The 57671-nt window shown below is 36.4% G+C and carries 54 protein-coding genes and 1 pseudogene (2 of these 55 running past the window's edge); 34 read left to right on the top strand and 21 right to left on the bottom strand.

The window, feature by feature from the left end:
- The 7 genes from FY049_RS04025 to FY049_RS03995 all read left to right on the top strand — a co-directional run.
- Positions 1-156, top strand: partial view of a phosphomannomutase/phosphoglucomutase gene (locus FY049_RS04025; RefSeq protein ID WP_224964864.1) — the end only. The gene continues 1284 nt to the left of window position 1, outside the view; only the last 156 of its 1440 coding nucleotides appear in the window; its start codon lies beyond the left edge, outside the window; its stop codon occupies positions 154-156.
- Positions 157-214: 58 nt separating this feature from the next.
- On the top strand, positions 215-1120 hold the full coding sequence (argB, locus tag FY049_RS04020) for an acetylglutamate kinase (protein ID WP_224964865.1): 906 nt from the start codon (positions 215-217) through the stop codon (positions 1118-1120).
- Between the two features lie 179 nt (positions 1121-1299).
- Positions 1300-2085, top strand: coding sequence for a GNAT family N-acetyltransferase (locus FY049_RS04015; protein WP_224964866.1), 786 nt, complete (start codon positions 1300-1302; stop codon positions 2083-2085).
- Positions 2086-2270: 185 nt separating this feature from the next.
- Positions 2271-3119: a class II glutamine amidotransferase gene (locus tag FY049_RS04010; protein WP_224964867.1), complete on the top strand. Its 849-nt coding sequence runs from the start codon at positions 2271-2273 to the stop codon at positions 3117-3119.
- A gap of 1066 nt (positions 3120-4185) precedes the next feature.
- Positions 4186-4641 carry a bacteriohemerythrin gene (locus tag FY049_RS04005; protein WP_004819397.1) on the top strand — a complete coding sequence of 152 codons (456 nt, stop codon included), beginning with the start codon at positions 4186-4188 and terminating at the stop codon, positions 4639-4641.
- A gap of 203 nt (positions 4642-4844) precedes the next feature.
- Positions 4845-5927, top strand: coding sequence for a hypothetical protein (locus FY049_RS04000; protein WP_446083223.1), 1083 nt, complete (start codon positions 4845-4847; stop codon positions 5925-5927).
- A gap of 8 nt (positions 5928-5935) precedes the next feature.
- Positions 5936-6265: an RnfH family protein gene (locus tag FY049_RS03995; protein ID WP_035371671.1), complete on the top strand. Its 330-nt coding sequence runs from the start codon at positions 5936-5938 to the stop codon at positions 6263-6265.
- 84 nt (positions 6266-6349) lie between these two features.
- Here the strand turns inward: FY049_RS03995 and FY049_RS03990 are convergent, their stop codons facing one another.
- Entirely contained in the window at positions 6350-6748 is a 399-nt protein-coding gene (locus FY049_RS03990) for an outer membrane protein assembly factor BamE (RefSeq protein WP_004722739.1), read from the bottom strand.
- Positions 6749-6860: 112 nt separating this feature from the next.
- Here FY049_RS03990 and fur point away from each other — a divergent pair, with 112 nt between their 5' ends.
- The gene (gene fur / locus FY049_RS03985; protein WP_004722737.1) at positions 6861-7298 is read left to right on the top strand and encodes a ferric iron uptake transcriptional regulator; all 438 of its coding nucleotides are present in this window, start codon (positions 6861-6863) and stop codon (positions 7296-7298) included.
- A gap of 79 nt (positions 7299-7377) precedes the next feature.
- Here the strand turns inward: fur and FY049_RS03980 are convergent, their stop codons facing one another.
- Complete coding sequence (locus FY049_RS03980; protein WP_004722736.1) at positions 7378-8496, bottom strand: PilT/PilU family type 4a pilus ATPase; 1119 nt, start codon at positions 8494-8496, stop codon at positions 7378-7380.
- A 25-nt stretch (positions 8497-8521) separates the two neighbouring features.
- A complete protein-coding gene (locus FY049_RS03975; RefSeq protein ID WP_004722735.1) occupies positions 8522-9559 on the bottom strand; it encodes a type IV pilus twitching motility protein PilT in 1038 nt (345 codons plus the stop codon).
- A gap of 123 nt (positions 9560-9682) precedes the next feature.
- On the opposite strand from FY049_RS03975, the gene FY049_RS03970 reads away from it, so the two are divergent.
- From FY049_RS03970 to FY049_RS03945, 6 genes are all read left to right on the top strand, one after another.
- Positions 9683-10375 carry a YggS family pyridoxal phosphate-dependent enzyme gene (locus FY049_RS03970; RefSeq protein ID WP_446083222.1) on the top strand — a complete coding sequence of 231 codons (693 nt, stop codon included), beginning with the start codon at positions 9683-9685 and terminating at the stop codon, positions 10373-10375.
- Positions 10376-10497: 122 nt separating this feature from the next.
- Complete coding sequence (locus FY049_RS03965; RefSeq protein WP_224964870.1) at positions 10498-11331, top strand: undecaprenyl-diphosphate phosphatase; 834 nt, start codon at positions 10498-10500, stop codon at positions 11329-11331.
- 205 nt (positions 11332-11536) lie between these two features.
- Complete coding sequence (locus FY049_RS03960; RefSeq protein WP_154129630.1) at positions 11537-12340, top strand: thioesterase family protein; 804 nt, start codon at positions 11537-11539, stop codon at positions 12338-12340.
- A 296-nt stretch (positions 12341-12636) separates the two neighbouring features.
- Entirely contained in the window at positions 12637-13428 is a 792-nt protein-coding gene (locus tag FY049_RS03955) for a hypothetical protein (RefSeq protein WP_224964872.1), read from the top strand.
- 164 nt (positions 13429-13592) lie between these two features.
- The gene (locus FY049_RS03950; RefSeq protein ID WP_224964873.1) at positions 13593-14348 is read left to right on the top strand and encodes a hypothetical protein; all 756 of its coding nucleotides are present in this window, start codon (positions 13593-13595) and stop codon (positions 14346-14348) included.
- A 56-nt stretch (positions 14349-14404) separates the two neighbouring features.
- Complete coding sequence (locus tag FY049_RS03945; protein WP_209826741.1) at positions 14405-14812, top strand: hypothetical protein; 408 nt, start codon at positions 14405-14407, stop codon at positions 14810-14812.
- A gap of 17 nt (positions 14813-14829) precedes the next feature.
- Here FY049_RS03945 and FY049_RS03940 read toward each other — a convergent pair whose 3' ends face one another.
- The 3 genes from FY049_RS03940 to FY049_RS03930 all read right to left on the bottom strand — a co-directional run bounded on the left by FY049_RS03940 (position 14830) and on the right by FY049_RS03930 (position 20274).
- A complete protein-coding gene (locus tag FY049_RS03940) occupies positions 14830-18426 on the bottom strand; it encodes an SbcC/MukB-like Walker B domain-containing protein (RefSeq protein WP_446083221.1) in 3597 nt (1198 codons plus the stop codon).
- Between the two features lie 9 nt (positions 18427-18435).
- A complete protein-coding gene (locus FY049_RS03935; RefSeq protein WP_224964875.1) occupies positions 18436-19689 on the bottom strand; it encodes an exonuclease SbcCD subunit D in 1254 nt (417 codons plus the stop codon).
- Positions 19690-19896: 207 nt separating this feature from the next.
- On the bottom strand, positions 19897-20274 hold the full coding sequence (locus FY049_RS03930; protein WP_224964876.1) for a VOC family protein: 378 nt from the start codon (positions 20272-20274) through the stop codon (positions 19897-19899).
- A gap of 106 nt (positions 20275-20380) precedes the next feature.
- Between FY049_RS03930 and FY049_RS03925 the strand changes: the two genes are divergently transcribed.
- Positions 20381-21010 (top strand): hypothetical protein, encoded by a 630-nt coding sequence (locus tag FY049_RS03925; RefSeq protein WP_446083220.1) that lies wholly within the window; start codon positions 20381-20383, stop codon positions 21008-21010.
- 303 nt (positions 21011-21313) lie between these two features.
- Here the strand turns inward: FY049_RS03925 and FY049_RS03920 are convergent, their stop codons facing one another.
- The 6 genes and pseudogenes from FY049_RS03920 to FY049_RS03895 all read right to left on the bottom strand — a co-directional run bounded on the left by FY049_RS03920 (position 21314) and on the right by FY049_RS03895 (position 28683).
- Positions 21314-22207: a hypothetical protein gene (locus FY049_RS03920; RefSeq protein WP_446083219.1), complete on the bottom strand. Its 894-nt coding sequence runs from the start codon at positions 22205-22207 to the stop codon at positions 21314-21316.
- A gap of 272 nt (positions 22208-22479) precedes the next feature.
- Positions 22480-24017 (bottom strand): annotated as a pseudogene (locus FY049_RS03915) (ATP-binding protein).
- A gap of 63 nt (positions 24018-24080) precedes the next feature.
- Complete coding sequence (gene ntrR / locus FY049_RS03910; RefSeq protein WP_224964879.1) at positions 24081-24821, bottom strand: ADPR responsive transcriptional repressor NtrR; 741 nt, start codon at positions 24819-24821, stop codon at positions 24081-24083.
- Between the two features lie 164 nt (positions 24822-24985).
- On the bottom strand, positions 24986-26482 hold the full coding sequence (locus FY049_RS03905; RefSeq protein WP_446083218.1) for a nicotinate phosphoribosyltransferase: 1497 nt from the start codon (positions 26480-26482) through the stop codon (positions 24986-24988).
- Between the two features lie 18 nt (positions 26483-26500).
- The gene (locus tag FY049_RS03900; protein WP_105713213.1) at positions 26501-27394 is read right to left on the bottom strand and encodes a phosphoribosyltransferase family protein; all 894 of its coding nucleotides are present in this window, start codon (positions 27392-27394) and stop codon (positions 26501-26503) included.
- A gap of 584 nt (positions 27395-27978) precedes the next feature.
- Complete coding sequence (locus tag FY049_RS03895) at positions 27979-28683, bottom strand: nitroreductase (protein ID WP_335955115.1); 705 nt, start codon at positions 28681-28683, stop codon at positions 27979-27981.
- Positions 28684-29101: 418 nt separating this feature from the next.
- Here FY049_RS03895 and FY049_RS03890 point away from each other — a divergent pair, with 418 nt between their 5' ends.
- Complete coding sequence (locus FY049_RS03890) at positions 29102-30346, top strand: DcaP family trimeric outer membrane transporter (RefSeq protein ID WP_224964883.1); 1245 nt, start codon at positions 29102-29104, stop codon at positions 30344-30346.
- 548 nt (positions 30347-30894) lie between these two features.
- Complete coding sequence (gene gltS / locus FY049_RS03885) at positions 30895-32130, top strand: sodium/glutamate symporter (RefSeq protein WP_004819437.1); 1236 nt, start codon at positions 30895-30897, stop codon at positions 32128-32130.
- A gap of 37 nt (positions 32131-32167) precedes the next feature.
- Here the strand turns inward: gltS and chrA are convergent, their stop codons facing one another.
- Positions 32168-33376 (bottom strand): chromate efflux transporter, encoded by a 1209-nt coding sequence (gene chrA / locus FY049_RS03880; protein WP_333667839.1) that lies wholly within the window; start codon positions 33374-33376, stop codon positions 32168-32170.
- 137 nt (positions 33377-33513) lie between these two features.
- On the opposite strand from chrA, the gene FY049_RS03875 reads away from it, so the two are divergent.
- Positions 33514-34500, top strand: coding sequence for a patatin-like phospholipase family protein (locus FY049_RS03875; RefSeq protein WP_056514567.1), 987 nt, complete (start codon positions 33514-33516; stop codon positions 34498-34500).
- Between the two features lie 434 nt (positions 34501-34934).
- Positions 34935-35456 (top strand): acyl-CoA thioesterase, encoded by a 522-nt coding sequence (locus FY049_RS03870; RefSeq protein WP_004722691.1) that lies wholly within the window; start codon positions 34935-34937, stop codon positions 35454-35456.
- 163 nt (positions 35457-35619) lie between these two features.
- Here the strand turns inward: FY049_RS03870 and FY049_RS03865 are convergent, their stop codons facing one another.
- Positions 35620-35961: a hypothetical protein gene (locus tag FY049_RS03865; RefSeq protein ID WP_335955114.1), complete on the bottom strand. Its 342-nt coding sequence runs from the start codon at positions 35959-35961 to the stop codon at positions 35620-35622.
- A gap of 463 nt (positions 35962-36424) precedes the next feature.
- Between FY049_RS03865 and FY049_RS03860 the strand changes: the two genes are divergently transcribed.
- Together FY049_RS03860 and FY049_RS03855 are read left to right on the top strand one after the other, a co-directional pair.
- Complete coding sequence (locus FY049_RS03860; RefSeq protein ID WP_335955113.1) at positions 36425-37033, top strand: glutathione S-transferase family protein; 609 nt, start codon at positions 36425-36427, stop codon at positions 37031-37033.
- A 34-nt stretch (positions 37034-37067) separates the two neighbouring features.
- Positions 37068-37340, top strand: coding sequence for a DUF7710 domain-containing protein (locus FY049_RS03855; protein ID WP_056514561.1), 273 nt, complete (start codon positions 37068-37070; stop codon positions 37338-37340).
- A 171-nt stretch (positions 37341-37511) separates the two neighbouring features.
- On the opposite strand, the gene FY049_RS03850 is transcribed toward FY049_RS03855, so the two are convergent.
- Positions 37512-37739, bottom strand: coding sequence for a hypothetical protein (locus FY049_RS03850; protein ID WP_004722685.1), 228 nt, complete (start codon positions 37737-37739; stop codon positions 37512-37514).
- A gap of 446 nt (positions 37740-38185) precedes the next feature.
- Between FY049_RS03850 and FY049_RS03845 the strand changes: the two genes are divergently transcribed.
- The 11 genes from FY049_RS03845 (at position 38186) to FY049_RS03795 (ending at position 49088) form a co-directional block, all read left to right on the top strand.
- Positions 38186-39199, top strand: a complete 1014-nt coding sequence (locus FY049_RS03845; RefSeq protein WP_004722683.1) for a CobW family GTP-binding protein — start codon at positions 38186-38188, stop codon at positions 39197-39199.
- A gap of 56 nt (positions 39200-39255) precedes the next feature.
- The gene (locus FY049_RS03840) at positions 39256-39786 is read left to right on the top strand and encodes a YaeQ family protein (RefSeq protein WP_004722682.1); all 531 of its coding nucleotides are present in this window, start codon (positions 39256-39258) and stop codon (positions 39784-39786) included.
- A gap of 107 nt (positions 39787-39893) precedes the next feature.
- Positions 39894-40517: an MgtC/SapB family protein gene (locus FY049_RS03835; protein WP_335955808.1), complete on the top strand. Its 624-nt coding sequence runs from the start codon at positions 39894-39896 to the stop codon at positions 40515-40517.
- 218 nt (positions 40518-40735) lie between these two features.
- Complete coding sequence (locus FY049_RS03830; protein WP_004722677.1) at positions 40736-41074, top strand: FKBP-type peptidyl-prolyl cis-trans isomerase; 339 nt, start codon at positions 40736-40738, stop codon at positions 41072-41074.
- 486 nt (positions 41075-41560) lie between these two features.
- Positions 41561-43594 carry a poly-beta-1,6-N-acetyl-D-glucosamine N-deacetylase PgaB gene (gene pgaB / locus FY049_RS03825; RefSeq protein ID WP_056514555.1) on the top strand — a complete coding sequence of 678 codons (2034 nt, stop codon included), beginning with the start codon at positions 41561-41563 and terminating at the stop codon, positions 43592-43594.
- Positions 43595-43602: 8 nt separating this feature from the next.
- Positions 43603-44868, top strand: coding sequence for a poly-beta-1,6-N-acetyl-D-glucosamine synthase (gene pgaC / locus FY049_RS03820; RefSeq protein WP_004722670.1), 1266 nt, complete (start codon positions 43603-43605; stop codon positions 44866-44868).
- Between the two features lie 33 nt (positions 44869-44901).
- The gene (gene pgaD / locus FY049_RS03815) at positions 44902-45315 is read left to right on the top strand and encodes a poly-beta-1,6-N-acetyl-D-glucosamine biosynthesis protein PgaD (protein WP_056514552.1); all 414 of its coding nucleotides are present in this window, start codon (positions 44902-44904) and stop codon (positions 45313-45315) included.
- A 58-nt stretch (positions 45316-45373) separates the two neighbouring features.
- The gene (locus tag FY049_RS03810) at positions 45374-46501 is read left to right on the top strand and encodes an acyltransferase family protein (RefSeq protein ID WP_446083217.1); all 1128 of its coding nucleotides are present in this window, start codon (positions 45374-45376) and stop codon (positions 46499-46501) included.
- A 139-nt stretch (positions 46502-46640) separates the two neighbouring features.
- Positions 46641-47558: an HARLDQ motif MBL-fold protein gene (locus FY049_RS03805; RefSeq protein WP_446083216.1), complete on the top strand. Its 918-nt coding sequence runs from the start codon at positions 46641-46643 to the stop codon at positions 47556-47558.
- 140 nt (positions 47559-47698) lie between these two features.
- Positions 47699-48325: a hypothetical protein gene (locus tag FY049_RS03800; protein WP_446083215.1), complete on the top strand. Its 627-nt coding sequence runs from the start codon at positions 47699-47701 to the stop codon at positions 48323-48325.
- Between the two features lie 178 nt (positions 48326-48503).
- The gene (locus FY049_RS03795; protein WP_446083214.1) at positions 48504-49088 is read left to right on the top strand and encodes a hypothetical protein; all 585 of its coding nucleotides are present in this window, start codon (positions 48504-48506) and stop codon (positions 49086-49088) included.
- Here the strand turns inward: FY049_RS03795 and FY049_RS03790 are convergent.
- The 5 genes from FY049_RS03790 to FY049_RS03770 form a co-directional block, all read right to left on the bottom strand.
- Positions 49082-49414, bottom strand: coding sequence for a lysozyme inhibitor LprI family protein (locus FY049_RS03790; protein WP_446083213.1), 333 nt, complete (start codon positions 49412-49414; stop codon positions 49082-49084). The two genes, FY049_RS03795 and FY049_RS03790, sit on opposite strands and share 7 nt — an antisense overlap.
- Before the next feature lie 78 nt (positions 49415-49492).
- Positions 49493-50053, bottom strand: a complete 561-nt coding sequence (locus FY049_RS03785) for a TetR/AcrR family transcriptional regulator (protein WP_004722653.1) — start codon at positions 50051-50053, stop codon at positions 49493-49495.
- Positions 50054-50082: 29 nt separating this feature from the next.
- Positions 50083-50991: an alpha/beta hydrolase family protein gene (locus FY049_RS03780; RefSeq protein WP_446083212.1), complete on the bottom strand. Its 909-nt coding sequence runs from the start codon at positions 50989-50991 to the stop codon at positions 50083-50085.
- Positions 50992-51040: 49 nt separating this feature from the next.
- Positions 51041-51829 carry a crotonase/enoyl-CoA hydratase family protein gene (locus FY049_RS03775; protein WP_056514538.1) on the bottom strand — a complete coding sequence of 263 codons (789 nt, stop codon included), beginning with the start codon at positions 51827-51829 and terminating at the stop codon, positions 51041-51043.
- 269 nt (positions 51830-52098) lie between these two features.
- Positions 52099-53649, bottom strand: a complete 1551-nt coding sequence (locus FY049_RS03770) for a hypothetical protein (RefSeq protein ID WP_446083211.1) — start codon at positions 53647-53649, stop codon at positions 52099-52101.
- A 407-nt stretch (positions 53650-54056) separates the two neighbouring features.
- Between FY049_RS03770 and nfuA the strand changes: the two genes are divergently transcribed.
- Together nfuA and FY049_RS03760 are read left to right on the top strand one after the other, a co-directional pair.
- On the top strand, positions 54057-54695 hold the full coding sequence (gene nfuA / locus FY049_RS03765) for a Fe-S biogenesis protein NfuA (RefSeq protein ID WP_004819478.1): 639 nt from the start codon (positions 54057-54059) through the stop codon (positions 54693-54695).
- 301 nt (positions 54696-54996) lie between these two features.
- Complete coding sequence (locus FY049_RS03760) at positions 54997-57030, top strand: ligand-gated channel protein (protein WP_446083210.1); 2034 nt, start codon at positions 54997-54999, stop codon at positions 57028-57030.
- Positions 57031-57077: 47 nt separating this feature from the next.
- Here the strand turns inward: FY049_RS03760 and FY049_RS03755 are convergent, their stop codons facing one another.
- Positions 57078-57671 carry the 3' portion of a hypothetical protein gene (locus tag FY049_RS03755; RefSeq protein ID WP_446083209.1) on the bottom strand. 417 nt of this gene lie beyond the right edge of the window, so only the last 594 of its 1011 coding nucleotides appear in the window; its start codon lies off the right edge, out of view; its stop codon occupies positions 57078-57080.

Here is a 57671-nt window from a genome sequence, read left to right as displayed (position 1 = left end):
TTTGGCATTATTCGGGCGTCAAATACAGGTGAATATTTTACCGTACGTTTTGATGCAGATTGCCCAAATTGTTTAAATGAAATTCGTCAGACATTTGCGTCTATGCTCAGTGATCGTTATCCTATGATCGCCCAAGATATTCTACAGGCACACTGATTTCTTGCATCATCCATATTCATCAGTCTAATCCCTACAGCTCACTAAGGAGAGGCGAATGCCACATCAGCATACTGGCATCGACAAAGCGCAAATATTGACAGAGGCTTTGCCATATATTCAACGATTTTCAGGTAAAACACTCGTTGTAAAATATGGTGGCAATGCAATGACTGATCCAGATTTGGAAAGCTCATTTGCTCGCGATATCGTTTTACTCAAAACTGTAGGTTTAAATCCGATTGTCGTGCATGGTGGTGGTCCACAAGTAGATTCATTGCTTAAACAGTTAGGGCGTGAGTCTGATCGTATTGATGGAATGCGGGTAACGGATCCTGCAACCATGGAAGTAGTTGAGATGGTTTTAGGTGGCAGTGTTAATAAATCTATCGTTAACCTAATCAATCAACATGGTGGACGTGCCATTGGTTTAACGGGTAAAGACGGTAATTTATTGCGTGCTCAAAAGCTCTTGATGGAAAAGACACTTGCAGATGGTACAGTCACGCAAATTGACTTGGGTCTAGTTGGGGAAGTGACTGGGGTTAAAACTGACGTTTTAGAAATGTTTACCCAAAGTGATTTTATTCCAGTGATTGCGCCTTTAGGTGTAGATGAAGACGGTCAAACTTATAATATCAATGCAGACTTAGTCGCAGGTAAAGTTGCAGAAGCTTTAGGTGCGGAAAAATTGATTCTATTGACCAATATATCAGGTGTTTTAGATGAAAATAAAAACCTCCTGACTGGACTAAGTACTCAAGAAGTCGATCGTCTCATTGAAACTGGGGTGATTTACGGGGGGATGATTCCTAAAGTGGGTTGTGCCTTAGATGCGGTTAAAGGTGGGGTTGTGAGTGCGCACATTGTAGATGGGCGGGTACCTCATGCAACACTCTTAGAAATCTTTACCGATCATGGTGTAGGAACCTTAATTACCAATCGTGCCAAGCCTCAGAAATAATTTTTAATCTATAGATTATTTTTTTAAAAATGCCAGTGTGAAAACATTGGCTTTTTTTTATTTTTGCCGATTCTATTTCAAATTAACCATTCATAGCGTGTTTTTAAACGGTCATTTTTTCGTCATATAAGTGTCATCAGGATTGCCTAGTGTAAGTAAAAGCTCAAGGAGTCGAAAATATGTTCGCAAAATTAAATCAGTATCGTCAGAACTTCCAGAACTTAAATTTACCGTTACCAAAACCTAAAAAAGCACAATCACAATATAAATTTGAATGGGTTGAAGACCTGAAACAACTCAAAGAAGTACAAAAATTTCGTGCAGTACAATTCGCAGATCAGTTTGGCATTACATTTGAAAATGGATTAGATCAAGATTTATATGACCTTGATTGTGAGCATGCGGTATTACGTGATAAATGGAGCAATGAGATTGTTGCCTACACACGTCTGAAGTTGATTCAGGGGCATGAACTTGCACGTAGTTATAGCGCACAAGAATTTGATGTTTCTCAACTTTCACATCTATCCAATATTGTGGAAATAGGCCGTACGTGTGTACATCCGCGTTATCGTAATGGGCGTGCATTGTCGATGTTGTGGTTAAATTTAGTTCCGACAGTGCTATGGAAAATGAAAGCAAAACACTTAATGGGATGTGTCAGCATTCGTTTGGAAGACAATAAGGCACGTGCTTACTATACGCATCAGCATTTGAAGAAAATGACTGCTAAACAGTCGATTGATATAAACGCAAATCCCGCTTTTGAACCGAGTCATCCAGAGTATAGCTTTCCACAAGATGAACGAATTCCAAAGTTGTTTGATGTCTATTTGAAAATGAATGCGCGTTTATCGAAACAGGCATATCACGATGAAGCATTCAATTGTTTAGATTATTTTGTCTTTTTAGATGTCAATGAAATTGCCAAAAATTTTGTTTTAAACAAAATGGTTAATCGCTGAGTGTCCGAAAAATAAGGGGGCTTAGAGTTTGATATCCTAAAAGTACCCCAATCATTTTGCTGATCTGTGTTAAGTCATGGGTATAATATGCATCTGTTTGCAGTTATTTTCAGTTATTGAGATTTGCAAGCAGCTGCGTAGTCATGCACAATATTCTTATAAATAAAATGTTGTATGAATACACTATGTGCCAATTGCTTGGAATGAACTGCGCCGCTCCCACTGATATTACTTTTTCGTTTCGTGGGTTTTCTCAACGTGCAGGAATAACCTCTGATCATTCTGATGGGTTTGGTATTGCCTTTTTTGAAGATAAAGCATGTCGTTTATTTGTCGATAATCAATCTGCAGTATTGTCACCGATTGCTGAATTGGTACGTAACTATCCAATCAAATCGCGGAATGTGATTGCGCATATTCGTAAAGCAACCCAAGGTAAAATTACCTTAGAAAATTCCCACCCCTTTATTCGTGAGTTATGGGGTAGACAGTGGATTTTTGCACATAATGGGGATTTACATAACTTTCATCCACATTTATCGGGGCGTTTTACCCCTGTAGGCAGTACCGACAGTGAGCTGGCATTTTGTTATTTACTTGAACAACTGGTTTTAAGATTTGGTTATTTTGAACCGAGTTTAAATGATGTATTTGCTTTGCTTGAAGAAATATCACCTAAAATTGCAGAATATGGCACTTTTAATTTTTGCCTCTCCAATGGACAAGCATTGTTTAGTTATGCGACAACGAAGCTGCATTGGATTGTACGCGAGTATCCATTTACATATGCACGCTTGGTCGATATTGATGTTGATATTGATTTTAGTCAATTTACAACAAAAGAAGATCGTGTTGCCGTGATTACCACAGAGCCATTAACTCAAAATGAAGTTTGGACTGCATACCAACCTGGTGAGATGATTTTATTTAAAGATGGTCAAGTGATAAAAACAGCAACCACTCATGTCGAAAGACTTGCTCGTGAGGCTGCTGATCCAAGTTTGATTAGAGTCACCAAGGCAGATCAATATTAGTTTGATCTGAATGAATTCATATGAGATTGGGGGAAGTGTTATTCACTAACTCTATGTTTTTTTAATATAAATTATTGTAAAAATAAAAAATAATTCAATTTAACTAGCCCATTCAGGTTTTTATAGGTGCTTTTGTACTAGCTATAGATGCAAGAATTATCTTAGATCGATAGCAATTTCCTTATCATTCGGTTACAGGTTTTTTCCCACTAAATCCTGTAAAAATTACTTCGAATTATTTATTGTAAATCGCATTATTTTGAATGATCAAAGTCTCATATTAAATTGTATAGGATGGTCATCTTTGAGGCTTAACGGAGTATTTTGATGTTGTTAAAGCAAAGAGAAGATGATCGAATAATAATGTTTAATTATATTTTATTGAAAAAAAAGAGTAATAATATCGTTATAATTGTTTAAATATTAAAGATCTTTCATAAATCAAAAATGATTATGTGGAGTGAATCATATTGGTATTGAAAGTTCCTTCTCCCTTTGGGAGAAGGCTAGGATGAGGGAACTTTTATGTTGATTTATGGTTTTAAAAAGGACTTATGAAAGAAGTCTATTATATAAAATTGTCGTGATAAAATTTATATTTTAACTGTTTTTAAGTAAACAATGAGGTAAGTTGAATAAAAATAGCACGTATAAAATACTTTTCACTTGAATAAAGAAAGTATTTAAAAATATAACAAAATCACAAAAGAATATTTTTTCTTATTTTGCAAAAATGATTGAGTAATTTTATCACGAGTAATCATATGGAAAAGTGAAAATAAAAATATCATTTGAGGGGGGTAAAAATTTTTGATTACACATTCATAATCATTTATTCATTCAAAATAATAAATATAGACAATCAATAAAATTATTTAAAATTAGTAATTGGTTAAAAAATATCTTACTCTTTTAGTGCGGATTAAAATATTATCCAAGTATAAACAATAACTTAATTATTTTATAGTTTTTTTAATGAATCCCGACTAATACAGTTCATTTTTATTTAGAGAGATAGCCGTTAATATGGTTGCTGAAGGTCAAGACATTATTTTAAGGTGATCGTATGAAGATGAGATGGATTCCAGAATATAATACGGGTATCGATGTGATCGACGATCAACATAAACGGATTTTGGATTACATCAATGAAATTGATGAAATCGGTATGGCAACGGATCGTGCCCGTATTAAGCAAATTCTTGATAATATTATTGACTATACACAATCTCATTTTACCTTTGAAGAAAGCTTACAAGAAGAAGCGGGTTATAAATACCGTGTTCCTCATAAACGTGTACATGACTTATTTATTAAACGTATCGAAAGTTATCGTACCAGTTTTGAAGAAGGGCATTCTATAGAAAAAGAATTGCATGAAGTGTTGTCTAAATGGTTAATTAATCATATTCAGCATGATGATGCAGATTATGTAGGGGCTGTAAAATTAAATATGATGGGAATCATTAAAGAAAACGAAAAGAAAAAAGGCAAAAATTGGTTTGCAAGATTTTTTTCATAATTTACAGGCATTTTATGATTGTGAAATTATGGGAATCACCAGCTCTCTAACTAAAAAAATTCAGAGGGGATAAAAAGAAATAACAAAGATTATAACAATATCTAGCGCAGCAAATCATCGAGGGGTGATTTGCTTTTTTCTTTTAAGCTTTGATTTTCAGCATCGACAAAGGCAAAATAGCAGAACTTTTTACGAAACACCTCATGCAGGATTATTCTATGTCACGATGGTTATCGCCGCTCATGGCATTTTGTTTATCATTTATGATTATCGCAGGTTTGGCTCCAAGTCTGGATATTCAAATTGATCGGCAAATTGATTTTTGGATATTGTGGTTAGTGTCAATGCTAGTGTTAGCATTGCCGATTACTTATTTAGAAGTTGCTTTAGCAAAGCGTTCTAAAACAACTGCACTCAATGCCTTGTCTAGCTTAACTCGTGATGCTGACGCATCTCAATCATGGCGCATTGTGGGTTGGTTGGCTGTTATCTTTATTCCATTCTTAGCGGGTGGAATTTTATCGAATATCAGTCAAAGTACTGTGCAGATTGCGAATTTACCGATAGAAGGTCATTTGTTATTTGCAGGTGCCGCTGTAGTGGCTTTTGCTTTGTCTTTTGCGCCTCGTCAAATTTTAGTGGGTTTGATCACGATAGGCGTGCTGCTTTCTTTAATCCTTGCACAGGTTTTCGGTACACACTTACAAGCTTGGCATGTTACTCCTGTAGAGTTTAAAGAGTGGGGCAATGCAACGATTTTAGCCCTTGTGGCCACAGGTCTCGGTTTAGGCTTGTATTGGCAAACCAGCTTGTTGAATGTTCAACAGAATAATGAGGCATCTAAAACAGCTTTACCGATTTGGATTGCGCAACTGGTTGCTGTGATTGCCTTTGGTTTTTTTGCGGCTTCAGCACAAATCCCTGCCTATACTTTATTATTTAATGCAGTCATTTCAGCCGCGTTATTATTACAACTAGGCAAAGAACAGTTAGCTCAACGCCAAGTCGCAATACTTATTCAATTTGTAGTGTTGTTGGTGGCATTATTCATTTGGGCAATTCCAAACATTGTAGTGCTGTTTAATCCATTGCTGATGACTTGGGGCTTGGTCATTTGCTTGATTTATTCGATCTTTGTGGGTTGGATCATGAAAATCAGCCATCTACGTAAAGCAATCAATTTTAGTTCAGAAGCGTTTTATAATATTTGGCGTATTGCGGTACGAATTGTTTTACCTTTGAGTATTGTGTTGGCATTGGTATCCTATATTGGACAGTTAATTTAAGGGTCAAGGTGAATCTCGTGGCAAAGATTTGGGTGGCATATGCTGCCGAAAAGCAACAATTTCACATTGAGTTACAATTTTCTCAAGGCATGACGATTGCCGATGCAATTGCGCAAAGTGGATTGGCGCAACAAGTAGAATTGCCTGAAAATTTTAGTTTCGGTATTTTCGGAGTGAAAATAAAAGCGCAATCGCATTTGCTACAAGCAGGTGATCGTGTTGAAATTTATAGAGCTTTAACGATTAATCCAAAAGATATTCGTCGCAATCGCGCAAAAGCAAATCCTGTCGGACGTTACTGTCGTGGTAATCGCTATCAACAATTGTTATTTAAATAAGGCGTTATTTACAATAATCGCTTTAAACAATTGAATGCATATGAAAAACCCCTCATTGAGGGGTTTCTTTTTATCGCAAAGTGTCTATAGTGGGGGCGCATTCAATATTGCTTCTTTAGAAGCAGGTAAACCAGGTTGAGACTCAGGAATGGTTTCTAAACCTTCAATTTTGTTTACGACACCTGATTGATCAAAATAAACCTTTAAATGTTGGCCATGTGCTGCGGGAATCTTCGCTTTTTTCGCGTAAGTTCCTGGGATATAGTTGTAAATGTAATCCCATCGTCCTGGATTCAATGGATCTGAGACTGTTGGGCTACCCAACAAGAACTGTACTTGTTGGTAGGTCATACCGACTTGAATTTTTGAAGCTTGAGCTTGGGTTAACGGTGTTCCCTGAGGAATATCGACTTTGTATACTCCAAATACAGAACAACCACCAAGTAAAGAAGCGACGAATAACGTCAGCATGATTTTTTGCATTTTGCTACACTATCCCAAATTAATTATGATGCAATTGATCCAAGGATAGATCATACTGCATCTCAACTCTGTTGCATATTCCAACTTAAAATTTGTTGAGAGACCTTTTTATATGCCTATTTCAAATCAAGATTTACGCAAAGCTGGACTTAAAGTTACCCTACCACGAATCAAGATTTTGGAATTATTAGAAAATTCAAGACAACACCACTTGAGCGCGGAAGACATTTATAAAACATTACTCGAACAAGGTGAAGATGTCGGTCTAGCGACCGTATATCGTGTGTTAACACAATTTGAAGCTGCTGGAATTATCCAGCGCCATCATTTCGAAAACAATCATTCTGTTTTTGAAATTATGCAAGAAGATCATCATGATCATTTGGTTTGTCAAAATTGTAATAAAGTCGTTGAATTTACTAATGAAACCATCGAGCATGAGCAACATTCGGTAGCTGAGAAACATGGCTTTCAATTGACTGGACATTCTTTGAATCTGTACGGTTATTGTGATGAACCTGCATGTCAGGAAGCTTATCGTAAGCGCTAGAATCACATAAATACAACAAATGAAGAGGGGGCTTAACTAAGCCTCCTCTTTTTATATCAGCTCATTTTTTACTTTTGAGCTACTGTCCATCAAAGGTGAGTTTGCTATTTGAATTGAGTAGCTGTGCACCACCTTCTTCATCCAATTTGATTTGTAGACGTAAATCATTTGGAGAGTCAGCATGTTTAAGTGCGTCTTTATAGGTAATTTGTCCCGCTTTATAGAGGTCAAATAAAGCTTGGTCAAACGTCTGCATACCCAATTCACGAGAGCGCTTCATCAAATCCTTAATTTCATGTACATCACCTTTACGGATTAAGTCTGAAACTAACGGTGAGTTGATAAGAATTTCAATTGCAGCACGACGAGAATTACCGTCTGGTGTTGGAATCAATTGTTGCGCAACCATGGCTTTGAGGTTAAGCGATAAATCCATAAACAACTGGCTATGACGGTCAGACTCAAAGAAGTGAATAATCCGGTCAATTGCTTGGTTGGCGTTGTTGGCATGCAGTGTGGCAAAGACTAAGTGACCTGTTTCAGCAAAAGCGATGGCATAGTCCATGGTTTCACGAGAGCGGATCTCACCAATTAAGATCACATCTGGTGCTTGACGCAAAGTATTCTTAAGTGCAATTTCAAAAGAATCGGTATCAATTCCCACTTCACGTTGGGTAATAATACATCCTGCATGTTCGTGTACAAATTCAATTGGGTCTTCAATGGTGATGATATGACCTTTAGAATTTTGATTGCGATAACCAATGATGGACGCAAGCGAAGTTGATTTACCTGTTCCTGTTGCACCAACAAAGATGATGATCCCACGTTTTGTCATTGCGAGATCTTTAAGAATAGGCGGTAATTTAAGCTCATCCATGGTCGGAATTTGAGTTTCAATACGACGCAAAACCATTCCAGGCATATCACGTTGTTGAAAAGCGCTGACACGGAAACGCGCAGTTTTATCGCGATTGGTAATGGCAAAGTTACATTCACGGGTCTCAGCAAATTCTTTACGCTGCTTTTCACTCATAATAGAGTTAAGCAATTGCATAATAATTTCGCCGTTTAACTTGGTTTTTACCACAGGAACAATTTGACCATTAATTTTCATTGATGGTTCAACATCGGCGGTAATAAATAAGTCTGATGCTTTTTGCTCAATCATCATGTTGAGCAAGTCATTAAAGTCCATCTTTTTTAAACCTCAATAATCCATTTTATAAGAATGATTCTGGTTGTTTTGCTACATTTCTTGCAACTTGAGGACTAATAACACCTTTGGCGACCAGCGTTTTTAAACTCTGATCCAATGTGGTCATACCATAGTTTGCACCGGTTTGAATTGCTGAATACATCTGTGCAACTTTGTTTTCACGGATTAAGTTACGAATCGCAGGAATACCGATCATGATTTCGTGTGCCGCAACTCGTCCGCCACCATTCTTTTTCAGCAGGGTTTGTGAAATAACCGCTTGTAAAGATTCTGATAACATGGCACGGACCATGTCTTTTTCTTCGGCAGGGAATACGTCAATCACACGGTCAATGGTTTTTGCTGCTGATGTGGTGTGTAGTGTACCGAAAACCAAGTGACCTGTTTCTGCTGCTGTTAAAGCAAGGCGAATGGTTTCAAGGTCACGCATCTCACCGACCAAGATAATGTCAGGGTCTTCACGTAACGCAGAACGCAGTGCTTCATTAAAGCCATGTGTATCACGATGCACTTCACGCTGGTTGATGAGGCACTTTTTAGATTGGTGTACAAATTCGATTGGGTCTTCGACCGTCAAAATATGGTCATAGCGACTGTCATTAATAAAGTCAATCATAGAGGCCAATGTGGTTGATTTACCAGAACCTGTTGGACCTGTTACAAGGATCAAACCACGTGGTAGCTCACAAAGATCTTTAAAGATTTGTCCTAAACCTAAATCTTCCATGGTCAATACTTTGGAAGGAATGGTACGAAATACAGCACCCGCACCACGGTTTTGGTTGAATGCGTTGACACGGAAACGGGCAATACCTGGAACTTCAAATGAGAAGTCAGTTTCTAATTGTTCTTCAAAATCACGACGTTGTTTATCATTCATGATGTCATAAACCAGTCTGTGAACTTCTTTATGTTCCAATGCTGGTAAATTGATACGACGGACCTCACCATCGACACGAATCATCGGTGGCATACCTGCTGAAAGGTGTAAGTCAGATGCACCGTTTTTGACGGAAAACGCCAATAATTCTGTAATATCCATAATGTCCCCGAATAAAAACCTATTTGCTTAATTATTTTGTAGAATAATAAGGCCTTTCACTCAGCATAACCAACAATTTCATTGCTTGGAAGCTGAAATTTTTATGAAATGAGAACCTTGTCAATGAATGATCTAAATCAAGCTCGAAATCATGTACTCGCGCAAATTCAGCAGGCCTGTTTGGCTGCAAATCGTGATGTGAGTCAGGTACAGTTGTTGGCAGTTTCCAAGACACATCCAAGTACGCTATTAAAAGAAATGTATGCTACGGGTCAGCGTGCTTTTGGCGAGAATTATTTACAAGAAGCGCTCGAAAAAATTGAAGATTTAAAAGATTTAGAGATCGAATGGCATTTTATCGGTCATGTACAGCGCAATAAAACTAAGCATCTTGCTGAAAAGTTTGCGTGGGTGCATGGTGTTGATCGTTTTATCATTGCAGAGCGTCTCTCAAATCAACGTGAAGCTACTCAAACGCCATTAAATATTTGCTTGCAAGTCAATATTGATGCACAAGACAGTAAAGATGGTTGTCAGCCTGATGAAGTTGTAGATCTGGTGAAACAAATCAGTCAATTAAAGAATTTAAAGTTGCGTGGTTTAATGGTGATTCCTGCACCTGATCATCCGCAAGCATTTAGTGATGCAAAGCAATTATTTGATCAGGTTAAAGTTCATCATGCGCATGCTGAGGATTGGGATACGTTGAGCATGGGAATGTCTGGAGATATGGTAGAAGCCATTGCTGCAGGGTCAACCATGGTACGTATCGGGACAGCTTTGTTTGGTGCACGAGATTATTCAAATCAGCGTTAAAGGTTGTAGCGAAATCGGCGAGGAGGCTGACTTAATTTTCGCTGGGTGTAAGTTTATTTTAATTTAGATTTAATGCTGTAAACGTATAAGGCATCAATAATTCTAATCCGTAGAGATTGTTGATGACTATTTTTCATGTACTTATTCTTGCCATCATACAAGGGTTTGCAGAACTGCTGCCTGTATCCAGTTCAGCGCATGTAATTGTGGCTGAAAAATTGATGGGTTTTGACCCATCAGCGCCTGATATGACGTTTTTATTGGTCATGCTACATACTGGAACAATGTTTGCGGTCATTGTGTATTTTTGGAAGTCTTGGCGCACAACCTATTTTTCGTCATGGGATCGTTTTAAAAAACAAGCATGGTTTGTGATTGTTGCAACAGGCATCACGGGCGTACTTGGATTAGCGTTGCAATCGATGATCAAACATGTCTTTTTTGTTGGGGCAAATCACTTTGAAATTGAGCAATTGTTTAGCAATTCAAAATTAATGGCTGCTGCTTTAGCTTCTGCTGGTGTATTGATTATTTTATCCTCTCGATTAGATCGTGGACAGGTTGGTGATGTGATGATGAAAAGTGCGGCATGGATTGGCGCTGTTCAAGCTTTATGTTTGCCGTTCCGTGGTTTTTCACGTTCAGGTGCAACAATTTCAACAGGATTATTTTTAGGTGTCGCTCGCCAAAAAGCGGAAGAGTTTAGTTTTGCCTTGGCAGTGGTATTAACCCCAGCGGTGATTGTAAAAGAGCTTTATCGATTGCTACATGCCGAGAATTTTCAAAGTATTCATTTAGCTCAACTGCTTTTACCCAGCATGTTTGGGATGCTGTTTAGCTTTATTGCAGGTCTTGTTGCTTTAAAATGGCTATCGAGTTGGCTTGAACATGGCCGCTGGCATTTCTTTGGTATTTATTGTCTGATTTTTTCAGCTGTCGTTTTACTCATCGGTTAAATATAGGCTTTCAAATACTGACTTTTCAATATGTCACACTTTTTAATATCTCACTTTAAATTTAAGCGTTCAATCCAGTGTGAAAATATTGAACGCTATGGGTCATTTTTCCTATTAGTATTAGACTTCTTTGCTTAAGTCGAGTACAAAAATAATGCGGAATTATATGTATAGCGAATGATTTTTAAGAGTGATAGGGAAGTTTATGTCTGCATATTATCAATTGATTCAGCGTCATATCGATGAGCAGGGTGTAGTGACTGCACATTATCAATCGACACATCATGCTCAAGGGGCTTGGAATGCGCATGAGCAACATATGGCACCAGCGACAGGGGTTATTTGTGCTGAATTAGAGCAGTTTTCACCTCGAAATGATGTTCGAATTGGTCGTATAAGTTTAGATATTCTTGGATTAATTGCGGGTGGTGAATTTTATATTCGGACAAAAGTGATTCGTGCTGGCAAGACCATTGAACTGATTGAATCCGAAATGGTCACACAAGGTAAAATAAGCATTGTGGCGAGAACTTGGCGCATGATGACCAATAATAGTCAAATTGTTGCAGGTTTAGAGGATCAATCTATTGGTACGCCTGAACAGTTACCAATTTGGGATGAAATACGTCAATGGCCTGGTGGCTATATTCATTCGATTGAAGCAAGGACTGAGCAACGTCGACAAGGAGCTGGTATTGTGTGGCTTAGCAATACTTTGGATATGGTTGAAGGTCGACCGACATCGTCATTTGTGAAGTTAATGGGAATGGTCGATACTGCAAATGGTGTCGTGGCGAGACAAACACCCCCTTTTAATTGGGGCTTTCCAAACTTAGATTTACAAATTCATTTATATCGTTTGCCTCAAGGTCAATGGTTAGGTTTAGAAACCGTACAACAATATGGTGACGATGGTATTGGTTTAACCAGTTCCGTCTTACATGATATTTATGGGCCATTTGGACGTAGTGAACAGATTCTAACTCTAAGACCTATACAAGCTGAGTAGTTGCATGAATGAAATCAAAAACTGTATTTCTACATACAGTTTTTGATTTGTGTTGGTATTTATTCTTTTGAATAGTAATTAGATTTTTACATTGGCTAAGATAAATCACTATAAAAAAAACAATTCTATGTGCAGGTAAAATGAAGCTGATGAGTATCCGTTTAAGCATTTGGAATTTACTTTAAGGCAAACTTTTCAGTTAAATTTTTTAAAATATACTCAACAATTCTAGATGTAATATGATTGTCAATTTGACTATACTGATTTGAATAAAATTTAAAAACTGGAAATAGAATATGTATAAATCCAAACTATTATTATGGTTATGTCTTTGTGCTTTAATCAGCGCTTGTAGTACTGCAAAATACTCTTCAACGCAGGATGCTACTTCACAAGAAATCGAATCTGCACCATCACCTACCTCAGCAACAGCTAAGGCCGCACCAGCGCCTATTTCCAACCAAAATCGAGTAAAGTCGGAAGAGCGTTTAGGGACGAAATGGGGAGATGACGTAAGTTCGTATGTGACTCAAGTTGATTTAAAACGTTTGAGTAGTAATCCTATTGATGAAACTCAAATTCGTTATGCCAGTAAGCAATTTTCAGGACGTAGTATTAACAGCATTTCTTTAGCTGCTGGAAAAATTAGCTTTTCTGTTGTGGATGATCGTGGGCGAATTTTACCGCTATATCGCGATGGCGAGCGTTATTATCTTTCTGCCCGTGATGGACAAAGCTATCAATTGCGTTATGCCAATACCAGTAGCCAAACCTTTGAAGTTGTTGCAAGTGTCGATGGTTTAGATGTTCTTAATGGAAGTAAAGCTTCACGTTCAAATAGTGGTTATGTGTTAAGACCTTATAGCTCATTTGCGATTGAAGGTTTTAGGAAGAGTAATTCATCTGTAGCTTCATTTATTTTTAGTAAGCCGAATGATGCTTATGCTGCCAACTCTGCCAGTGGTTCTATTCAAAATACTGGTGTGATTGGGACAGTAGTGTATGAGTTAAAAGCACCTAAATACGATCTACCCAAAAAATCTAAGGATACTTATGCGCCCGCACCAAATGCCTTTCCTGTGGATTAATTAAAAATATCAAAACGAGAGAGGGGGATATTATCCCTCTTTTTTTGAGATGTTATAATGTTACACAATTGCAATAATTTAAAAATAGCGCAGTCAAAACAGCTACGATATTATGACTTTGATAATAATCTACGTAACTTATAAACTTTAAAATAGGTTTTATAATGAAAAATATAAATATATTTCTCTGTCTTTTGTTGTGTATTTTTCTAGCTGCATGTTCGAAAAAATCAGATGAAAGCGCATCACAACCCCAAACCGAAGCGACCAGTGCAGATGCAGCCGCTGAAGCAGCCAACAATCAAGTTGCAGCTGACGAAAAGTTAGGCACAAAGTGGGGTGATGAAATTGATTCCCATATGACTGAAGTGCAGTTAAAGCGTAAATCTGATTCACCTCTTGCTGAAACTATCGTGCAATATGCAGATAAGAACTACAAAGGTAAAACGATCAATTCAATTTCTATTGCCGCAGGAAAAGTGAGTTTTTCTGTTGTAGATGATCATGGAAACCGAATTCCAATGTATCGTGTTGGACAAAGCTACTATTTGTCAGGGCGTGAAGGGCAAAGCTATCAACTTCAGTATGAAAATAACACAGCTAAAACTTTTGAAGTGGTTGCCAGTGTTGATGGTGTAGATGTCATTGATGGCAGTGAGGCTTCCAGAAGCAATTCCGGTTATGTCTTACATGCTCATGATTCATTGAAAATTGAAGGTTTCCGTAAGAGTGAATCTGCTGTTGCTTCCTTTACTTTTAGTAAGCCTAAAGATGCGTATGCTGCGAATTCAGATAATGGTTCCATTCAGAATGCTGGTGTAATTGGTACGGTTTTATATGAGTTGGAAGCACCAGAAGATGAGGCTAAACCCGTGAATAAATATGCACCTCCACCAAATGCATTTCCCGCAGATCGATAAAGAATAAAGTAAAGAAGTGCTTATAAGCACTTCTTTTTTAATTGTTTGGAAGAATAATGAAAAATATTAAATATTTACTATCGATTCTATGTTTATTGGTTACATCTTTAATTCATGCAAATACAAGTGCAAATCCTGAGCTGAACAAAGCGATTGTTTCAGAGCAAAAGACTTATCAAGCGTTTAAGGAGGTTTTTGAATCCCTTGTTGCATCTCTCATGGATTCAATTGCGAATACGGCTCAAGATGATAATATAATGAGCGCGCATAGGAGATGTGTTCATCAACAGAAAATCGTTAAAATGTTGTTGAATAATCAAAAGTATAAAGAGCAATTCGATCAAGAGTTTGCTGAAGATCAGCGTACATTTGATGAAGCTTTGAATGGTTTTAAAAATTCAGTGACTGCAATGAAACCTTATTGCGATAAGATACAAGCAGAATACGATAAAAATTTAAATTAAGAAGTGTGAGTTAAACACTAACTCACCACTTCAATCATACTTGCACCCGCCCCTAAAGGACGCACCTGAATTTGCACAGGAATACGTTCATGCATTTCCTGTATATGTGAAATCAATACAACTTTACGCCCTTGATTCTGCAATTGATCTAAAGCATTCATGACCATATGTAAGGAAGATGCATCCAATGTTCCAAAACCTTCATCGATAAAGAGAGATTCAATTTTCATTGAACCTGATGCCATATTGGCAATTGCCAAAGACAAGGCAAGGGCAGTCAAGAATGATTCACCTCCTGAAAGTGAGGCAACAGAACGGGTTTCACCGTCCATATCATGGTCAATGATGGCAAGGCTCAGTGAGTTATCTAACCGCTTTAAGGTATAACGTTGAGACAACATCGCCAATTGTTGGTTGGCGTGTTCGAGTAAAATATCCAGATTATACTGCTGTGCATAATCACGGAATTTTTTACCAGTTGCATCTCCCATTAAGCCTGAAATTTTGCCCCAGCGATGTTCTTCCTGTTGTACTTGTTGAATCTGATCAGCAAATTGCTTTTGCTTAGCAACATTTTGCTGATGCAATTCAAGTTTGAGTTTTAACTGATCTCGGATTTCAAATTGGGTTTTTAGTGTATTCGCATTATCCAAAATCAATTGTTGTAGCTGTTCAAAATCAATTTCGGGTTGATGAAGCTTATGTTCGGTTAATTGCTCTTGTATAGTGTTAAGTGCTGAGTTGGCCTCATTTAACATTCGTTCAGCATGTTGCAGTTGTTGGCGAATCTGTTGTTCTTGTACCGCCGTGATTTGAGCCAAGCACTCTAAATCATTAGCCTGAAAATCTGGATGCTGAGAGAGCCATTGCTGAATATCCTGATTCACTAGATTGAGGTTATTCTGATTGTGTTGTTGCTGGGCGTTGAGTTGTTCGAGCTGACTTTTTTCTTGCTCAAATTGATTGCGTAATTGATTAAAACTTTGCTTTTGTTGTTGGTAAAGCGTCTGAATTTTCTGGTATTCATGGTCATACTGAGTTAACCATTCATTCGGCTTAACCTCTGTTAATCCTGTCATGCTATGAATGAGTCGATTTGCCAATTCTGTATTTTGTTGCCCTTTTAGTTTTATCTCGTTCAAGCTATGGGCAGTTTCAGAAATCTGTTTGGTTGCATTCGCTATATTGAGTTGAGCTGTATTGAGTTGCTGTAGATATTGATCATGCTGTTTCGACAATAACTCAAATTGTTCAAGTTGTTGTGTACGCGTATTTAATTGACTCAAGATATGTTGTGCAGTCTGTACGCTGTGCTGTTGCCAGGTATCTTTTTCACGGTCAGCTAAGCAATTGACAATATGCTGAACCTGATTGTGTAGGTTATTGGCATTTTGCAATAGATGTTCAGTGTGCTGAATGCTTTGACTTAATTGCTGCTGAATTTTGATGTTTTGAACCCATTGCTTAGATTGCATTTCAAACTGTTGAATATCAAGCTGATATTGCTGGGTAAGTTGTTCCAATTGCTGCTTAATTTCAGATTGTGTCTGAGTTAAGTTCAGCGGGATTTGGGCTGATTGACCTTGTTCAATACACAGCTGTTGTATGACGGATGTTTTTTCAGTCACATTTTGAAGAGTGGTCTTAAGCTGTTGCTGTTCGACACTCAATTTGGTCAAGTCTTGTTGAGCCGCTTGCCAAAGGTTAAAGGTTTCTTGTTCTTTGAGCGTGGCTTGTTGTTCCTGTTGCTGTTGTAGCTCAAACAGTGCTTTAGATACAGCAGAATCATCAAGGTGATAGGGATGAGTTGTGCTTCCACAAACAACACAAGCTTGACCATCTACTAATTCAGCTCTTAAATGTTCTACATTTTCAGCATGTAATAAGCGTTGTTGTTGTAAAACCTCTTGCAGTTTTAAACGGGCTTGTTTCGCCGTTTGAGCATCTTGCTCAGCCTGTATTGTGGTTTTTTCAAGTTGTTGAAATTGCGCTGAGCAATGATTCAATTGGTTATTAAGCTGCTGGGATTCAATCTTTAATTCAAAAAACTGGGCTAATTTTTGTTGTAACGTAGCCAATTGGTTGAGTTGGCTCAGTTTCGATTCACGTTGTTGGCGTGTTTGTTCAAGCTGAGTTTCAAGTTGCTCCGCAGTTCCAAATTGATGAATTGAATCTTGTAATTGTGTTTTTTGCTCAATTAATCTCGTTTCAGCTTGAGACAGATTCCCTAATTGATTTTCAATAGATTGATAGTGCTGAATAAATTGAGTTAACTGTTGCACATGTGCAGTTAAACCTTTATCCAAACTTGAGAACTGTTGAGTGTCTGCAAGTTGCTGATTTAAAATATTTCGTTTTTCTGTAATCTGCTGAATATGATGTTCTAGTTGTTGTTGTTGATTGAGTAAAGGGGTTTTAGACGATTCTAAATCATTTAATCTGGTCTGAATTTTCTTAAATTCGACCCCAATAAAATCCCGCTCCTGAATACATTTCCGTACTTCACTCAAAGACTCACGATGGGTATTTTCGAAATTTTGTTGTTCAGTTAAAGTACTTTCAGTTTGGAGAAAACGGGTCTTTTCAGTGTCAAATTGAACTTGTAATGCATCAAAAAGCTGTTGTTGTTTTTGAATTTGTGGTGCGAGTTGCTGTTCGGTTTTTATTAGTTGTTGCTTTTGAAAAATGCCAGAGCGAATCTCTGAGAATATTTCTAAACGATTTAAACGTTCACGCTCAGGGATTAAGCCTTGTTGGGTTTGTAATTGTGTATCAAGCAACTGTTGCTTAACGACAATTTCATCATTCAGTTTTTGTTTACGCTCAAACCATTGCTGTTGTTTTTCAAGTTGCGATTTTTCATCTTCAAGTTTTTTATAGTCTTGATTGATGTGTTGGAATTGTATGTCTAATTCAGCGGCATCTTCCTCAGAGAGGAGTTCAATATGGCCGAGAAGATTTTCCAATTCCTTACGTTTTGATGCCACCAATTTGGTTTTTTCGTAGGCCAATTGACCGACTTTTCCAAAAATGGATGAATTGGTTAAATACTCAAGTAATTCACCACGTTCATTGTCACGTGCTTTTAAGAAGGCTGTAACTTCGGACTGTGCCAAAAGAACTGCACGGGTAAATTGCTCAAAACTCAGTTGGGTAATTTTGTAAATCGCTGATTCAACGGCTTTGGCTTTATCTGCTACTACTGTTCCATCGGTTAAGCATTTTAAATAGCGTTGGACACTTTGTAGTTTTCCATCTGCTTTTTCACGGGAACGTTTAAGTTCCCAGCGTGCCAAATAATGCTTTTGGTCTTGTGCCACAAAACATAATTCAGCAAAGCCGTGTGCGGTACCACGCCGTAGTACAGTCAGTGGTGAGTTGGTTAAAAGTTCAGAGCCATCAACATCCTGTAATTTACCATCACTGTCTTTTAAACGTGGGATTTTATTAAACAGAGCAAGGCACATGGCATCCAAAATGGTTGATTTTCCTGCTCCTGTTTTTCCAACAATCGCCACTAAACCTGCTGAAGCTAAAGGTTCAGATTCAAAATCTATAAAATGTTCACCCGAAAGAGACGCGAGATTTTTGAGTCGTATAGATAAAATTTTCACGGCAAACTCCTATGCGTCATGTTCATTTTCAAGCGTTTTTTCGGCTTCTTGTAATAAGCTTAAAAAATCTTTCAAGACTGCATCATCATTGGTATAGCCATTTTTTTCCCAAAGTTGTTGAAAGAGTTTTTCTGGTGTTGGTGGTTCCAAATTGATTGAAGTAATTTCATCGCTATTTTTTTCTGATGCGAAGTATTGTCTTGAGATGCGAACTAAGCGGTAACGGCTTTTAGGCAAGGCATCTTCAAATTGTTGGCGCAAATTGGGCGGAGGTGGAACATCGGTATGGTATTCAATATCGACATATTCACGCTGATCAATATTTTCAATTTCTCCGCTTGCTAATGCCTTTAATTTGGCTAAAACTTCATTCAATTCCCCTTTAATTTTATGCAGTTGTACACTACGGGGAATAAATACACTTTCAAATGAAACCCGTGACTCATCTGTTTTAAGCGGGTCAATATTAACGTCGACAATTTGGTGTTTATAATTGATTTCACTAAAGGATAAGGGAATAGGCGAACCACTATAACGGATATGTTCCTGACCAACTTTTTGTGGTTTATGTAAATGTCCGAGCGCAACATAATCAATGCTATCTTCAAACAATGTGGTAGACAGTGCTTCCTCATTGCCAATGATAATAGGCCGTTCAGAATCAGAGGTTTCCCCGCCTTGCATATGGGCATGTGACATTAGAATGAGTGCTTGATTATCCGTCTTTCTTTTTCGTGCTTCAGAAATCACCTGTTGATGTAAATAGGCAATGGCATTTTGACTGTTATTGGTTTGTTCATTAAAGCCAGTAATTTCGGCTGGGCGTAGAAATGGTAAGCTTAGGCACCAAGCAATAATATTTTTTTGTTCATCATAAATTGGAATTAGTAAACGATCTAAATCAATTTGACCAAGCTCGTTTTTGTGAATCACACCGACTGTTTTGGCGTGATATTTTCCAAGTAAGGGCTCTACCTGTTCAATCCGATAACCTGAATCATGATTACCTGCAATCATTAAGGTTTGCATATGTGGGGCAAGCTGATGTGCATTGGCTAGGAATTGATAGAGCTGTTTCTGCGCAGCAGATGCAGGATTGATGACATCGAATATATCGCCTGCAATCAATAGGGCATGGGGCTGTTTTTCTTTGATTTGAGCTAATAACCACGCTAAAAATTGCTCATGTTCATACTGGCGAGAATGGTTATAGAAGAATTGTCCCAGATGCCAGTCTGAAGTATGAAGAAAGCGTACAGTCATTAGTTGGATAAGCCTTACAGAATTTAAAATTAAGGTAGCACAAATTGAATGCTTAAATCAGCTGTAAGGCCTTAATCACTTAATATGATCTGTATTTTTTATAAAAATTCTTAAAATTTTTCACTATCTTTTAATTTCAACTGTTTCATGCAGCCGAATATAGACTGGTTTTCTCAAACATTCATTTAGATTTTCAATCAATCAAGCTTATTTTGCATTGGGATCAACTTGGACGAGTCCAAAGGTATTATGATCTGCATCTAAAAAATAACCTTGCCAACATTTATTGGGAATAGCAAATTTCTCCATTGCTACTTGTCCACCCAAAGCTAAAATCTTTTCAGCAGTTGTATCAAAATCTTCAACTTCAAAGGAACAGGTAAAAGCATTGGTTCCGCAATGGGTTGGTGGTGTTTGAGCTGGACGCTCCAATAAGCCACCATGTATGTTGGCTGTTTCAATTTGAAAATATTGAATGGGTAGACCTTCAACTTTGCTAAATTTCCAACCGAAAATTTCATGATAAAATTTAACTTCACGTTCAGGGTTTGAAGACTGAATTTCAAAGTAGCTTAGTGCATTCATTGTTATTGTCCAATTTTAAATGTTTTGATTAAGATAATAGAGTTTGTAAAGTTGTGATGTATAAATATTGAAAATGAAAGAATGAGGCAATTAAAAGTGATGTGTTATGGATAAAGAAAAATTACATGAATTACGCGCGGAAATTACCATTTCAATCTCAGATGCTTGCACTTTATTAAAACAATATGATGAGATAGCACATTGCATACAAGTTTATCATCAGCAGAATATTGAAAAAATTTGTGCAGCAACAGATTGTAAAGTGGAGCTTGCACGAGAATATTATGATGACCCTAGATATCATCACAATCTTGAAAAAATCATTCAAAAAATTAATGAATTTAATCAACGCATAATCAAATTGAGCATAGATGAAAATCTAAAATATGTTGATAAAGTGGGTTTCTTTATTTGGGCTGAAGATGAAAACTTAGAGAGGATACAAGATAAAAACAATAGAACTTATTTTATTCCGCAAGATGATTTTGCTTATGTCGTTAAACTATTTAGATCTTTATTTCCGTTGTTTAGCCCACTGAGAAATGAATTCGAGTGTAGTTTTGATCCTTGTTCCGATAATTATTTTGATCAAAATGCTATACAAGAGATTATCTTAAAAATTAGAGATCTGCATTTTAACGATAGCAAAGTGATGAATTTTTTAGAAAAACTGGTCTGTTGTTTAGAGGAGAAAATGCAAATAGGGACTTATGTCGTTATTTTTGGAAATCAATAAATGAAATTGAAACGGAAGTTAGAGGTCGATGTGAAGTGATTTAGTTATGTTGATAAGTTAAGACAAAGCTTTCTAAGCTTATTTAAAATTTTATAACCAATAAAATCGTTAAAATTTGGATATTTAATCCGATAATACTCATTCCAATAGCTGAAAATTCTACTTTGAGTCGTTTGAAAAATTTCGAATAGAGAATTCCTCAAATCTCATAATTTTTCGGTCGAAAAATATATTATAAAACTTGACCTCCCATTCTGGATTGGAAGGTTTAATTTTAAATTAAGTGAGAGCGTTCAGCTTCCCCTAATTAATCACATACCAAGTGGTATTAGTTAAAGTACAGTAAATGTTAACTATTTGAAATAGTTCTATTTCTTTAGAGTGGTATTCAACATTATAATTAATTTCTGATAGCACTCTGAGCCGTCTTTGGAACTCGTTTCTAACTACATTCGTCTGAGGAAGTTCTCTAATACTAGAAACTATTTCATTTACTAAATATTGCAAATTCAGTATCGGAGAAGAATTTATTTGATCATCCGATTGATCTTTACTGAGTATTTCAATACTTTTTAATAGGTCTTTATCAGAGATTTTTTCAACTTTAGAGCAAGCTAAACCTGTTGTTCCTGCTTTATTGTAAACCCATTTTGTATGGTTTCTTAATTTTATTGCTTGTACAAATGTTGAATTTTGAATTAATGTTGAATTTTCAATGTTCTTATATAGATCCTCTAGCAAATGAAAAGCTGGACTTGCGTAACAAATTAGAGCTTTTGTCGAGATTTTTTCACTTAATTTTTCTAAAGCTTTTTGTTGATGATTAGTTAATTTAAATTGCCAATATTCCTTATCAATTCCAAATACTGCATATTTTGAATTCACACCTAATCTATGTTCAGGTCTTTTAACTTGTAAAAGTAAATTAGTTTTAAATTTTGGTAATGGTCTTTTTTTATTTACTTTGCGCCAAATATAACCCCAATTAAAATCATTTAAAGAAATTCCGATTTTTGAATGATTTGGATTAAATAACTTCCAAAAGGTTGGATGTGTAGCTAATAATGCTGAATCTATACCAAAGTGTTCCTCAAAAACTTGTCCTGGAGCCCAAATATTAGTAGATTTGTTAAATAGCAACTCTAAATTTAATGGATTTTCATATTCTTTTTCTTCAAATTCAGCATGTTGTGCCATAAAACTAATAATCCAAAATTATGTCATATATAATTTATTATAAAACATATACATGAATTTTTTTAGTTTTGTTGAGTTTTTTGAATATTCTGAAATCAACTAAAAATTTGACTTGTTATAAAGAATTCGAAAATAGAATTTCAAAGTAGTTGAAAGTAATAATTGCTATTGTCCTTACTTATTTTAGAATAAGTTTAAGGAGTTATAAAATAATTGCTGCAGTAAATTTAAAATCAATCACTTATCTGTATAAGTGATTGATTTGTTTATTTTTAAATTATTGAGTGCTGTTGGACAAAACTGCGCATCAAATTAATTGAATTTTCAAGATCTTCAAAAGTAAATTTAGAGTTATTAGTATTTTCTGGATGATGGATCTGATGGCGAATATATTCAGTTAAAATTATTTGTATGACATCAATTGTTCCATTTTTCTTGAGTTTGTTGTAACTAACCGTACTCTTTCCTGTTTTAAAGTTACTTAATTCTCCTTCATGTTCAATAAAACCATATAATTCATTATGATATTCTTCAGTTATTTCTGAAAATGCTAAATAATTGACTTCATTTAGTGACGGATATGGCAGGCTATTCGGCTGAACATTCTGAACGATTTTTCCTGATCCATTACAAGTAATTAATCTTAGATGGTTGAATTCAAGTTCTTTTACTAAAGAAGCACTATGGCTTGTCAAAATAATTTGAGTATTAGCTAAATTTGCAAGTTCTTTGAAGGCTTTGATTAGTTTTTTTTGATGATTTGTATGCTGTGCAGTTTCAGGCTCTTCAATAGCATAAATGATATTTGCTACATTATTTTCTGTCCTTCTTCTATCTGCTTCAGCTCTAAAGAAATTTAGTAATACTAATCTTTTTACACCACTTCCTCTCTTATTAATTGGAATATTTTCATCACCACTAATAGAAACATTTTTAAAGACATCTAACCATTTTAAATTTTCAGCTGAAGGTATAACTGGTGTTAAGCTATTAGCAATTTCAGGATTCATCTCTTTCAGTTTCTCAAGTGTACGCTGTGAAACCTCACTTAATTTAGATTCTACTTCGTTTGCAATTTCAGTAAATTTAATTTGCAGTTTGGGATCATTTAAAATTTGCTTTACTGCTTCTTTTAGGGGGTCTTGTACTTCACTATCACCATCACTATTTTTTCTGTCAGATTGAAAAAGTGTATAAATCGGTAAATAGTTTTGAACTTTTCCCAAATTGACTTTGAGCTTTCACCTTTTGATATATCAATTTCTTGTTCTTGTAACTGGAGATCAGTCGAATAATAATTCCATATTGCAGTACGCATTGATGCTTTTTTATTTTTATCAGAACATGGGATATTTGAACTTTCAATCATTTTTCTTAATTCAGTATCTTTTTTTAAAAGTAAGTTTGCGCAATCGGGATTCGATGGATGTACGCAACGAAAAAATACTTTAGCTTTTCCAGCATTTGGATATTTTTTTATAATTTCTAATTCATTAGATGAAGTAAGGACATATTCACTTTTGAGTGTTGTTTCATTAGTACTATCAATAATAATCGTTTCAGGTAGATCTATAAATTTTGCTGAAATTAGGATTTCATGATCATTCTCTGATAATGCTTTTTTATTTATATCATCAATATCCAGCTTGATAATACCTTTTCCATCATTAAAGAAAATATCAAGTGCTTCTAGAATAGTTGACTTTCCAATATCATTTTTTCCTACAAAGGTTGTTAAGTTATTAAAGTCGATTTCAACTTCATCTTTATAACCACGAAAATTCTTAATTTTTATTGACTTAAGCTTCATAGAGTATTACTTCATTTTAAAATATATTATTTTAATAAAAATAATATATATCAATAGAATAATTTAATTATTTCTCTTAGGGTACTCTAAAATTCGAGGAAAATGGAAATCATAACTTTGTAGTGCAAATTTATATAATTGAGCAGGGCGTTTGCCCGCAATCTTAGATTGATCTGTTTCCTCAACTGCGCCAGCTTCAATCATACGCCGTCTAAATGACTTCTTTTCTAAGCTTTGTCCCAAAATAATTTCATAAATCTGCTGTAACTCAGTCAAAGTAAACAGTTTAGGCATCAAACTGACGGGTAAGGCTGTATAACGCGCCTTACTACTTAAACGGTCAACAGCCATATCTAAAAGCTGTAAATGATCAAAAGCCAAGTCTAATTTTTTTGCCTCAGCAATTGAAATCCACTCGCTATATTCATTTTGTTCAGTGGCAATCTGTTGAAATGCTTTGAAATCAATCAGGGCAAAATATAAAGCTGTTACAGCCCATCCACGAGGATCACGTGTTGCATTGCCAACCGTCGCAACTTGTTCCAAATGCGGTGATTGAAGTCCAGTTTTTTCAACCAATTTACGATGTGCTGTTGCCATCAAATCTTGATCTTTAGACAAATCGACAAAACCACCTGGGAGTGCCCATTTATCTTTTTGTGGGAAATTAGAACGTTTAATCAATAAAACTTGTAGCTGACCCGCATCAACAGAAAAAATCGCCATATCAACTGTAAGTAAAGGGGATTCATAATCCTTTTTATTATAGTTTGAGAGAAATTCCTGTTCAGAGTTAAAGGTCACTATAAGGCTCGCTTAATTTTATTAAAGTAACGGATTGTCTTGGATTATTACAGGGTAGGAGAGATTCGCCAAGTAGAAAATATGTTTAGTAAAAATGAGATGGATCATGGCGCAGTCTAAGCGCAGAAACCTTGCGATAAAAGCAAGGTTTCTGCAAATGGTTGTTATAATTGATTTGCCAATCTTTCCCTAATTTCATCCAATCTACACGACCGCGTCAATAGCCCATTTTCAAACACCGTTTTTAACTCACCTTGTTGCTCTTGTTCCATGGTTTGCTGATCAAATAACACAAATCCGTCTTCAGTTTTTTCTACACGAAGTAAACCTTTAGCAGATTTCTTTATACCAGAATCAGTGATCGGATCTTTAAACAATTCACGTGGAACACCGTTGACTTGTCCCCAAGTGGCTTTAACTGCAAAGCCAAATGTGTCACGTGTTAAATAATTATAAGTATAACTACCGATGCCAAAGACCAGATTATTTGAAGCAAAGCCCTTCGCTTCCAGCCCTTGAACAATATTTAAAGCACGTTCCAAAGTAATCGAGTCACCATAAATCAAACCAACGCGCTCATTTAAAACTTTATAGCCTTGATCTGTTTCGGTTCCGCCAAAGATTTCCCATAAACATTGCACAGCGCCTTTATAAGCTGGACTGCCCATTTCAGCTTCAGGGTCACCACAAATGATTTTCACAGGATCACCAGAGTCAGGACGGAAAACCAATTTAGCCAAACCTAAAGCATTTGGCTGACGAGCTAGAATTTCATCTTTTAACTCCACAGTAAATTCTGTAATCACTCGCCAAAAATCCCAAGTATCCGATACGATACTGACCACACCTGATGGATAAAGCTCTGTGATTAAACGTCTAAAAGTTTCAATTTCATTGTCTTCACTGCCCATACACATCACACTATGTTCCGTTGCAGGAACCGAAACGCCAACAATGTCTTCCGCATCGTAATATTCTTCTGCATAATCAATCGCTGAAACCGCGTCTGTACCGATAAAGCTGGTTAAATGTCCTACACCATTTTGTGTGGCATCATAAATCCCACTCATACCGCGACTACTAAAATCATGGCCTTGTACAGCAACGAAGTCTAAAGGTGCACCTGTTTTAATCGCATATGTTGTCAATAAGCGTTTGTATTCAAATGCAATTGTTGCTGTCGTACAACTTTTCCATAATTCAGCACTGAGTACTGTTTCTAAGTAATTGGTTAACCAAAAGAACTCAGGCAGGGTATTTACAATAGTGAGTACAGGTACTTTTATATTGACACGACTGCCTTCTTCTAGCGCCTTGATTCGGATTGGTAAATAGCCTAAGTCATATAAAGCTTCGATATGATCGACTGGTACTGCGCCGTCACCCAATGCGTTATCCATTCTACGTTTATAGGCAGCAATGACTTTTGTCTTGTCTTGTTGGAAAAAACCTTCATTCCAAGTCTCGATCAAAAAGTGTTTGATAAAGCCTTGTAAGCCAAAGAACACGATTTTATCGTCGAAATCAGGCAACATTTTTGCTAAACGAGAAGATCGTGGCGTGAAATTGGCATAAACATATTCTGTGCCAGCAGGGTACTGACGTCTGTGATCTGCTTTATAAAAGTCGATTGCATTTAGTGGATTGATTTTTAAGCTCATTCTTATTCTCCAAAATAATTAAAATGAATTGAAACGACTAAATGAAATGACGTTTAAATTTGGGTGTTCAGTTTGTGGAAAGCTCGTCGTGGTAAAAATTTGGTCAACCAAGCCTTCAAATACGTGCATACCTTTACTAAAGATCCCGTGAGTCACATACAAAATCACATGTTGGCAATTTAATTTTTTTAACTCTTGTGCAATACCAATAAAAGTTGCACCACCATCACAAATATCGTCCGTGATCACAGCTGTTTTGCCAGTTAAATCAGTTGCATTGACTTGAGCATTCTGAATTTTTCCTGTGACGGCATCACGTTTTTTTTCACAGTAGACCATTTCGATTTCGTGATCCCTTAAGCTATTGATGACTTTGGCAATCATTTTTGTCCGTTGTTTTGCACCTGCATCTGGACAGATTAAAACGGTGTCTTGAGCAATTAAAATGTCTTGTAACTTTGAATTTTGCAGAATGATTTCACTTGGTTGAACATTCTCAATCTCAAAAAAATGGGTGTTTTCATTTAAAAGTTTTTCAGTAACACAACTATGTGCATCCCAAACTTTGATTGATTTACGCTGTTGTGGAAATTGCTCAGTATTGATATTTAATAATTTTGTCATCAGTTCTAATGAGAATGCCTGTCCCATCGCACAGATTCGATCTTGGCGTGCGTATGGGAAATAGGGGATTTCCAAATCAATTTCTAAACCTTGATTGAGTAATACATTTTCAATTAACAAGTAATCCATCAAATCTTGCGTGTTACTGATTTTGGCTTGAATCTGAATTTGCCCTTTCAATGTTTTTAATGTATCTGCTGAAATTTGAACATGTCGTTCGCCACCCGCAAACTGGATATTTTGAATAGGGATAATATTGTTATTTGAATCTTTGACTTGGATAGACATGTTATTTATACCTATAAGGTGGCTTATTGCCAATACATATATAGTGTCATAAAGCCTATTTAAGTATCAATATTACTTTACAAAAGATTACAAACTGCGGGTTTAGAGACCATTAAAATGAATTAATTTTATTAAGTATTTGTTTTTATTGTGTAATTTTAGATGAGTGGGAACATGCTGTTTTTTTATTTCGTTTATTATTCGAGATTTAACAGGTTTTAATCCCTAGACATTTATTATGTAAGAAAAAGCAGGGGATCGCTAAAAGACGATAGCTATATAACGACAGCTACGATAAAAAGCCCTTAGTATAAGAAAACATGCACTTTAACAAGCCAAGGGGATGATTCAGTCGTTGAAATATTCTTGTTCAACAGATACAGGACAAGAGATCTTTTAAAAATTAAAAAAATGATTATGTTGAGTAAATCATATTGGTATTGAAAATTCCTTCTCCACCTTTGGAGAAGGTTAGGATGGGGAACGTTTATGTTGAACTCAGATTTAAAAAGGCTTTTGAAAGAAGCCGAAGAAAAATATTTTAAAATGACTTAAATTATTGAAGGCGGTTAAATAAAGCTGCTCTAATCCAAGAACACGGTAAAGTTTTCAACAGGTTCACGCGGGGTAATAAATGTATTTACAATATGATCTGGATCGGCATAACCCAACACAACAGCACAGACTAACTCCTCATCATCAGGTGCATTAAGTACCTCTAAGACGATACGATGAAAATGATTCCATGCAGCTTGAGGACAACTGTCTATACCGCGAGCTTTGGCTGCAATCATGACATTTTGCACCATCATGGAAATGTCCATTTTAGCGCCAATTCCCATAATTTTATTTACAGTAAAATACAGCACAATAGGTGCATCAAAAAGCTGATAATTCCTTAAATGTTGTGCAGCCATTTTTTCTTTTTCACTTTTTTGAATCGCTAAAAGTCCATATAGCCCCCAACCATTTTCACGACGACGATCGATAAATGGTGAAATCCAAGTGGTTGGGTAGTATGAAAAACTCGCTGTATGCTGATCAGCAAGTTCTGGTCGAGTAAATAATTCGATTTGAGCAGCACAAACTCGGTCAATCATTTCTTGGCGTTTATTGCCTGTGACTACATATACTTTCCACGGTTGGGTATTTGCTCCAGATGGTGCACGACATGCAACATTTAAAATATCTTTAATAATGGCTAAATCGATAGGTTTATCCAAAAAAGCACGTACTGAATGACGGCTTGTAATTACTTGATCTATCACTTGAACCTGTTCGAAAAACATAAAAATCCTTTAATGGTCTAGTTTTCCATCAAATAAACTATATACGATAGTCGTAGAAGCGTTATATTCATTTTTTGAAATTTTAGCTAAGCCTTAGATTATATAATGATTATAGAAATACTAATCTGAAAAAAGAATTGAAATTAAAGTCTTATTCGATAAAACTGATTTAATAAAGGGGTTGAGTTACGCTAGATTACAAAGGTGTAAGAATTATACACAAATTGTTACTTTTGGGTTTTAACTTAGTTTCAACGCTTTCATAATTTAATAGCAAGCATATATGTGCAAAGTTTTTTTTATGTGGTGTCTGAGAAACTACTGAAGAAAACAAGAAAAATTGATTTTTTAGCAAAGTATTGGGGTTAAAAGATCAAATTGTACGGATGCACATCATAAATAAGGCTAGGAGTATTTCATGAGTCTATTCACAAATCGCAAGTCATTGATCGTCAAAAGTTTAGCATTAACAGTAACAGCTTTGATGGTAAATACAGCTCAAGCTGCTACTGACAGTCAAGAGATTCAACAATTACGCAATGAAGTTCAAGAATTAAAAGCACTTCTTCAACAGCAACAGCAGCAAGTACGATTAGTTGAATCTAAAGTTCAAGCAGCGCCATCTTCTTCTTCAGTTGGCTTAAAGTCTAAGTCTGGTGCAGATATCAACATTTATGGTTTTGTCCGTGGTGATGCGAACTATATCATTGAAGGCGGTGATGACGATTTCAACAAAATCAGTTCAACCAATGGCGAAGCGAAAGATAAACTCCGTGCTACAGCAAAAACAACACGTATCGGTTTAGATTTTAATACGCCAGTAGGTGATGCTAAAGTTGGTGGTAAAGTTGAAGTTGACTTTGCAGGTAATGGTGTAAATGAAAACCTTCGTATTCGTCATGCTTATTTAACCTATAACAACTGGTTGTTCGGTCAAACAACATCTAACTTCTTGTCTAGTCATGCACCAGAAATGATTGACTTTGCAACTAACGCTGGTGGTGGTACTACACGTATTCCACAAGTACGTTATGCATACAATTTGGCACCAACTACAAAATTATTGGTTGCTGCTGAAGAAGGTAATAGTGCTGGGGCTACAGGTACAGCAGTTAAATATAGTCTTCCTGTGTTAACAGGTAAAATTACACAATCATATGCTGATGGCAACGGTAATGCATCTGCACGTGTATTAGTAGAAAACTATAAAGATAACAATGCTGGCAAAGACAAGACTGGTTGGGGTGTTGCACTTGGTACAGACTTTAAAGTAATTGAACCTTTAAAACTTTTTGCTGATGCATCTTATGTGGTTGGTAATAGCAATTACCTATACGGTAGTAACAATGCGTATGCTGTTGTAAATGGTGATATTGAACAGAATGAATTCACTGCACTTCAAGTGGGTGGAACCTATAAAATCTTACCTAACTTGCGTTCAACTTTAGCGTATGGTGCATTGTTTGCTGACAACGGTACAGATTTTGCCAAAGCAAACCAAACTGCAAATGAAAAAATTCAACAAGCTTGGTTAAATGTGATTTATTCACCAGCTAAACCGATTGATTTAGGTATCGAGTATATCAACGGTAAGCGTGAAACTTTTGCGGGTCAATCTTATAAAGATAACCGTGTAGGTTTAATGGCGAAATACAATTTCTAATTTTAACTTAGAAATTTATTGATCCAAAAAGCCGAGGAATGATCCTCGGTTTTTTAATACCTGAGTATTCATATTAAAAATAATCATCAAATCAATATCATTTCAAATAATGAATAATATTGTAAAAACATAAGACATTTGCTTAAAAAAATGCATAATTAACCCACTTTTTTTCTATGTTCATATTATCGTATAGATAAATGACCTGTTTTGGCCTGTTCTTGTAAAGCGAATGACTTATGAGGACTGTATTTCTCATTGTTTGATGAAATGATCTTTTATCAATAATAGGAGTAACATCATGACCATTTTCTTTTCTAAATTTTTGCAGCATTGCAATTCTGTTTATATCTAATCGCTAATGTATTTATCGCGATGAGCCTTTTTGATTTTCAATGTTGAAAATCTGCATTTTATTTTAATTTTTTGTTGTATATATCAGGCAATTAGGTAATCACTAAATCTGAGTGATTTTAAGTCTGCTACTATGGAATAGCATTTCTATATCTATACAACAAAAAATCTAGCCAAAGAATGGACAATTACTTATGGAATTTTCTTTTAATGCCTTCTATACGTTGATTGCAGCGGTCATCGTATTGTTATTGGGTCGTTTCCTGGTCAATAAGATTGATTTTCTCCGTAAATATAATATTCCAGAACCTGTTGCTGGCGGACTTGTTGCCGCAATTTTGTCTTTACTCATCCATAATTTCTGGGGCTATAGCATTACCACGAGTAGTGAATTGCAAACCAGTTTCATGTTGGTATTTTTCGCTTCGATTGGTTTAAGTGCAAATTTTGCAAAATTAAAAGAAGGCGGTTTTGGTTTAGTCGTTTTTTTAATCTGTGTTGCCTCATTTATTGTCGTACAAGACTTTGTTGGGATTGGGTTGGCAACGGCCATGGGTCTAGATCCGCTGATTGGTTTGATTGCGGGTTCAATTACCCTTACAGGTGGACATGGTACAGCAGGTGCTTGGGGTGAGATTTTAGAAACCCAGCATGGTATCCAAGGTGCATTGGCTTTGGGTATGGCAAGCGCAACCTTTGGTTTAATTATTGGTGGGATCATCGGTGGTCCATTGGCCAAGCTACTAATAAACCGTTATCAGTTATCTAATCCAAAGACACAAAAAGAAGTGGATGAGACCAATCAGCAAGCTGTTTCTGATCTTGGTGAATATGTTCCCTTTGAATATCCACATCAAGTCCGTTTGATTACTGCAGATAATGCGATTACAACATTGGGACTTTTTGCAGCATGTCTGGCTTTTGCTGAATTCATGACAGGTTACAGTAAAGGACAATGGTTTGAGCTGCCAACATTTGTTTGGGCACTCGCTGGCGGTGTTATTCTTCGAAATGTACTCGAAGGCATTTTAAGAGTTAAAATGTTTGATCGTGCGATCGATGTGTTTGGTAACGCAGCATTGTCGCTTTATCTAGCGATGGCTTTACTTTCATTAAAACTTTGGCAATTAGCAGATTTAGCCGGGCCATTGGTGATTATTCTGAGTGCGCAAACATTAACGATGGCTTTATATGCTGCTTTCGTGACATTCCGTGTAATGGGGAAAAATTATGATGCAGCGGTATTGGCCGCAGGGCATTGTGGTTTTGGTATGGGTGCAACACCGACAGCTGTTGCAAATATGCAGGCCATTACCAATATGTACGGTCCTTCACATAAAGCATTTTTGATTGTTCCGCTTTGTGGTGCTTTTTTTGTCGACTTAATTAATGCCACAGTGATTCAGTTAATTCTAAAATTTATCGCTTAAATTTTAGATTTAAAAAGCCAGTGATATCACTGGCTTTTTAAATGAAATTCAGCAAGGCATAATGAATAAATAAAAGACTAGGAATACTGATAAAAATTGAAATTTTAAGTTTTAGACTTAACAGCATTAAACAGGCTGTGAGAATATCTAATGGATTGCCCATGGTTTTTTGTAGCATGGGGACAATCACAGACAGGATAAATCCAACAACTGCGGCATTGATGAGCATTACAGAATTTTGAATATAACGATTCTCAAGTTGTTTAGACCAGTAAGGCAAAGCTAAAAAAACAAAGAAAAAAGACGGCAGAAAGATCAACAGTGTTGTTATGGCAGCATTAACAATGGGAAAAGCTGTAAGGGGTAAATACGCACCAAGATAACTGGCAAAGCTAAACAGTGGCCCTGGCATAAATTGCGCAAGTGTGTAACCTAATTCAAAGTTTTGTTTGCTGATTAGACCTGTATCGACCAAATCTTGATGAAGCATGGGAAGAACTACATGGCCACCACCGAAGACCAGAGCGCCTGTTTTATAAAAACTAAAACTGGCTTGAAAGAGCAGTTTGTTGGAAAAAAGCATGGCTAAGCACAAGGCTAAAAAAATTGAAATAAAGCCAATCAACCAGATTGAATGATGACGATGAGCGATTGGCAAGACCTTAAAATTTATATGCTGCTTTGCGATAGTAAGATCATTTGAATCCTTTTGAATATATGCAAATCGCGTCATTAAAATGGCTAAACAACCAGTACCAAGGATAATCGTAAGTTGTATCCATGCATTGGAAAATAGGAGCAGTAGCACAGTACTGACAAGCATTAAGGTAACTTGTAATTTGGTTCTACAATAGCTTTTAAACATCTGAAAAAAAGCAAAGACGATAATTGCCAAGATGATCGAATGGATTGTTGAAAATAAGGTTACATTAAAAATTGGATGATGTTGAATGAATCGTGCTAAGCCAAACATTAGCAATGCTGAAGGGAGGGTAAACCCAATCCATGCAGCAACTGCGCCTAAATATCGATGTTGCAAATAGCCGATAGCCATGCCCATTTGACTACTACTTGGGCCTGGCAGTAGTTGGGTGAGTGCAAGCAGTTGAGCATACTGCTGCTCATTTAGCCAATGCTTTTTCTCTACAAAAGTCTGTTTAAAAAACACTAAATGTGCGGCTGGACCGCCAAAGCTACTACAGCCTAATTTTAAAAAAATCCAAAAAATTTCAAAAAGTGTGGGCATATTTTTAGGATTATTTTAGACATTGATTTTTATAATCTAATCGAAAATCATGACAGAATAAATAAATACAACAGCAAATCATTGCTAATTATGCTTATATACATGCGAATTTAGATTGTGCCATGATCTGAGAGTATATGTCATTGTTAAAGAAAACCTTAGCTTCTTTGTTTTGTGGTTTGTTACTAACTGCATGTGCACACACACCCGAAAAAAAATCGCAAGCCAGTAGATTAGCACCACAGCAAGTTTTAGAAGCCTCTTCGCGATTGGACAATACTTTTTATCAGTACAAACAGTTATCAAAGAAAAAACCTGTGATTGCTTTGGTTTTAGGCAGTGGGGGCGCGCGTGGTTACGCCCACATTGGTGTAATCGAAGTGCTGGAACAACATGGTATTAAACCTGATTTTATTGTTGGAACAAGTGCGGGAAGTATTGTTGGTTCAATTTATGCCAGTGGAAAATCGCCTGAACAATTACGCCAAATTGCACTCAATATGAAAGTAGGCGATGTGCGCGATTTCAAAATTGGGATGAAAGGTTTTTTTGATGGGCAAAAAGTTGAAGATTATGTCAATAAGCAAATCGATCAAATGCCTTTGGAAAAAATGAAGATCCCGATGTATGTGGTTGCTACAGAATTACAAAATGGTGAAAAAACAATTTTTAATTATGGCAATACTGGGCAGGCTGTGAGAGCTTCTGTATCTATTCCAAGTATGTTTATTCCCACCAAAATTAAAGGTAAGGAATATGTCGATGGTGGTTTAGTTAGCCCAGTACCTGTGAATATCGCCAAAGAATTAGGTGCGGATATCGTGATTGCGGTGGATATATTGGCGCAACCAGTTAACACGGAAACCACGAATGTCTGGGGACTGTTTAATCAAAATATCAATATCATGCAAAATCGATTAGCAGCAGAAGAATTAAAAAATGCAGATATTGTGATTCAGCCAGATTTGCGCGAAAAAGCGCATATTTTTGATGTAAAAGGTCGTCAGGATACCATGCAAGCTGGAATCGATGCTGCCAATCAACGTATGCATGATCTAGATGTGGTTATTGCCAGTAAGAAAAGTCTTGAAACTGCTCAGCAGCAATATCAAGTTCAAAACTAAGATCAATCGTAATAGATCCATTTAAAAATATTATACTTTTATCACTGTATGATTATTTGAATAAGGATGATGTGCTATTTCAGTAATCACTTTATTGAAATCTATGATGATTAAATTTGTTAAGTCTAAAAAGTGAAAATTGTGATACAGCCTAATATAATTTTAGAAACCATTCCTGTAAACACTGAACATTGTTATCAAATTTAATGCCAATTATCGGATCAACAGCGGCTTAAATATGGCAAGATTGCAGCGGAAATATTGTAAAAAATAGAAAATGATTGATAAACCAATAAGATATACCTCAAATAAATGACTAGGTTTATAATCATAAATTGAGAGAATGGTCAATTGCCGAATTAAACATGTTTTTTAGCTGAAAAGATATATAATAATAGGCTTAAATCTCCTGCCAAAATAGAGTCTAGAATACGATGTCTCCATTAGATCAAATGATCCCAGCTACAGATGACCAGTCAGAATTAACCATGTCCGTTTTGATGACCCCAGATATGGCAAACTTTTCAGGTAATGTACACGGTGGAACCATCCTTAAGCTACTTGATCAAGTTGCTTATGCATGTGCAAGTCGTTATTCAGGAAGTTATGTTGTGACACTTTCAGTCGATAAAGTGAATTTCAAAGAGCCAATTCATGTGGGTGAAATGGTCAGCTTTCTTGCCAGTGTCAACCATGTTGGTCGTACTTCAATGGAAATTGGGATTCGTGTTGAAGCACAAAATATTCAAAAACGTACAGTACGTCATACCAACAGTTGCTATTTCACCATGGTGGCTGTAGATGAAAATGGTAAACCACAACAAATTCCAGCTTTAAATCTGGATAATGATTGGAAACGCTGTCGTTTTGAAGCGGCTGAGCAACGTAAAGTGGCGCGTTTACAAGAAAATCATCATCCTTCTTGCAGTATCTATAAAAAAGCATCAAATGGATAATTGATTAAGTTTCCCCCTCATTGCCAATGAGGGGGGCTTTAGAGAGTCTCAAAATTTAAATGAAATGTGGTTAGCGTGATACGCTATATTTGCCAACACTAAGCTATTGACGCTTAAACGTAGATTCAAAAGATAAAAATTTGATAAAGACAGAGCAGTACTTTTAATTGACTTTGTTAAGAACACGTCCATCTACAGTCATGCTCAATGTGCCATTGGCAGTTTGTTGCGGTGCTTGAGAAACTTTAAACTCAGTTGAAAGTGGTCCAATGCCAGCACTAAAGTTATTGCCTTCAAATTTAGAAATTGGGGCAGATACAGATGAACTTGAATTAGGTTGTTTATTGCTATATTCAACGCGGCCTTCAGGTGTAATCATCAAATTTACACTGCCATCCTCACTTTGCCACGTGCCTGAGTAGTTTTGCTTATCTGTCGGTAACGGTTTGCTACATGCAACAAGTAGGGTGCTGATGACGCCTAAACCGATCAGTTTTTTTAACATTTTAGATTCCTCGTTAGTCTTGATATGTCAGGTTTTAGTTATAAATTTATCAATTTTACAAACTTATTTAAGTGCAAAATAGTATAGCTGAATTATTCAATAATTCGAATTAGAAAAGCACTCAGAGGGCCATAATTGGCGTATGTACGAGTTATCTTAAAGATTAAAGATCAGAAAAATGATGTTATTGGATGACTTTAATTTTTTTAAAAGTGCAATTTATATAAAAAATATTCTAAATTATTGGTTTGAATCAATCGCTATACTGTGGGTTAATCACATTTAATCTTTTCTGTAATTTAGAATATTTAGGGAAGGATGGAATTTATTTTTTCATAAGCTATTGATAATTATTTTATTTATTTTTTTAGAAAAGAAGTATCATTGCTTTTGCATATAAATTAATCATTCTTAGCGATATTTTGATTATACTCAAAGCACGATAAAAATGGATTTAAAAACAATGAAACTTTATACCAATGCACATTCTCGTGGAAATACCATTTTGCCTTTATTAAAAGAATTAGATATCGAAGATCAAGTCGAAATTATTCAAGTGGATTATAAAGACTTGAATCAGCCTGAATATTTGGCACTGAATCCGATGGCTAAGATTCCTTTTTTAGTGGATCAAGGTTCTGTTATTTCTGAGACGCCTGCAATCTTTGCGTATTTAGCAGACAAATATATTGAGAAAGGTTTCGCACCCGCATTGAATGATCCCAAGCGTGGAGAATATTTAAAATGGTTATTCTTTTGCCACGGACCTTTGACTGAGTTTATGGATATTAAAAGTTTAGGTATTTCAACAGAACAAATTCAGGAACGAAGAAGAAGTCTAGGCTTTGGTACAGAAGAAACAATTTATAACTTTATTAAAATTGGGCTGAAGCAAGCAAATCCTTATTTGCTGGGGCATCAAATCTCTGCGGCAGATTTGTTTTTAGCATACTGGCTGATCTTCGCCATCTCTTTTAAAATTGTGCCATATCTAGACGAATTTAAGCCGTTTATTCTGTTGATTCAACAGCGCGATGCCGTAAAAGATGTAGCTTGGATTCAGGCAGTTTAGCGGAGTTTGTTCAAGGATGAATATGGTTTAAAAAATGGATTTTAAATTTATCTGGATGATTCAGAATAGTGACAATTTAAATATTATCGGTTGTTTTACAGATAAAGTAGCTGCTGAAAAATATATTTTTGATCATCAGCTTAAGTGTATTTTGACGCAATATCCGCTTGATATTTCTGTGTATGATTGGGTTATTGAAAATGGTTTTTGGAAACCGAAAAGTGATCTACAAAAAACTGGTAAATTTATTGGTCGTTTTTCGAGCGCTTATTTAGAGCATGAACATTTTAATCAGTATGATGAATAAGCTAAAAATTGCTGAATATTTTTTATTGAGATATACAACTCACAAGCTATTTTAAAAAATTTTAATGGTTCTAGAAAAAATAAAAAGACTAAATCGCAGCATGATCTAGTCTTTTTATTCAGATCGTCTTTTCAGACAACCTAATTGCTAACTCGGGAGGAGTGTTAAATCTTATTGACCTGCTTGAGGAGCAGAAGTCGCTGGAGCTTCAGCAGCGCTTTCAGTCGCAGGTTGAGCTGTAGGTTGACCAGCAGCTTGAGTATCTTCAGCTGCAGCTGGTTGTTCTTGAGTTGATACAACAACTTGTTCAGCTTCAGTTGCAGCTGTATCAGTAGCAGCAAAAGTTGAGAAAGCAGTGAAAGCAAGTGTAGTAGCTAAAAGTGTTTTAACGAGTTTCATTTTGGCATCCTTAATTCATTGAATTGATCGTATAACGACCTGTGAGAGCGTCAGTTGTTAAATGCGTTGCTGATCACAGGGAGTAGTGTCATGCTAAGTGCAGATGAAAAAATGGGCAACCTAAGCAACAAAGCGTAACAGACAGGTTTACATGTTTAAAACAAATCATTGTATTATGTTGTTTTTTTGTGACTCATTGACTTTTACCAATAGGTGAAAATGTATGTAAATATGAAAAGTTGATTAAAAAATACACGATGCTGTTACTTACAATTAACATTCACGATGCAATCTTTATGAATGGTATATTGGAGTTTTGGATTGTTTTTGTAATTTTAATTTAAAAAATAGATTTAAAACCTGAAACTAGTGGCACATTTTCAGTAATAATAAGAAGCGTCGCGATAACTATCAATTTCTTTTATTTAATATGCTGAGTCGATCCTTTGAAGATTTTAAGCCAAAAAACAGTTAAAACTCATATTATTTCTGGATTTTTAGGGGCTGGAAAGACCACCTTATTACAGCATTTGCTTCAACAGAAGCCAGAAAATGAAACTTGGGCGGTGCTGATGAATGAGTTTGGACAAATTGGTGTAGATCAACAATTATTACCACAAGACTCAGGCTATGAAGTAAAAGAGTTACTCGGTGGTTGTTTATGTTGTGCAGGACAATTGCCTATGCAAATTGCCTTGTCTCGATTGATTTATGATAAACAACCCGATCGACTATTTATAGAACCCACAGGCTTAGGTCATCCCGCTCAACTTTTGGCACAATTGACTGAACCGCAATGGCAAGCGCAAATTGATATGCGTGCATTGGTGACAGTAATCGATGGGAGTCGCTTACATGATTCTGAATGGGTGAATCAAGAGCTTTATCAAGATCAATTAAAAGCTGCACAAATTGTTGTGGTTTCACATGCAGATAGTATGTCTGCGTCTGATCATGAGGTATTAAACCAGTTTAAAAATGATTATTTTGCCTATATTCAAACTTGGGTATTGGCAGAGCAGGGCAATCTTGATATTCAACAGCTGGATGTAACACATCAAGGGATTGAGAGAAAAGTTGTACCGTTGATCCAAGTGCAAAAGCAATTTAACCCCGATGAAGTACTGCCTGTGGTTAAACAATTGCCTTATCACTATGTTGAAACGGCTAATGGATATACTGTTGCTGGTTGGAAGTTTTCAAAGCGTTGGCAATTCGATTTTTATGACTTGTTAGATGTCTTGTGTGAGCAAAAAGACTGGTTGCGGATCAAAGGGATATTCAATACCAATCAAGGTTGGATGACATTTAATTTTAATCCAGAAAATTTGAATTATAAATCGGGTGAAGAAAGCTTGGATAATCGGATTGAACTCATTAGCCAGCACAATCGTGATTGGGAAAGTTTAGAAACAGCTTTGTTGAATTGTCGAATTGATCAGGCGGAAAAAACGCAGTAATCCTTTTGAAAATCTTATAGACTGTGCGCCATATTTAAGAACTTTTTGGAACTTTCATGGCATTAAAAGCAACAATTTATAAGGCTGATCTCAATATTGCCAATATGGATGTGCATCAATATGGTGATTATCAATTCACGATGGCATTACATCCATCTGAAACGATTGAACGCTTAATGGTGCGTGTATTGGCATATGCTCGTTTTGCAGATGAACGTTTGGAATTTACCAAAGATTTATTTGAAACTGATGAACCTGCTTTATGGGAAAAGGATTTAACCGGACAGTTGATTAAATGGATTGAAGTTGGTTTGCCTGACGAAGACAAAGTTAAAAAAGCGGCAGCGCGTTGTAAAGAAGTGGCTGTCATCGCCTATGGTTCAGCCGTTGCAGAATGGTATAAAAGAAGTTCTAAACTCAAAACATTATCAAATGTTCAGGTATGGCAGTTGTCTGAGGCGACGACAACTGCAATTCAAGCTTTATGTCAACGCACAATGCAATTGCAATTGAATGTTATGGATGGTGAGTGGACTTTAATTGGTGATGATGCTCAAGCTGTGATTGAATGGACACAGTTACAATAAGCATTGTTGTCCAATAAAAATTGACAAGAAAAGCAAGCGAATCGCTTGCTTTTTTTTGCTTAAATTTCGTATACCTAGAGTGATAAAAATAGTTATGTAGAAAATCAATGAATAATGACATCTACCACTTACTGATGGCTTTGGCGATTGGTGCGATTATTGGTGCAGAGCGTGAGTATCGCAGTAAGTCAGCAGGGTTACGCACCATGATTATGGTGAGTTTAGCATCCTGCTTATTCACCATACTTTCGATCAAAATTGGGGTACAAAATCCTGATCGTTTGGCAGCAAATATTCTGACTGGTTTGGGGTTTTTAGGTGCTGGGGTTATTTTTAAAGATGACAACCGAATTTCAGGTATTACCACTGCAACAACGATTTGGATGGTGGCTGCATTAGGTATGGCCGCTGGTGCTGGTTATGAATATTTAGCATTTGTTGGAACGATACTGGTACTGGTTGTATTAGTATTTCTCGTCTATTTTCAAGAAAAAATTGAAGCGATTCATCAAGCTCGTAATTACAGGATTTTATGTGATTATCAGCAAGAGACCTTAGATAAATACGAAGAATTGTTTAAGCAATACAATATGAAAATTTTACGTGGCGTACAAAATAAAACTGAAAAACAGATTGTTGGGCGCTGGGTTTTAATTGGGTCTGCACAAAATCATAAAAAACTCACCAATTATTTGCTTTTAGATCAAGAGATTAAAGAGTTAAGTTTTTAAAATAAAAAAACGCTTTTTAAATGCAGATGAATTAATCAATTTTGCACAACAAGCGGAACTTTGGAAAACGCAATTGTTGAAATACACGTATAATTACGCCCAACAGGTTGAGCAAGATTATCAACATTTGTGTAAAAGTTATGCTGAATATCATACTGAACACAATACAGTGATAGGTACAGCTTTGCACAAACCTGAATGATGAATAGGAATAATGTATGTCAAATGAATTAGAAATTATCGACTTAAAAGTTGGTGAAGGTAAAGAAGCGGTAAAAGGTGCTTTGATTACAACTCATTATACTGGCTGGTTGGAAGATGGAACCAAGTTCGATTCTTCAATTGATCGTGGCAATTACTTTGAAACAGTGATTGGAACAGGCCGTGTAATTAAAGGTTGGGATCAAGGCATTATGGGGATGAAAGTAGGTGGTAAACGTAAATTAATCGTTCCTGCACACTTGGCTTATGGCGAGCGTAAAATGGGCAAAATCATTCCAGCAAATTCTAATCTGATTTTTGAAATTGAACTTTTTGATGTCAAAACACGTGATTAAATTCACTAAATGTTTGGGCTAATTTAGCCTTCAGCATGAACGCAAAAATAGAGGTCAATTGATCTCTATTTTTTTATGCTTGATGAATCATCTAACGACTACACTATGTTGCGCTAAAAATGTTGAGTAAGTTTTCTTCATTTCTGTATATTTCAATGCGATAAAAATATAATCCAAATTTTAATTTAAATGGCTATTGTTGAGCTAATAGTGTGATTTTAAACACAATAGATTTAATTTTTTGTTTATTATTTGCTCAATACTTAACAATCATCTACAATACTTTTGTCTTAAAAGTGTTTAAATGTCACAAATAAATAATTCTGCTCAGAGTTATTTTTAAGGTTCGTTTCAGTTTTATTCTTTTAAATCATCGTTGTAAAACCTCTGGCTCAATTCGTCTTGAAAAAGGATTTTAGTATTTCAATATTGATGTACTACGGACGAATTCAGATTTAAAACAATGATGATCGAGTATTTAAATATATGCTAAGCCGTTACTTTTCTCCTTCAGCGATGATATGCGTAACACTATTGTTTTCTTCCTTTTATAATAGTGCAATGGCAGAAGTAGACCAAGTTGCTACTGAAACTCCAATAGAGCACGAATTACCTAAAATTGATTTAAATACGCTGACAATTATTGGTTATCATGAAATTACGCCTAATCATGATGCAGTGATTCCAGATTATGCCGTGACCACGAAACAGTTTGAGCTGCATTTAGATTGGCTACAAAAAAATGGCTATAATTTTGTCAATGTAGACCAAATTATTAAAGCCAATGAAGGTAAATATAAACTGCCTACCAAACCGGTATTGTTGACTGTAGATGATGGTTATCAATCTTTTTATCAATATGCATATCCGGTCATTAAACAACGTAAAATTCCTGTTGTACTCGCTGTCGTTGGCTCGTGGTTAGAACCTAAAGCCAATGAAATGGTTCAATTTGGGGATGAAAAATTAGCACGTAAAAAACTTTTGACTTGGGATGAACTTAAAACCATGCAAAAGAGTGGCTATGTTGAAATTGGTAGCCACAGTTATAATTTACATCGTGGTATTTTAGGCAACCCGCAGGGCAACTCTGAACCAGCTGCTGTCACACGCCAATACGATCCAAAAAGTAAAACCTATGAATCTGACAAAGCCTATGCAGATCGTATTTTTAGTGATTTGAAAAAGAATAATAAAGTATTGCAATCACATGGTTTAAAAGCACCACGTGTGATGGTGTGGCCATATGGTCGTTATAATATGGAAGCGGTTGCTTTGGCTAAAAAAGTGGGTATGCCTATTACGATTAGCTTAGATGATGGTCCAGACCATATTGAAAAATCTTTAGGTCATTTGAACCGTATTCTTGTTGAAGGGAATATGACTACGGATTCTTTGGCACAAGAAATCCAAAGTCGTCAGATGAATTTTACTGACAATAACCGCCCACAAAAAGTTATGCATGTGGATTTAGATTATATTTATGATCCAGATGAAGCGCAGCAAGAGAAAAATTTAGGTCACCTATTAGACCGTATTCGTGAAATGAATGTAACCACGGTATTTCTACAGGCATTTGCTGATCCTGATGCCAATGGTTCTGCTGATATGGTGTATTTCCCAAATCGTACTCTTCCAATGCGTGCAGATTTATTCAATCGTGTTGCATGGCAGATTCAAACGCGTACTCAGGTCAGTCGTTTATATGCCTGGATGCCGTTATTGGCTTGGGACTTACCCGCTTCAAATCCTGCATCTAAAGATGTGGTGGTGACTCAGCAAGCCAAAGACAGTGATCATTTAAATATGGGATATCATCGTTTAAGCCCATATTCACCAGAAGCACGTAAAGTAATTGAAGGCTTATATCAAGATTTAGCGAAATCCACGACATTTGATGGCATCTTGTTCCATGATGATGCAACACTTTCAGATTATGAAGATGCCAGTCCAGAAGCCATCAACGCTTATCAAAAAATTGGTTTACCAGCCGATTTAGAAGAAATTCGTAATGATGATGCAAAATTGCAAAAATGGACAGATTTTAAAACCAAGACCATTGATAACTTTGCAATGGATTTGGCGCAAAAGGCACGTTATTACCAACCGTTCTTACTGACTGCACGTAACTTATATGCTCAAGTTGCACTTTCAGCATACTCGGAAAACTGGTATGCCCAGTCTTTAGAACAATCGATTAAAAATTATGACTTTACTGCAATTATGGCAATGCCTTATATGGAACAGGCGCCAGATGCAACTAAGTTTTATAAAGATTTAGTGCAAAACGTGAAGAAACAACCGAATGGGATTAAAAAGACCATTTTTGAATTACAAGCAGTGAACTGGCGTAATAATCAAAAGATTCCAACCTCGGAAATTGCTCAAACGATTCAGTCTTTGTATCAACAAGGTGTGATGCATGTGGGGTATTACCCAGATGATCCAATTGAAGATCATCCAAATACTGCTGAAATGCGTAAAGTATTTGATTCTAAACCACAACGATTGGTTCCTTAAGGTCTGATATGAGTGCATTTCAACACCTGTGGCAATCCGTATTAAACTTTATCTTCTATTATCCATTATTTATGTCGTATCTATGGATGATAGGCGCTTTAATTTTCTATTGGAAAGAACGTAAAGAGCCGCCATATACTCAACCGCCAACATTGGAAGAATATCCTTTAGTTGCTGTGCTTGTGCCGTGTTTCAATGAACAAGATAATGCGGATGAGACCATTAGTCATGCATTAAAGTTGAATTATCCAAACTTTGAAGTCATTGCAATTAATGATGGGAGTTCTGACAATACAGCAGAAATCTTAAATGCGTTGGCATTGAAGTATGACAAGCTTCGCGTCGTACATTTGGCTGAAAACCAAGGTAAAGCCATGGCATTACAAGCGGGTAGTTTGCTTACCGATGCTGAGTTTTTAATTGGTATTGACGGTGATGCGTTACTTGATCCATATGCTGCACAGTGGATGATTCGTCATTTTCTCAATAATCCTACAGTTGCGGCTGTGACAGGTAATCCACGTATTCGTACTCGTTCGACTTTACTGGGACGGATTCAAGTTGGTGAATTTTCTTCAATTGTCGGTATGATTAAACGTGCACAACGTACTTTTGGTCGTTTATTTACAGTTTCTGGTGTGATTACTGCCTTTCGTAAAAGTGCTGTACATGAGGTGGGCTATTGGTCACCAAACATGTTAACTGAAGATATTGATATTACTTGGAAATTGCATCGTGCGGGTTGGGATGTAAAGTTTGAACCGAATGCCTTGGTTTGGATTTTAATGCCAGAAACCTTTGATGGTCTATGGAAACAACGCTTACGTTGGGCCATGGGTGGCGCTCAAGTTTTAATTAAGAATTTTGATGTATTATTTAAACCGAAACTGAATTTTCTATGGCCCTTGATTATTGAGTTGATCCTCACCTTAGTCTGGTCATATTTAATGCTGATTATGGTGATTTTCTGGATCTTGCACTTGCTGCTACCGTATGCAGGCTTCCCAGCAATGAGCTCCCCATTATTACCGATGGGAACAGGTATTTTACTCGGTACAACTTGTTTACTGCAGTTCGCAATCAGTAAGTGGATGGATAGTCGTTACGAATCGAGTTTAGTGAAAAACTACTATTGGATGATTTGGTATCCCTTTGTATTTTGGTTGATTACAGTAACGGCAAGTATTGTTGCATTCCCAAAAGTTCTTTTACGTGGAGAAAGTAAAAGGGCACGGTGGGTCAGCCCCGATCGTGGTATGCGACATGATGACTAACATTTTAGTCAGAATAAGTTTTGAGATATGAATATGAAAACAAACTCTTTGATTATTGATGTACGTAAGCAGTTACCTTGGCATCGTCGTTATTTCTCCACGACAATGACGGCAATGCTGTGGGCATTTTGGTTGTTGCTTTGGAGACCTATTGTCATCTTGGTGGGATATCTTTCACTTGAGAAACCACAACTGGTACATTACTTCTTTAATGCTTTTGCAAAAGCCCTAGAAAGCGGATTATTTGCGTTGATTGCTTGTGCGATTTCTTTGTGGTTATGGAGTAACTTTGTTCCAGCGAAGACCAAAAAGGAAGCAGAAGCTAAATCTACACAAGAATATGCTGACCATTTCAATTTGAATGTAGATGATCTTCTACATTCTCGTCAGCAAAAAATCGCTACAGTTCATCATGATGCTGATGGTCGCATCACATATATTGACTAATGGCTTAGTCAGCAAAAGTCCCACAGGTTGGGGCTTTTGTTTTCACAGGGAAACATAGATGTCCGCAAAAATAAACTCGGCAGAAAGTATTCGAGGTTTAGCTTGTTTAGCTGTCGTATTTTCTCATCTTGCAATGAGTTTTTTTCCATATTTACATCATTTTGATCCCCATGAGAAAACAGATTTGGCTTGGGTGTATGCCATACATCATTTGCCTTTTGGCTTTCTCTACTCAGGTGATGCTGCTGTTTTTGTATTTTTTGTCTTAAGTGGCTTTGTGCTCAGCTATGCGATCTTAAAAAGCCCTCAACAATTTCATGCAAAGATTAAAAATATGATGATTAAACGCTATCCGCGTTTAATGATTCCAGCACTGACTTCATGCATTATCATTTGGTTGGTCTTTAAAGTCATCCATATTGATAGTAGTCATGTGGGTGCTTGGTTACATGCATTTGCGATACAAGATTTTAGTTTTAAACATGCAGTATATGAAGGAACTATAGGCGCATTTTTATTCTCAGAAAGTGATATAAATTGGGTGTTATGGACGATGACGATTGAGCTTATGGGCTCATTTGCATTATTTTTTCTACTCTATTTGTATCATTATAAACATATTGCTTTTTGGCTAGGCTCACTTTTAATTCCTTGTCTTGCATTTCTTTGGCGAGGGCAAGGCTTTAGCTTTGGGATTTCCAGTTTTATTATTGGTATCTATATTTATCTGTATGCCAAACCACTTTCAAATGTTGTAGCTATTCCTATGTTATTGATTGGCCTATATTTGGCAGGTGCACATAATACCAGTGCAGCCTATAGCTGGGTTCATCATATTTTAGGGGAGAATACTTATGATTATAGTAACTTCATCGCTGGGATTTTAATTGTTTATAGTGTTTTGATGAGTCCATTATTGTCTAAAGGCTTAGATCACCCCGTTTTGGTCTGGTTAGGAAAGTTATCTTTTTCCATTTATCTATTACATCTAATGATGCTGTATTTAATCTGTATTCCGTTGTTTAACTTATTTTTAAGTTGGCATTGGAGCTATTCTCTCGCGGTAATCTGCTCAGGGTTAACTGCGATTGTTGTCACCCTGATTGCTGCGAATTTTTATAGTGATTATGTTGATCAGTTGGCTATTAAGGTCAGTAATAAAATTGCCGACAAGGTTTTAAATTAGTCCTTCAAAACACACATACAATTTGCAAATATTGTTTACAATTTAAGATGTATTGAGTTGTTTTTTAGACATTAAAAAATTGATAAATATCCTGATTTAATCAAGTATGAGCGACTCATTTTTAGCATGGATCGCTTATATGCATCTGTTCAAATCGATTGCTATTTCATTGATCGCAATGAGCTTTCAATTTACTCAAGCAGCACCGTTAAATGCTCAGCAAGCATTGACCGATGCACCGCCGATGAGTTTGTTTGAATCGTGGAATACGCCCATTGAGCCCTTTAAAATTTTTAATCATGTCTATTATGTCGGTACTGAAAATTTATCTTCGGTGCTGTTTGATACAGGTGATGGTTTGGTTTTAATTGATAGTGGGATTGATCAATCGGCAGCGCAGATTAAAGCCAATATTGAAAAATTGGGTTTTAAAATCACAGATGTAAAATACCTACTCAATAGTCATGCGCGTTTAGATCAAGCTGGTGGTTTTGCCAAATTAAAACAATGGAGTGGTGCTCAATTGGTCGCAAGTGCTGCCAATGCCGAAATGCTAGAAAATGGCGGCGTGACTGATTTTGCTTTAGGTAAGCAATTGCCTTTTCCATCTGTAGCTGTAGATATCATTATCAAAGATGGGCAACAATTAAAGCTCGGTCGTCAAATCTTTACAGCACATGCGACGCCAGGCCATTTGCCAGGAGCAACCTCTTGGACGACAGATATCCGTTATCACTTTAAAAACTATAAAGTCATCTATGCTGACAGTTTATTTACGGGCGGTTATTATTTGTTAAACAATAACAATTATCCAAATCTAGTTTCAGACATACGACACACATTTAAAACTTTGGATGCAATCCATGCAGATATTTTTCTTGCCAATAAAGCGGATCGTTTCCATATGAAGCAGAAATTAGCCAAATTGAATGCGGGTGATAAAAAAGCATTTATTGATCAGACGGGTTTACAAAACTATGTAGCGAAGGGGAGAATTGAATTTGAACAACAATTACAGCAGCAACAACGCTTAGCGCAGTTTAAAACATTGCAATAATTACTTTAAAATAAAACATGCTATATGCGTTATATAGCGTGTTTTATTTTATATATTGCTATAATTCAGATAAAACTGATCATTTATTTTTAAATGATATACAACAGATAACGGCTTATCCTAAAATATAGAAAATTGAAATGAAAATACAATATATCAAACAGTTATTATTCATTTGTAGTGTCGTGATCACGTCATCTATATATGCACAAGAATTTCAACAACTCAATATTCAAACGCAGCTTGCAAAACAATGCTATCAAGATGATGAAGACATATTTTCACCTCAAACTTATCAATTACGCTCGACAAAAGTCGTATTAAAAACCTATTCCTGTATCCGTAAAAAGCAAGATCGAGAGCAATATTTTTCAGCCTATGGGATACAGTTGGGTGCTAAAAAATCGTTATATTTAGTCGATCAACTGGCGGGTGCAAGTGGTTATGTTGGTGTTAAATCTGAGCAAGTGGATGTAGATACCATTGTGTTTGACAATATGTATGAACGTGGCGGTGATTTAGTGATTGTGTGGATGCCAGATCTACAAAATATCTATCATGTGAAAGTTCATTATATGGCTTCAGATGAAGGTGGGGTAAAGCTGTATAGTAAAAATGATCAAATTTTTATTCAAAAAATTGCTTTAAAAGCACTTAAAGATGATCAGCCGATATATAAAAATATAGGAAAACCGATAATACTCAAAAAGGTGCCAGGCAAAGGGATCGTATTTGCTTCAGGTGATCTAAAAGCATTACAAAATTAAAATAAGAGATCTGGTTTATCTGTATAAAGAAAACAATTGTTACGTTTAAGCTGGGTATCTCTAATGAGATAGTTATACAATTTACTGGGTAAACTATTAAAAAAACAATCAAAATACTCAGCTTTAAACTTAGCTCATGAGTCTGAACTGGGGCGTATTATATGCTTGAGATTACGCTATGTTGAAATTTATCATTGTCCTATTATTTTTGATCACGTTATATGTGTTATGGCGGTGGGTTGCTAAACAAAAAATTAATGCAGCTTTTGAAGAACAACGACAAGCGTTATCTCAATTGGTTCAAAATCCTCAAGAAGAGCATGAACTGCCCGAAAAAACCAAGCTGATTAAACAGATGATTGCAGAAGAGCGACAAAAGGCGAGTTCAACAGTAGCAACAGCACCATTAAATTCTACAGTTCAAGTAGAGCAGCCGACCGTACTTGAGGAGCAACATCCCCCCGCCAAGCCGATAACTGATGAAGACCAACGGTTATTTGATGCAGCGGCGCAACTGTTTTTTGAACAAGCTTTACAGACCAAAGATTTTTCTCAAGCAGGGCATATTCAGCATGACGTACTCAGTAAGATGCCGATGAATACACAAAGTCAGATCGGGTCTTTTGATTTTGGTGAATGGTCTATTTTTTGGAGCTATCATGAACAATCACTTGAATACTATGTCGGACGTTATGGGGTGTTCTATGCGCATGTTGATCATCAAGGCATAGAACATAAAGCCGAATTTAAAGATCGTTATTGATTTTCTATTAGACTGCTTAATTCTTTTAGTCGAAATGTTGTGGAATTGATTTCACAATCTAAATGTGCAAATCCTGATGCCAATCCCAAAGCACCATAAGTAAGACTTCCCATGAGTTCATTACATTGAGCATCACGATAATTGAGCCAAGATTTTTGTGATTTTTCTAGTAATAACTTGTTGTTATCATCGTATTGCAGATAAATGCGTTGATATAGTTTATTCATTTTGGCTTTATCTGTTTTTAATTGCTGCTGCATACATTGATAAGCTTGTCGTTGATCTTGTTGATTGCATTGTGCATAAGCTGTATTGAATAGGCTCATAAAAAGCAAAGCTAAAAAACTATATTTGATCTTTTTTATCATTTAATTTTCACCAAGAAGTTGCAAATCAGTCGAGTATTATAAGGAGAGTTGTTGAGAAATTCGCGCTTTGACTTGATTTAAATAGAACAGATCGTTATTTAGTCGATACATTAAAATCGCACCCTCATAATCGGCCACACTTATTTTTGCCAAAATTTGTGCATCGGCTTGATCCATTTTTTGTTGAAATAATTGATACAAGGCATTTTGCCAATCTTGGAAAATTTCACGGATTTTTTCCAAGACTTCTAAAGAAATATGGCTTGCCTCTAAGGACAGTATCCCAACTAAACAGCCTTTTATTTCATAACTAAAAAAATGAACAGCTTTATCATGGATGATTTGAAATTGTTGATTTGCATCCACTACAGCAAAATCTTCGAGTTTAAACAGCGATTGATTTAAATAAAGATGAGTGTGCGCTAAGATCTGCATCAATAAGGCTTGTTTGTTGGGATAATAATAATAAAACGATGCTTTACTGAGTCCACATGCTTTTGCCAACATCTCCATACTTGTTCCAGCATAACCATGTGCTTTAAATTGTAAAGCACAGGTATTTAACATATGTTCAGGCCTAAGTTTTTGTGGGCGCATAGATGACCTTGCTGCTTATGGAGTTAAAATTAATCGTGGATGAATGTTTCGAAAGTATTTAACATTTTATCCCAAATTGGCTCCGAACCTTGACGAAAATAGCCCATATGTCCAATCTGTTTTAAACCAAACTCGTCTGCGGATATGTTGATAAAGTGCATGGGCGCATTTTTGTAATGTTGCATAAAAGCATAACGAGAATTTGGCAATGCCCAATCATCATCTAAAGCGGCCACTGCATAAATCGGCGTTTTAATTTGGGCATATTGTTCATGCAAATTTTGTTGCTCAGGATCTGCAAAAAAGTAAGTGGGATTTTTGCACCATCTACGCCATTGTTGGTAGACCCCTTTAGGTAAATCTGCACCCATATTGAGTTTACTCCAAGGTAAGTAACCTGTAATCGCCACCATAGGTGGAAAGATAATGTTCCAAATTACCTGAACTTTAATTTTTTCTTTAAATGGCATATAGCCATGCCAGCCAGCACCTGTGCCAAAACAATACATTGCACTTACTTTGTCGTGATTCGGTGTTAACCCTAAGGCTTGTCCACCGTAAGAATGTCCAACTAAAAATAGGGGCGTATCTTGTTTAAAACTGTAGTCAATTGCACCTGCTAAATCTAATTTTCCCCAATCCAGATATGACATTTTAAAACCTTTTAATTGCCGTGGCGCAGATTTGGCCACGCCACGATAATCAAAAGTGAGTACCTGATAACTCAATTGTGCTGCATATTCAGAGAAGCGGCGATAAAATGCTTGTGGGACACCTGTTGCACTGGAAACAACAAGATTTGCTTTGATTGTATTGACTGGGGTGTAAAGTACGCCAGCCAGTACATAACCATCCAATGCCTTAAAGCTGATGGCTTGGCTTGTAAAACTATTGCCATTCAAGTGTTTGATTTCAGTTGAATACTTTAAATTTTGCATGATTGTTCCCACAGTTATTAGGTTATCGCCGTATATCGCTATGATTGGTTTACTTGCCTTTAAACTGTGGTGCTCGACGTTCGATCATTGCTCTCACACCTTCTTGCGCATCTTCAGAGGCGAGTAAAGGGCTAAGTAGATTTTGTAGGTTTGCAAATGCGACTTCAGGACTTTGTAAAAAGGCTTGATGTGCCGAATGGAGTGCCGCTTGGACGGCAAGTGGTGCCGCATTGGCAATACGTTCAGCCAGCTCTATGGCACGCGTTAACTGTTGGTTATCCTCAACAACCTCAGTGACTAAGTTCATTTCATAGGCTGTTTGTGCATAAAATAAATCACCAGTTAACACATATTTCATAGCTTTTGCCCAGCCAGCAGCTTGGACGAAACGTACTGTTGCACCACCAAAAGGTAAGATACCGCGCTGTACTTCAATTTGGGTAAACTGAGTATTTTCATTGGCAATAACGATGTCAGAATTCAACATCAATTCAATACCAGCGGTATAACAATAGCCTTGTACGGCGGTTACCAACGGTTTTGTTCTTTGACGCCCAACAGTTCCCCAAGGATTCACAATATCATCGCTAAAATTAAAAACACCATCGGCTAATTTTGGTTGTAACTCAACCAAGTCCAATCCTGCGGTAAAATGCTCGCCATGGGCAAAGACCACCGCACAGCGTAGTTGTGGATTATTTTCATATTCAGTTAAAGCCAGTGATAGGTCGTGAATCATATGACTATCAAAAGCATTGCGTTTATCTGCACGATCTAAGCCAATTAAAAAAATATGACCACGAATTTCACGACTGACTTTTCCTTGTAGATTTGACATTTGTTGTTCTCTCATTGGTTGTTTTATAGGTTTTTAAACGATCGTTAGAAAACTGTCAATCATTTTAGAATGACTGAACTGTTTACATTGGTATAGCATATTTAAGGCGTTAAAGGATCGCTGCATTGTGTATGTTATTTGACGCTATGGGGGAATGCCTATGCCTTTTATTATGAATTTAATAAGATTTAAAATTGTGTTCATATACTTAAATGCCCAGCTAAATTTATCACTGGGCATTTAATTTAAAGAGATTTAAACCTGAAGGATTACTTTTTAAACTTGGTTAAAAGCTTTTGCATCGGCAATTTATCACTCGCATATCCATAAATTGCAGCAAAAGGTAAGGCTGTGCGAGCAAGATAGGCGACACGCCATAAACCACCATGATTTGCGCCTTCCATCATCAATTCTAATGGGTGACCCATCTCAGTTTCTGGATTTGCAACAGACTTCGGATTTCTTAAGTCATGGATCCAAAGCGCTGCCATAATTGAATTGGTTGTCTCAGGACGGAACGCTTCTACATCAAACAAACTTGCACCGTTAAACGCAGCTTTAAGCAAAGGATTCTTGGTGACCGAATGTGTTGTCGTAGATGGCGCAATATTGATACTGACATGTTGCCCCTGATGCCGTGCTAAAGTTGCGCGCCACTGTTGAATACGTTTTGCCAAGGCATAATTAGGGCCTTGTTCGACCACCAGACAATCAGCAATCCCATAGACTTTACCATTGTCAGAGCTAATCAATTGTTGATCATGGTGCTTAAAGAATTGCTTTAAGGAAAGGGTTGCAATCCCTTTGCTGAATACAGTTTCAAATTTTGATCTATGTTTGAACTTTTTGTTTGAACCTTCAATCACTTCTTCAGGTACTGCATAGACATCTGTAGGCGTACACATATACATCAGTGATGAATCATTCTTGTGTTCACTGACATGGCTCATAATCGTGTCCATTGCCATCGACACACGCACATGTTTTTCACCATCCAAATAAGCAATTGAGGCCAAATCTAACTTGTGTGGATTATCACAAAGCCATTGTGTAATTTCTGGAATTTGGGTCAGTAAATTTGCCCCAAGTTTGCTTTTTAATTCGTCAATATCATGGTTATTGACGATTTTTTGAAAACTAGGTGCGTACAGTGTGGCATTGCCATTTTCAATGGTTTTAAGAATTCTCTCCCAAACGCGTTCATTGGGTAGATCAACGGCAACAATATTGGCTTTCCATTTTGATAACCATGTTAATGGGCCTGCCTCTGAAGCTGCGCCAAATAAAACTAAGGTACGATCCGATAAATCAAACCATTCAGGATGTGCAATCACTTCTCTGAGGGCGTCTGCATGGCTGGCTTCAATAATGCCAGTGTCTTGCCACTTTTGAATTTGCTGATATAGCGCTTCGCCTTGTAGCTTTTGCCCGTGATAGGGTACAAACCACTCCACCTCCGCATCTGAATGACCTTTAAAACTAACGCTTTGAATCTTGTCTAGTACTGGAACTGTACCAATATCTTTTAAAGAATAGCGTTGTCCATCTCTAAAGAAATCAAAGCTATGTTGGGCTTTGTGTAAGCCTTGTTTGGCAATAGTGATGGCGTTATGACTTGAACGAATGCCATGTTCAACCAATGCCTTAAAATAAACTGGATAATTTTTACGCCAGTTTTTTTCATCTAAAGCTTGCTGTGCGCTGAGATGATCAACCAAGGAAAGTGCTTCCGCAATGATTTCTTTACCGACTTGCGAGCTGCTACTTTTTTGAGTCTTTGGATGAACTGGAAACTGTAAACCGTCAATTGAACTGGACATGCAAAATATCTCGTTTTATTTCATCATTAATATACAGATGTATACATTATCCATGCCATATTCAATATTTGGGTGGCATTTTCTGACAAAATTTAGATAAATTGGTCGTACAAATTGAATAAATCAGTGCTAAAAATGTCTAAAATTAAGCTTAGTATTTCATTTATAAAAGTTTCATTGGTGTCATTTTGTGCGTTTTAAAGCGCGATTTGTTGATAAGCTAAAATGCAGTAAATATCAATTTGTGTATGATTTATATTCATTTATTATGCGAATATTTTATGTTGAAATTTGCGTAGGTTATATTTTTTACATCTTTTTAAGTTAATTCCGACAATTTTAGTTGATTTTCACTCATTCAGCCTCATCTTCAGTTAAAATACCGACTTCAGCTTGAGGATAGAGTTATGTCGACTGAGAACACCAATACTGCGGTTGCAGAAGAAATTCCAAATTTATTGATTACTCCCAATGCGCAAGAGTATTTAAAAGATCTTTTGGAGAAGCAAAATACTCCAGGAATTGGCGTTCGTGTATTTGTTGAAAATCCAGGTACTCCACGTGCTGAATGTTGTATGGCATATAGTGCACCTGATGAAATTGCTCCAACAGATTACAAACAAGATTATCCTGATTTCCCTGCATTTATTGATACACCGTCGATTCCATATCTGAAAGATGCTGTAATTGATTACAACAAAGACCGTTTTGGTGGGCAGCTTACTTTCCGTGCACCTAACTCGAAAGTACCACGTGTTGGTCCAGATGCGTCTATGGAAGAACGAATTACTTATATTCTTCAGGCAGAGATCAATCCTGGATTGGCAGGGCATGGCGGAAACTGCGCACTGGTAGAAGTGGTTGAAGATGAAGAACATGGTTTAACTGCGGTATTAAAATTCGGTGGTGGCTGTCAAGGCTGTTCTGCGATTGATGTGACGTTAAAACAAGGCGTAGAAACCACACTTAAAGAGCATATTCCTGAACTCGGGCGTGTGGTCGATCAGACTGACCATAGTCAAGCAGAAGGCGCTTATTTCAAATAATCTGTATATCAATGTAGATATTTGACTGTTCTTTAAAACCTCCAAATTTCGGAGGTTTTTTTATGGATGTCACATAGCTAAATTTAACTTTTGTATTTTTTTAAATATTAATAAGCTTAAGTGAATCTTAAAAAACAGAATAAAAACTTAAAGATATACCTAGAAATGCCCAAATATTAACCGAATGATTAATAAAAATGAGAATAGTTATTAATATTGTTTATAATGCTGTGGTGTTTTTATTACACATTGTATCTAAACCTTCATTGTCTATTCATTCTTAGCCTCTTTGGAATACCTTATGTCAACTAACCGTATCATCCAATCTGCGTTATCTCTCTCCATTATCACCGTTATGATGGGAACTGCCTATGCCGCAGAATCACAAGAACCTTCTAATAAAACTAATCCTCAGTCTACAGAGTCAACCAAACTAGAAACGATTGTTGTGACAGCAAGTGGCTTTGAGCAAGAGGTGAAACAAGCTGCAGCATCTATTTCAGTTTTAACGCAAGAAGACATTAATAAAAAAGCGTATAGAGATATAACCGATGCACTTAAAGATGTTCCTGGTGTAGTCGTAACAGGTGGTGGAAGTTCAAGTGATATTAGTATCCGTGGTATGGGAAGTGCCTATACGGTTTTTTTGATTGATGGTAAAAAGGTTAATACACGTTCGGTTCGACCAAATAGTGATAACTCGGGTATCGAGCAAGGTTGGATGCCAAGTATTGAAAGTATTGAACGTATAGAAGTGATTCGTGGCCCGATGTCTGGTTTATATGGTTCAGATGCCATGGGCGGTGTGATTAATATTATTACCAAAAAAGTCGCGGATACTTGGACAAGTTCGGTTAAGTTGGATACGACACTACAAGAAAATAGAGATTCTGGGGATATCCATCAAGCAAACCTGTATGTTTCTGGCCCTTTAATCCGTAATTTACTTGGCTTAAAGGCGAATGGAACATTCTCACAACGCAATGAAGATGACATCATTGGTGGCTATAATAAGCAACGTATACGTGCAGGTGGCGCAACACTGAGCTTGACGCCAAGTTCTGAACATACTATTGATTTAGAATATCAGCGATCAATTCAAAACCGTGATCAAACGGTAGGTAAAACAATCGCGAATGTACCAGGGCGAAATGGTAAGCTCCCAACAGACTCATATACAGATTATTATCGTACCGAATATAGTTTGACTCATCGTGGTGAAATTGGCGATTTAAAGACACATTCTTATATTCAACGTGAGGAAAATGAAAATCCATCCCGTAGTATGGAAGCAATCAATACAACGTTTAATACTTTGAACCAAATCAATTTAGGTTCTCATGCTTTGAGCTTCGGGGGAAGTTATTTAAAAGAAGAGCTTGAGGACTTTGGCAATCAGTTAGTTATTGGTGGATCAAAATTAACCAACTTAGATCGCTATAGTTGGGCATTATTTGCTGAGGATGCGTGGAATATTGTAGAGCCATTTACGGTAACTGCTTCATTACGCTATGATAAAGATGAACAATTTGGTGATCATTTTAGCCCGAAAGTCTATGGTGTTTGGACCTTGAATGATAACTGGATTGTTAAAGGTGGGGTATCAACAGGTTATAAAACTCCGGCATTACGTGCCACTGTTGCAGGATGGGGACAAGCAACAGGTGGTGGTCAGTCGAGTGGTATGATTGTGGGGAATCCAGATTTAAAACCAGAAACAAGTATCAATTATGAAGCATCGATTAACTGGGATAATAATGACAATTTAGATGCAGGTTTTACCGTATTTAATAGTGAATTTAAAGATAAAATTACTGAAATTCGTACCTGTCAAGGAGACTCTGGAACTATGGGGTGTTCTTGGTTAGGACAACAATTCGACTTTGTCAGTCAACGTATTAATGTCGATAAAGCAAATATGCGTGGTATAGAGGCAACTCTAGGTTGGGCAATCACTCCAGATGTTCGTTGGGCAACAAATTATACATTTACGGATACTGAACAAAAGAGTGGAGCATTTAAAGGCCAACCTTTAAATGAAATGCCGAAACATATGTTTAATACAACATTCGATTGGCAAACAAATGATCAAGTCGGGATGTGGAGCCGTTTAAATGTAAGAAGTAAAACTTCTGATTATTTAAGTCGTACATCTATGGGGAAAGGTAGACCAGCGTATGCAATGATTGATGTCGGTCTAAACTATAAACCTTCCAATGTCTTACAGTTTAATGCCGGTATTTATAACTTATTTGATAAAAGCATAGATACTGCGACTTATAATTATGTATTGGATGGTCGCCGTTACAATTTGGGTTTAATCTATAAGTTCTAAAGCTCAATTAAATTGTATTAAATCTGTTTAGTCATGAAAAAGGCGCTTTATGCGCCTTTTTCAATATTTAGAATCTTTAAAGTTTCATCTGAATAATAAAATTTTTCCAGATAGATCCGTGCACGACTCTTTAAGTGTTGAGAAGCAACCATTTGTTGAATAACAGGTTCAAGTAACTGTTGTAATTGATTTTGAATCAACGCTTCATCAATATTGATATCACTTAAAATTAAATCAAAAGGGCGTTCTTCATTACGTACATACCAAGTCAGTACGCCATCATGTACTTGTTTCTTTAAATAATCTGTTTGGCGAATATGTTCCCATATTTCATGCCCCATACCTACAGTTTTAGGTAAGTCGTTAATTTCAACATAATTACGCAATACAGCAATCGGTACTTTTTTAATTTTATGCCACAAATTGGCTTGAAAATGATAAAGCTTATTGTCATCAAATTGTTGATTAATGACTTGTTCACTCAACTGGCTAATTTTAATAATATTTTTTTGCAGATAATGCTTAACCGTATCATCTAAATTAGTGTCGGTAACCGATTCTAAAACTGATTTCCCCATCTTCATAAAACGTCCCACACCAGGAACTTTTTTATTCATGACCGAATTATCAATATAGTCTTG

The organism is Acinetobacter sp. 1125_18A (genome assembly GCF_052824985.1).
Note: the sequence above shows the minus strand (reverse complement) of the source record. Positions and strands in the feature narration are given on the sequence as shown.

Bases quoted from the DNA above. Each gene is read 5' to 3' on its own strand.
- FY049_RS03860 (WP_335955113.1), top strand. From the start codon at position 36,425: ATGAAACTTTATACCAATGCACATTCTCGTGGAAATACCATTTTGCCT.
- FY049_RS04000 (WP_446083223.1), top strand. From the start codon at position 4,845: ATGCAGGATTATTCTATGTCACGATGGTTATCGCCGCTCATGGCATTT.
- FY049_RS03795 (WP_446083214.1), top strand. From the start codon at position 48,504: ATGTTGAAATTTATCATTGTCCTATTATTTTTGATCACGTTATATGTG.
- FY049_RS03975 (WP_004722735.1), bottom strand. From the start codon at position 9,559: ATGGATATTACAGAATTATTGGCGTTTTCCGTCAAAAACGGTGCATCT.
- FY049_RS03965 (WP_224964870.1), top strand. From the start codon at position 10,498: ATGACTATTTTTCATGTACTTATTCTTGCCATCATACAAGGGTTTGCA.
- pgaB (WP_056514555.1), top strand. From the start codon at position 41,561: ATGCTAAGCCGTTACTTTTCTCCTTCAGCGATGATATGCGTAACACTA.
- FY049_RS03900 (WP_105713213.1), bottom strand. From the start codon at position 27,394: ATGTCTATCCAAGTCAAAGATTCAAATAACAATATTATCCCTATTCAA.
- chrA (WP_333667839.1), bottom strand. From the start codon at position 33,376: ATGCCCACACTTTTTGAAATTTTTTGGATTTTTTTAAAATTAGGCTGT.
- FY049_RS03970 (WP_446083222.1), top strand. From the start codon at position 9,683: ATGAATGATCTAAATCAAGCTCGAAATCATGTACTCGCGCAAATTCAG.
- pgaC (WP_004722670.1), top strand. From the start codon at position 43,603: ATGAGTGCATTTCAACACCTGTGGCAATCCGTATTAAACTTTATCTTC.
- FY049_RS03930 (WP_224964876.1), bottom strand. From the start codon at position 20,274: ATGAATGCACTAAGCTACTTTGAAATTCAGTCTTCAAACCCTGAACGT.
- FY049_RS03855 (WP_056514561.1), top strand. From the start codon at position 37,068: ATGGATTTTAAATTTATCTGGATGATTCAGAATAGTGACAATTTAAAT.
- FY049_RS03865 (WP_335955114.1), bottom strand. From the start codon at position 35,961: ATGTTAAAAAAACTGATCGGTTTAGGCGTCATCAGCACCCTACTTGTT.
- FY049_RS03890 (WP_224964883.1), top strand. From the start codon at position 29,102: ATGAGTCTATTCACAAATCGCAAGTCATTGATCGTCAAAAGTTTAGCA.
- FY049_RS03950 (WP_224964873.1), top strand. From the start codon at position 13,593: ATGAAAAATATAAATATATTTCTCTGTCTTTTGTTGTGTATTTTTCTA.
- FY049_RS03955 (WP_224964872.1), top strand. From the start codon at position 12,637: ATGTATAAATCCAAACTATTATTATGGTTATGTCTTTGTGCTTTAATC.
- argB (WP_224964865.1), top strand. From the start codon at position 215: ATGCCACATCAGCATACTGGCATCGACAAAGCGCAAATATTGACAGAG.
- FY049_RS03925 (WP_446083220.1), top strand. From the start codon at position 20,381: ATGGATAAAGAAAAATTACATGAATTACGCGCGGAAATTACCATTTCA.
- nfuA (WP_004819478.1), top strand. From the start codon at position 54,057: ATGTCGACTGAGAACACCAATACTGCGGTTGCAGAAGAAATTCCAAAT.
- fur (WP_004722737.1), top strand. From the start codon at position 6,861: ATGCCTATTTCAAATCAAGATTTACGCAAAGCTGGACTTAAAGTTACC.
- FY049_RS03945 (WP_209826741.1), top strand. From the start codon at position 14,405: ATGAAAAATATTAAATATTTACTATCGATTCTATGTTTATTGGTTACA.
- FY049_RS03840 (WP_004722682.1), top strand. From the start codon at position 39,256: ATGGCATTAAAAGCAACAATTTATAAGGCTGATCTCAATATTGCCAAT.
- FY049_RS03800 (WP_446083215.1), top strand. From the start codon at position 47,699: ATGAAAATACAATATATCAAACAGTTATTATTCATTTGTAGTGTCGTG.
- FY049_RS04015 (WP_224964866.1), top strand. From the start codon at position 1,300: ATGTTCGCAAAATTAAATCAGTATCGTCAGAACTTCCAGAACTTAAAT.
- FY049_RS03895 (WP_335955115.1), bottom strand. From the start codon at position 28,683: ATGTTTTTCGAACAGGTTCAAGTGATAGATCAAGTAATTACAAGCCGT.
- gltS (WP_004819437.1), top strand. From the start codon at position 30,895: ATGGAATTTTCTTTTAATGCCTTCTATACGTTGATTGCAGCGGTCATC.
- FY049_RS03785 (WP_004722653.1), bottom strand. From the start codon at position 50,053: ATGCGCCCACAAAAACTTAGGCCTGAACATATGTTAAATACCTGTGCT.
- FY049_RS03980 (WP_004722736.1), bottom strand. From the start codon at position 8,496: ATGGACTTTAATGACTTGCTCAACATGATGATTGAGCAAAAAGCATCA.
- FY049_RS03920 (WP_446083219.1), bottom strand. From the start codon at position 22,207: ATGGCACAACATGCTGAATTTGAAGAAAAAGAATATGAAAATCCATTA.
- FY049_RS04010 (WP_224964867.1), top strand. From the start codon at position 2,271: ATGTGCCAATTGCTTGGAATGAACTGCGCCGCTCCCACTGATATTACT.
- FY049_RS03805 (WP_446083216.1), top strand. From the start codon at position 46,641: ATGCATCTGTTCAAATCGATTGCTATTTCATTGATCGCAATGAGCTTT.
- FY049_RS03850 (WP_004722685.1), bottom strand. From the start codon at position 37,739: ATGAAACTCGTTAAAACACTTTTAGCTACTACACTTGCTTTCACTGCT.
- FY049_RS03775 (WP_056514538.1), bottom strand. From the start codon at position 51,829: ATGTCAAATCTACAAGGAAAAGTCAGTCGTGAAATTCGTGGTCATATT.
- FY049_RS03935 (WP_224964875.1), bottom strand. From the start codon at position 19,689: ATGACTGTACGCTTTCTTCATACTTCAGACTGGCATCTGGGACAATTC.
- FY049_RS03830 (WP_004722677.1), top strand. From the start codon at position 40,736: ATGTCAAATGAATTAGAAATTATCGACTTAAAAGTTGGTGAAGGTAAA.
- FY049_RS03790 (WP_446083213.1), bottom strand. From the start codon at position 49,414: ATGAGCCTATTCAATACAGCTTATGCACAATGCAATCAACAAGATCAA.
- FY049_RS03770 (WP_446083211.1), bottom strand. From the start codon at position 53,649: ATGTCCAGTTCAATTGACGGTTTACAGTTTCCAGTTCATCCAAAGACT.
- FY049_RS03990 (WP_004722739.1), bottom strand. From the start codon at position 6,748: ATGCAAAAAATCATGCTGACGTTATTCGTCGCTTCTTTACTTGGTGGT.
- FY049_RS03760 (WP_446083210.1), top strand. From the start codon at position 54,997: ATGTCAACTAACCGTATCATCCAATCTGCGTTATCTCTCTCCATTATC.
- FY049_RS03875 (WP_056514567.1), top strand. From the start codon at position 33,514: ATGTCATTGTTAAAGAAAACCTTAGCTTCTTTGTTTTGTGGTTTGTTA.
- FY049_RS03905 (WP_446083218.1), bottom strand. From the start codon at position 26,482: ATGAGCTTAAAAATCAATCCACTAAATGCAATCGACTTTTATAAAGCA.
- FY049_RS03780 (WP_446083212.1), bottom strand. From the start codon at position 50,991: ATGCAAAATTTAAAGTATTCAACTGAAATCAAACACTTGAATGGCAAT.
- FY049_RS04005 (WP_004819397.1), top strand. From the start codon at position 4,186: ATGAAGATGAGATGGATTCCAGAATATAATACGGGTATCGATGTGATC.
- pgaD (WP_056514552.1), top strand. From the start codon at position 44,902: ATGAAAACAAACTCTTTGATTATTGATGTACGTAAGCAGTTACCTTGG.
- FY049_RS03960 (WP_154129630.1), top strand. From the start codon at position 11,537: ATGTCTGCATATTATCAATTGATTCAGCGTCATATCGATGAGCAGGGT.
- FY049_RS03870 (WP_004722691.1), top strand. From the start codon at position 34,935: ATGTCTCCATTAGATCAAATGATCCCAGCTACAGATGACCAGTCAGAA.
- FY049_RS03810 (WP_446083217.1), top strand. From the start codon at position 45,374: ATGTCCGCAAAAATAAACTCGGCAGAAAGTATTCGAGGTTTAGCTTGT.
- FY049_RS03835 (WP_335955808.1), top strand. From the start codon at position 39,894: ATGAATAATGACATCTACCACTTACTGATGGCTTTGGCGATTGGTGCG.